This window comes from Paractinoplanes rishiriensis, from assembly GCF_016862375.1.
Lineage (GTDB): Bacteria > Actinomycetota > Actinomycetes > Mycobacteriales > Micromonosporaceae > Actinoplanes > Actinoplanes rishiriensis.
The window spans coordinates 1-55,661 of sequence record NZ_BOMV01000056.1; the positions used below are offsets into that span (position 1 = coordinate 1).

56 protein-coding genes and 2 pseudogenes (1 of these 58 running past the window's edge) are annotated in these 55,661 nt (G+C 73.1%); 42 read left to right on the top strand and 16 right to left on the bottom strand.

From position 1 onward, the window contains the following. Window positions 1-2,075, top strand: a pseudogene (locus Ari01nite_RS23780) (hypothetical protein); the annotation flags it as partial. An 18-nt stretch (window positions 2,076-2,093) separates the two neighbouring features. Here the strand turns inward: Ari01nite_RS23780 and Ari01nite_RS23785 are convergent. After that, window positions 2,094-2,831, bottom strand: a complete 738-nt coding sequence (locus Ari01nite_RS23785) for an SDR family NAD(P)-dependent oxidoreductase (protein ID WP_203784127.1) — start codon at window positions 2,829-2,831, stop codon at window positions 2,094-2,096. Window positions 2,832-3,056: 225 nt separating this feature from the next. Continuing rightward, window positions 3,057-3,953, bottom strand: a complete 897-nt coding sequence (locus Ari01nite_RS23790; protein WP_203784128.1) for a DMT family transporter — start codon at window positions 3,951-3,953, stop codon at window positions 3,057-3,059. A gap of 70 nt (window positions 3,954-4,023) precedes the next feature. Here Ari01nite_RS23790 and Ari01nite_RS23795 point away from each other — a divergent pair, with 70 nt between their 5' ends. Next, a complete protein-coding gene (locus Ari01nite_RS23795) occupies window positions 4,024-4,941 on the top strand; it encodes a LysR family transcriptional regulator (RefSeq protein ID WP_203784129.1) in 918 nt (305 codons plus the stop codon). A gap of 136 nt (window positions 4,942-5,077) precedes the next feature. Here the strand turns inward: Ari01nite_RS23795 and Ari01nite_RS23800 are convergent, their stop codons facing one another. Both Ari01nite_RS23800 and Ari01nite_RS23805 read right to left on the bottom strand, forming a co-directional pair. Next, a complete protein-coding gene (locus Ari01nite_RS23800) occupies window positions 5,078-5,908 on the bottom strand; it encodes a DUF1028 domain-containing protein (RefSeq protein WP_203784131.1) in 831 nt (276 codons plus the stop codon). 299 nt (window positions 5,909-6,207) lie between these two features. Next, window positions 6,208-7,350, bottom strand: a pseudogene (locus Ari01nite_RS23805) (polysaccharide biosynthesis protein); the annotation flags it as partial. Window positions 7,351-7,511: 161 nt separating this feature from the next. Here Ari01nite_RS23805 and Ari01nite_RS23810 point away from each other — a divergent pair. The 9 genes from Ari01nite_RS23810 (at window position 7,512) to Ari01nite_RS23850 (ending at window position 17,351) form a co-directional block, all read left to right on the top strand. Beyond that, window positions 7,512-8,906: a polysaccharide biosynthesis tyrosine autokinase gene (locus Ari01nite_RS23810; RefSeq protein ID WP_239162965.1), complete on the top strand. Its 1,395-nt coding sequence runs from the start codon at window positions 7,512-7,514 to the stop codon at window positions 8,904-8,906. A gap of 85 nt (window positions 8,907-8,991) precedes the next feature. Then, a complete protein-coding gene (locus Ari01nite_RS23815) occupies window positions 8,992-9,747 on the top strand; it encodes a TylF/MycF/NovP-related O-methyltransferase (protein WP_203784133.1) in 756 nt (251 codons plus the stop codon). Next, entirely contained in the window at window positions 9,744-10,550 is an 807-nt protein-coding gene (locus Ari01nite_RS23820) for a transketolase (RefSeq protein WP_203784134.1), read from the top strand. Before Ari01nite_RS23815 ends, Ari01nite_RS23820 begins: the two co-directional genes overlap by 4 nt. Beyond that, complete coding sequence (locus tag Ari01nite_RS23825; RefSeq protein ID WP_203784135.1) at window positions 10,547-11,494, top strand: transketolase family protein; 948 nt, start codon at window positions 10,547-10,549, stop codon at window positions 11,492-11,494. The genes Ari01nite_RS23820 and Ari01nite_RS23825 overlap by 4 nt, the downstream gene beginning before the upstream one ends. Beyond that, window positions 11,469-12,578, top strand: coding sequence for a DegT/DnrJ/EryC1/StrS family aminotransferase (locus Ari01nite_RS23830; protein WP_203784136.1), 1,110 nt, complete (start codon window positions 11,469-11,471; stop codon window positions 12,576-12,578). Before Ari01nite_RS23825 ends, Ari01nite_RS23830 begins: the two co-directional genes overlap by 26 nt. Beyond that, window positions 12,575-13,582 (top strand): glycosyltransferase family 2 protein, encoded by a 1,008-nt coding sequence (locus Ari01nite_RS23835; protein ID WP_203784137.1) that lies wholly within the window; start codon window positions 12,575-12,577, stop codon window positions 13,580-13,582. Before Ari01nite_RS23830 ends, Ari01nite_RS23835 begins: the two co-directional genes overlap by 4 nt. A 1-nt stretch (window position 13,583) precedes the next feature. Then, window positions 13,584-15,278 (top strand): GNAT family N-acetyltransferase, encoded by a 1,695-nt coding sequence (locus Ari01nite_RS23840; protein ID WP_203784138.1) that lies wholly within the window; start codon window positions 13,584-13,586, stop codon window positions 15,276-15,278. 15 nt (window positions 15,279-15,293) lie between these two features. Continuing rightward, a complete protein-coding gene (locus Ari01nite_RS23845) occupies window positions 15,294-15,983 on the top strand; it encodes a sugar transferase (protein WP_239162966.1) in 690 nt (229 codons plus the stop codon). A gap of 3 nt (window positions 15,984-15,986) precedes the next feature. Beyond that, window positions 15,987-17,351, top strand: coding sequence for an oligosaccharide flippase family protein (locus Ari01nite_RS23850; protein ID WP_203784139.1), 1,365 nt, complete (start codon window positions 15,987-15,989; stop codon window positions 17,349-17,351). A 339-nt stretch (window positions 17,352-17,690) separates the two neighbouring features. On the opposite strand, the gene Ari01nite_RS23855 is transcribed toward Ari01nite_RS23850, so the two are convergent. Continuing rightward, complete coding sequence (locus Ari01nite_RS23855) at window positions 17,691-18,719, bottom strand: alpha/beta hydrolase-fold protein (protein WP_239162967.1); 1,029 nt, start codon at window positions 18,717-18,719, stop codon at window positions 17,691-17,693. A 159-nt stretch (window positions 18,720-18,878) separates the two neighbouring features. On the opposite strand from Ari01nite_RS23855, the gene Ari01nite_RS23860 reads away from it, so the two are divergent. Both Ari01nite_RS23860 and Ari01nite_RS23865 read left to right on the top strand, forming a co-directional pair. Beyond that, window positions 18,879-20,387, top strand: coding sequence for a family 43 glycosylhydrolase (locus Ari01nite_RS23860; RefSeq protein WP_239162968.1), 1,509 nt, complete (start codon window positions 18,879-18,881; stop codon window positions 20,385-20,387). Window positions 20,388-20,445: 58 nt separating this feature from the next. Next, complete coding sequence (locus Ari01nite_RS23865; protein ID WP_203784140.1) at window positions 20,446-20,712, top strand: hypothetical protein; 267 nt, start codon at window positions 20,446-20,448, stop codon at window positions 20,710-20,712. Between the two features lie 36 nt (window positions 20,713-20,748). On the opposite strand, the gene Ari01nite_RS23870 is transcribed toward Ari01nite_RS23865, so the two are convergent. Together Ari01nite_RS23870 and Ari01nite_RS23875 are read right to left on the bottom strand one after the other, a co-directional pair. Beyond that, window positions 20,749-21,399 (bottom strand): response regulator transcription factor, encoded by a 651-nt coding sequence (locus tag Ari01nite_RS23870; protein WP_203784141.1) that lies wholly within the window; start codon window positions 21,397-21,399, stop codon window positions 20,749-20,751. Then, window positions 21,396-22,634, bottom strand: coding sequence for a sensor histidine kinase (locus Ari01nite_RS23875; RefSeq protein WP_203784143.1), 1,239 nt, complete (start codon window positions 22,632-22,634; stop codon window positions 21,396-21,398). Before Ari01nite_RS23875 ends, Ari01nite_RS23870 begins: the two co-directional genes overlap by 4 nt. Window positions 22,635-22,744: 110 nt before the next feature. Between Ari01nite_RS23875 and Ari01nite_RS23880 the strand changes: the two genes are divergently transcribed. The 15 genes from Ari01nite_RS23880 (at window position 22,745) to Ari01nite_RS23950 (ending at window position 38,954) form a co-directional block, all read left to right on the top strand. After that, window positions 22,745-23,500: an ABC transporter ATP-binding protein gene (locus Ari01nite_RS23880; protein WP_203784145.1), complete on the top strand. Its 756-nt coding sequence runs from the start codon at window positions 22,745-22,747 to the stop codon at window positions 23,498-23,500. Then, window positions 23,497-25,833: an FtsX-like permease family protein gene (locus Ari01nite_RS23885; RefSeq protein WP_203784146.1), complete on the top strand. Its 2,337-nt coding sequence runs from the start codon at window positions 23,497-23,499 to the stop codon at window positions 25,831-25,833. The genes Ari01nite_RS23880 and Ari01nite_RS23885 overlap by 4 nt, the downstream gene beginning before the upstream one ends. A 102-nt stretch (window positions 25,834-25,935) precedes the next feature. Next, on the top strand, window positions 25,936-27,483 hold the full coding sequence (locus Ari01nite_RS23890; protein WP_203784147.1) for a long-chain-fatty-acid--CoA ligase: 1,548 nt from the start codon (window positions 25,936-25,938) through the stop codon (window positions 27,481-27,483). Window positions 27,484-27,562: 79 nt separating this feature from the next. Then, window positions 27,563-28,909, top strand: a complete 1,347-nt coding sequence (locus tag Ari01nite_RS23895) for a GlnX family signal transduction membrane protein (RefSeq protein WP_239162969.1) — start codon at window positions 27,563-27,565, stop codon at window positions 28,907-28,909. Then, on the top strand, window positions 28,909-29,862 hold the full coding sequence (locus tag Ari01nite_RS23900) for a glutamate ABC transporter substrate-binding protein (RefSeq protein WP_203784148.1): 954 nt from the start codon (window positions 28,909-28,911) through the stop codon (window positions 29,860-29,862). Before Ari01nite_RS23895 ends, Ari01nite_RS23900 begins: the two co-directional genes overlap by 1 nt. Further along, entirely contained in the window at window positions 29,859-31,049 is a 1,191-nt protein-coding gene (locus tag Ari01nite_RS23905; RefSeq protein ID WP_203784149.1) for a hypothetical protein, read from the top strand. Before Ari01nite_RS23900 ends, Ari01nite_RS23905 begins: the two co-directional genes overlap by 4 nt. Further along, complete coding sequence (locus Ari01nite_RS23910) at window positions 31,046-33,193, top strand: serine/threonine-protein kinase (protein WP_203784150.1); 2,148 nt, start codon at window positions 31,046-31,048, stop codon at window positions 33,191-33,193. The genes Ari01nite_RS23905 and Ari01nite_RS23910 overlap by 4 nt, the downstream gene beginning before the upstream one ends. Before the next feature lie 16 nt (window positions 33,194-33,209). Further along, window positions 33,210-34,157 (top strand): PP2C family protein-serine/threonine phosphatase, encoded by a 948-nt coding sequence (locus tag Ari01nite_RS23915; protein ID WP_203784152.1) that lies wholly within the window; start codon window positions 33,210-33,212, stop codon window positions 34,155-34,157. 2 nt (window positions 34,158-34,159) lie between these two features. Further along, on the top strand, window positions 34,160-35,425 hold the full coding sequence (locus Ari01nite_RS23920; protein WP_203784154.1) for a vWA domain-containing protein: 1,266 nt from the start codon (window positions 34,160-34,162) through the stop codon (window positions 35,423-35,425). Beyond that, on the top strand, window positions 35,422-36,054 hold the full coding sequence (locus Ari01nite_RS23925) for an FHA domain-containing protein (RefSeq protein ID WP_203784156.1): 633 nt from the start codon (window positions 35,422-35,424) through the stop codon (window positions 36,052-36,054). Before Ari01nite_RS23920 ends, Ari01nite_RS23925 begins: the two co-directional genes overlap by 4 nt. 46 nt (window positions 36,055-36,100) lie before the next feature. Beyond that, on the top strand, window positions 36,101-36,541 hold the full coding sequence (locus Ari01nite_RS23930; RefSeq protein WP_203784158.1) for a DUF1707 SHOCT-like domain-containing protein: 441 nt from the start codon (window positions 36,101-36,103) through the stop codon (window positions 36,539-36,541). 47 nt (window positions 36,542-36,588) lie between these two features. After that, window positions 36,589-36,822, top strand: a complete 234-nt coding sequence (locus Ari01nite_RS23935; protein ID WP_203784160.1) for a hypothetical protein — start codon at window positions 36,589-36,591, stop codon at window positions 36,820-36,822. Next, window positions 36,819-37,283 (top strand): Clp protease N-terminal domain-containing protein, encoded by a 465-nt coding sequence (locus Ari01nite_RS23940; protein ID WP_203784161.1) that lies wholly within the window; start codon window positions 36,819-36,821, stop codon window positions 37,281-37,283. The genes Ari01nite_RS23935 and Ari01nite_RS23940 overlap by 4 nt, the downstream gene beginning before the upstream one ends. After that, window positions 37,273-38,127, top strand: coding sequence for an ABC transporter ATP-binding protein (locus tag Ari01nite_RS23945; protein WP_239162970.1), 855 nt, complete (start codon window positions 37,273-37,275; stop codon window positions 38,125-38,127). The genes Ari01nite_RS23940 and Ari01nite_RS23945 overlap by 11 nt, the downstream gene beginning before the upstream one ends. Continuing rightward, window positions 38,124-38,954 carry an ABC transporter permease gene (locus tag Ari01nite_RS23950; RefSeq protein WP_203784162.1) on the top strand — a complete coding sequence of 277 codons (831 nt, stop codon included), beginning with the start codon at window positions 38,124-38,126 and terminating at the stop codon, window positions 38,952-38,954. Before Ari01nite_RS23945 ends, Ari01nite_RS23950 begins: the two co-directional genes overlap by 4 nt. Here the strand turns inward: Ari01nite_RS23950 and Ari01nite_RS23955 are convergent. Next, window positions 38,940-39,734 (bottom strand): inositol monophosphatase family protein, encoded by a 795-nt coding sequence (locus Ari01nite_RS23955; RefSeq protein ID WP_203784163.1) that lies wholly within the window; start codon window positions 39,732-39,734, stop codon window positions 38,940-38,942. The genes Ari01nite_RS23950 and Ari01nite_RS23955 overlap by 15 nt on opposite strands. A 485-nt stretch (window positions 39,735-40,219) precedes the next feature. On the opposite strand from Ari01nite_RS23955, the gene Ari01nite_RS23960 reads away from it, so the two are divergent. After that, window positions 40,220-40,783, top strand: a complete 564-nt coding sequence (locus Ari01nite_RS23960; RefSeq protein WP_203784164.1) for a dihydrofolate reductase — start codon at window positions 40,220-40,222, stop codon at window positions 40,781-40,783. Here the strand turns inward: Ari01nite_RS23960 and Ari01nite_RS23965 are convergent. After that, complete coding sequence (locus tag Ari01nite_RS23965; RefSeq protein WP_203784165.1) at window positions 40,675-41,337, bottom strand: hypothetical protein; 663 nt, start codon at window positions 41,335-41,337, stop codon at window positions 40,675-40,677. The genes Ari01nite_RS23960 and Ari01nite_RS23965 overlap by 109 nt on opposite strands. 5 nt (window positions 41,338-41,342) lie before the next feature. Continuing rightward, window positions 41,343-41,708 (bottom strand): PadR family transcriptional regulator, encoded by a 366-nt coding sequence (locus Ari01nite_RS23970; protein WP_203784167.1) that lies wholly within the window; start codon window positions 41,706-41,708, stop codon window positions 41,343-41,345. Window positions 41,709-41,941: 233 nt separating this feature from the next. Here Ari01nite_RS23970 and Ari01nite_RS23975 point away from each other — a divergent pair, with 233 nt between their 5' ends. Next, window positions 41,942-42,184, top strand: coding sequence for a hypothetical protein (locus Ari01nite_RS23975; protein WP_203784169.1), 243 nt, complete (start codon window positions 41,942-41,944; stop codon window positions 42,182-42,184). Between the two features lie 172 nt (window positions 42,185-42,356). Here the strand turns inward: Ari01nite_RS23975 and Ari01nite_RS23980 are convergent, their stop codons facing one another. Together Ari01nite_RS23980 and Ari01nite_RS23985 are read right to left on the bottom strand one after the other, a co-directional pair. Next, window positions 42,357-42,626, bottom strand: a complete 270-nt coding sequence (locus Ari01nite_RS23980) for a hypothetical protein (protein WP_239162971.1) — start codon at window positions 42,624-42,626, stop codon at window positions 42,357-42,359. Between the two features lie 19 nt (window positions 42,627-42,645). Beyond that, the gene (locus Ari01nite_RS23985; RefSeq protein WP_239162972.1) at window positions 42,646-43,476 is read right to left on the bottom strand and encodes an alpha/beta hydrolase family protein; all 831 of its coding nucleotides are present in this window, start codon (window positions 43,474-43,476) and stop codon (window positions 42,646-42,648) included. A 61-nt stretch (window positions 43,477-43,537) separates the two neighbouring features. Here Ari01nite_RS23985 and Ari01nite_RS23990 point away from each other — a divergent pair, with 61 nt between their 5' ends. Beyond that, complete coding sequence (locus Ari01nite_RS23990; protein WP_203784173.1) at window positions 43,538-44,314, top strand: alpha/beta hydrolase; 777 nt, start codon at window positions 43,538-43,540, stop codon at window positions 44,312-44,314. A 54-nt stretch (window positions 44,315-44,368) separates the two neighbouring features. Further along, on the top strand, window positions 44,369-44,737 hold the full coding sequence (locus Ari01nite_RS23995; protein ID WP_203784174.1) for a hypothetical protein: 369 nt from the start codon (window positions 44,369-44,371) through the stop codon (window positions 44,735-44,737). Here the strand turns inward: Ari01nite_RS23995 and Ari01nite_RS24000 are convergent. Then, the gene (locus Ari01nite_RS24000; RefSeq protein WP_203784175.1) at window positions 44,715-45,047 is read right to left on the bottom strand and encodes a hypothetical protein; all 333 of its coding nucleotides are present in this window, start codon (window positions 45,045-45,047) and stop codon (window positions 44,715-44,717) included. The two genes, Ari01nite_RS23995 and Ari01nite_RS24000, sit on opposite strands and share 23 nt — an antisense overlap. Before the next feature lie 113 nt (window positions 45,048-45,160). Between Ari01nite_RS24000 and Ari01nite_RS24005 the strand changes: the two genes are divergently transcribed. Beyond that, a complete protein-coding gene (locus Ari01nite_RS24005; RefSeq protein ID WP_239162973.1) occupies window positions 45,161-45,988 on the top strand; it encodes an alpha/beta fold hydrolase in 828 nt (275 codons plus the stop codon). Here Ari01nite_RS24005 and Ari01nite_RS24010 read toward each other — a convergent pair. Next, window positions 45,976-46,599, bottom strand: a complete 624-nt coding sequence (locus Ari01nite_RS24010; RefSeq protein ID WP_239162974.1) for an HAAS signaling domain-containing protein — start codon at window positions 46,597-46,599, stop codon at window positions 45,976-45,978. The two genes, Ari01nite_RS24005 and Ari01nite_RS24010, sit on opposite strands and share 13 nt — an antisense overlap. A gap of 213 nt (window positions 46,600-46,812) precedes the next feature. On the opposite strand from Ari01nite_RS24010, the gene Ari01nite_RS24015 reads away from it, so the two are divergent. Continuing rightward, window positions 46,813-47,370 carry a hypothetical protein gene (locus tag Ari01nite_RS24015; RefSeq protein ID WP_203784177.1) on the top strand — a complete coding sequence of 186 codons (558 nt, stop codon included), beginning with the start codon at window positions 46,813-46,815 and terminating at the stop codon, window positions 47,368-47,370. A gap of 17 nt (window positions 47,371-47,387) precedes the next feature. Then, complete coding sequence (locus Ari01nite_RS24020) at window positions 47,388-48,272, top strand: ABC transporter substrate-binding protein (RefSeq protein WP_203784178.1); 885 nt, start codon at window positions 47,388-47,390, stop codon at window positions 48,270-48,272. 10 nt (window positions 48,273-48,282) lie between these two features. Here Ari01nite_RS24020 and Ari01nite_RS24025 read toward each other — a convergent pair whose 3' ends face one another. After that, on the bottom strand, window positions 48,283-49,056 hold the full coding sequence (locus Ari01nite_RS24025) for a CDP-alcohol phosphatidyltransferase family protein (RefSeq protein WP_203784179.1): 774 nt from the start codon (window positions 49,054-49,056) through the stop codon (window positions 48,283-48,285). Window positions 49,057-49,150: 94 nt separating this feature from the next. On the opposite strand from Ari01nite_RS24025, the gene Ari01nite_RS24030 reads away from it, so the two are divergent. The 5 genes from Ari01nite_RS24030 to Ari01nite_RS24050 are packed head-to-tail and all read left to right on the top strand — an operon-like array spanning window position 49,151 to window position 53,519. After that, window positions 49,151-50,125 carry a zinc-dependent alcohol dehydrogenase gene (locus tag Ari01nite_RS24030; RefSeq protein WP_203784180.1) on the top strand — a complete coding sequence of 325 codons (975 nt, stop codon included), beginning with the start codon at window positions 49,151-49,153 and terminating at the stop codon, window positions 50,123-50,125. Window positions 50,126-50,128: 3 nt separating this feature from the next. Continuing rightward, on the top strand, window positions 50,129-50,527 hold the full coding sequence (locus Ari01nite_RS24035) for a 6-pyruvoyl trahydropterin synthase family protein (protein ID WP_203784182.1): 399 nt from the start codon (window positions 50,129-50,131) through the stop codon (window positions 50,525-50,527). Next, on the top strand, window positions 50,524-51,639 hold the full coding sequence (locus Ari01nite_RS24040) for a glycosyltransferase family 4 protein (protein ID WP_203784183.1): 1,116 nt from the start codon (window positions 50,524-50,526) through the stop codon (window positions 51,637-51,639). Before Ari01nite_RS24035 ends, Ari01nite_RS24040 begins: the two co-directional genes overlap by 4 nt. Then, the gene (locus Ari01nite_RS24045; RefSeq protein ID WP_203784185.1) at window positions 51,636-52,403 is read left to right on the top strand and encodes a class I SAM-dependent methyltransferase; all 768 of its coding nucleotides are present in this window, start codon (window positions 51,636-51,638) and stop codon (window positions 52,401-52,403) included. The genes Ari01nite_RS24040 and Ari01nite_RS24045 overlap by 4 nt, the downstream gene beginning before the upstream one ends. A gap of 60 nt (window positions 52,404-52,463) precedes the next feature. Continuing rightward, on the top strand, window positions 52,464-53,519 hold the full coding sequence (locus Ari01nite_RS24050; RefSeq protein WP_239162975.1) for a lysylphosphatidylglycerol synthase transmembrane domain-containing protein: 1,056 nt from the start codon (window positions 52,464-52,466) through the stop codon (window positions 53,517-53,519). 20 nt (window positions 53,520-53,539) lie between these two features. Here the strand turns inward: Ari01nite_RS24050 and Ari01nite_RS24055 are convergent, their stop codons facing one another. Continuing rightward, entirely contained in the window at window positions 53,540-54,247 is a 708-nt protein-coding gene (locus Ari01nite_RS24055; RefSeq protein ID WP_203784187.1) for a RibD family protein, read from the bottom strand. Window positions 54,248-54,410: 163 nt separating this feature from the next. Between Ari01nite_RS24055 and Ari01nite_RS24060 the strand changes: the two genes are divergently transcribed. Both Ari01nite_RS24060 and Ari01nite_RS24065 read left to right on the top strand, forming a co-directional pair. After that, the gene (locus tag Ari01nite_RS24060) at window positions 54,411-55,052 is read left to right on the top strand and encodes a GTP cyclohydrolase II (protein ID WP_203784194.1); all 642 of its coding nucleotides are present in this window, start codon (window positions 54,411-54,413) and stop codon (window positions 55,050-55,052) included. 33 nt (window positions 55,053-55,085) lie between these two features. After that, window positions 55,086-55,661, top strand: partial view of a SpoIIE family protein phosphatase gene (locus Ari01nite_RS24065; protein WP_203784195.1) — the beginning only. 1,323 nt of this gene lie beyond the right edge of the window; the window shows 576 of its 1,899 coding nt (coding positions 1-576); the start codon lies at window positions 55,086-55,088; the stop codon falls past the right edge of the window.

Here is a 55,661-nt window from a genome sequence, read left to right on the forward strand (position 1 = left end):
ACCCCGACGAGACCCAGATGCTCCCGCGCCTGGACGACACCGCGGTGCTGAACCTGCCGCCGGCCCCCGCCCCCACCGCCGAGGAGGAGGCAGCGGTCGAATTCCGCCCGGTGCACTCCCCCGACGACGAGGACACCGAGCCCACCGAGAATCCCGCCACGGAATCCACCTCGGCCAACGAGACCGGCGGCGACGTTGCGGCCTCCACCGGGCCTTCCGTGACCGGCCGGGTGGTTGTTTCGCCGCTCTCAGATGACGCCACCACCGACGATTCGTCCCCCGCCGAAGAATCGATCTCACCGTTCTCGGCCGATCTGCCAACCTCAGCCGATCACCGCGCCTCCGCCGACCTGCCAACCTCGGCCACACTCCTTGCCTCGCCCGACATTTCGGAAATGTCGGGCGAGGCGCGGGGTGGGTCCGGCGAAGCGCGGGGTGGGTCCGGCGAAGCGCGGGGTGGGTCCGGCGAAGCGCGGGGTGGGTCGAGGGCGTCCGGAAGGTCGGAATCCGCCCTGGATGAGGCGGAAGCCGAGCTGGTGGCGGATGAGGTTGCCCCGGCGGCTGAGACTGGGGCGGTGACGCGCGTCGAGGACGAGCCGATCGACGTCGAGCTGGTTGACGACGAACCGGGCGCAGTGCCGGCCGGGGTGGGCGCCGCGGAGACGGAGACGGTCGGCGAGACGGTTGACGCCGAGCTCGTGGAGCCGGACGTGGTCGACGCGGAACCGGTGGAGAGCGCTCCCGCGGACGATGAGGAGATCGCCGACGCCGAGCTGGTCGACGAACCGGCGGCCGAGGACGACTGGAGCGCCGGCGACTCTCCGGAGGAGGAGTCGCGGCCCGAACCGGCGGCTGCGCGAGTGCAGCCGGCGGATCTGTCGCAGTGGCTGCCCGCCGTACCCGTTTATGAGCCACCACCCACCGAGCGTGCGAGCGACGAGGGTTTCTACTTCGCGCCGTCGCGCGCCGGGGATTCGGTGCCGTTCGTGCCGCCGGCCGACTTCGACCAGCCGTGGGAGGCCGACGAGCCGGCCGTGCCGGCCGCCGCGAGCCACGCCGAACCGGCCAGCCGCACCGCGGACCTCACCGACTTCGGACCGACCGTCGACCTGATCGCGCGGCTCGGCATCACCCGCGGCCCGGCGACCGCGCCGACCTCGCCGGCCGCCGAGCAGCAGCCGGCCTGGAGCCCGGCGAACACCGCACACCCGACGACCACCGACCAGGACCGCCGGCCGTTCTCGCCGCCACGCCGCCCGCCGGTGTGGGACGACGAGTACGGCGCCGCGCTCCCCCGCCGGACGCCCGAGCCGCCGCCCGCGGAACCGCCGCTGCCCCGGCGCCGGCCGACGTCGGAGTTTCCGCAGGCGCCCTACGCCGAGCCGCTCCCGCGCCGCAGTCCGGACCCGCACGCGTCCTACTCGGACCTGTTGCCGCAGCGCAGCCCCGCTCCGGAGCCGCCGCACCCGGACCCGCTGCCCCGCCGCCTGCCCACGCCGCAGCCCACCGCCTACTCGGAGCCGCTGCCCCGCCGGACGCCGGGCGCGCAACCGCCGGCGCCGTTCCACCTGCCGTCGATCCCACCCGCCGCGAGCCAGTCCGGGTCCGGCTTCCCGCCGGCCGCAGGTCAGTCCGAATCCGGCTACCCGTCGGCCGCAGGTCAGGCCGGGTCCGGCTACCCGTCGGCCGCGAGTCTGGCTGGACCCGCCTACCCGCCGGCCGCCGGTCAGCCGGGGCCCTCCTATCTGCCGGCGCCGAGTCAGCATCCGGTGCCGCCGGGCTCTGGTCAGCCGCAGCCGCCGACCGTTCAGCCGCCGACCGTTCAGCCGCCGACCATTCAGCCGCCGCCGATGTTGCCTGCCGTGTTCCGGCCCGAGCCGCCGGGACCGCGGCGGCCTGCCGACCTGGCCGACCACCTGCGCGAGAGCCGTCCCTCCGACCTGAGCCAGTACAGCGCGCCACGGGTGCCGAAGCCGCGCCGGCCCACGCTTCAGCGGCCGTCGACGCTCGCCGACCTGGGCCGGCGAGCGGGCGACGAGGAGTCCGGCGAACCGGGTGGTGACGCCGACGGCTGACCGGCCAGGTGATCGAGGTCAGCGGAAGATCAGGCCGCCGCCGACCTCGATCACCTGGCCGGTGAGCGCGCCGGAACCGTCCGAGACGAGCAGGCGTACGGTCGCCACTAGATCTTCCGGCACCAGCGCCCGCGGCACCGCCTGGGTGGCCACCAACGGCGCGTGCGTCTCGGCGTCCTTGCCGGCGGCAAGTTCGGCTTCGCCCTCGGTGCGGATGGCGCCGGGCGACAGCGCGTTGACCGTGATGCCGGCCGGACCGAGCGCCCGCGCCAGCGACCGGGTGAGCCCGATGAGCGCCGCCTTGCTGGCCACGTACGACGGACCGGACGGCCCGCCCATCCGCACCGTGGGCGAGACGACGTTGACGATCCGCCCCCAGCCGCGTTCCGCCATGCCGACGCTGAGCGCCTGGCTGAGCAGCATCGGCGCGGTGAGGTTTACCGCGAGCGTCTGCTGCCACTCGGCCAGCGGCAGCACTCCGATGTCGACGTTCGACGCCTTGGCCGCGTTGTTGATCAGCACGTCGACCGGGCCGGCCCGCTCGGCGAGTTCCCGCACGGCACCCGGGTCGGCCAGGTCGGCGTCGAGCATCTCGGCCGCCGCCCCGAGATCACGGCAGAGGCTCGCGACCTTGTCACACTCCGCCGCGGCGGCCAGGTGGTGCAGCAGCAGCGTGTTGCCGGGCCGGGCCAGACCGACGGCCATGGCCGCACCGATCCCCCGCCGAGCCCCGGTGATCAGAATCCGCAGACCCATGCCGTTCACCTTAGGGCCACGAGTGCCCGGCGGCGTCCCCCGACAGCGGCCGTGCATCCAGCCGATGCCGGTGTCCCGCTCGCTGGGCACAATGACCGCATGCCGGGAGTTGCTCCCACATGGCGGCAATGGCTACCGGCAGGTGGGATCTTGAGGATTTGCGGTGCGTCACCAACACAAAGCCGACAAATCCTGATCCCGTCGGCGCTCGCCGGGGTCTGCTGGTCAGTCGCGCAGGGCGGGTACCGGCTCCTCGGTGGTCTCGGTGCGGGACGGGGACGGGCGGGTGGAAAGCCAGCAACCGGTCACCACCAGCAGGAAGCCCAGGCCCGTGGTCCAGCGGATCGGCTCGTTCAGCAGGGCCACTCCGAGCAGGACCGCGACCACCGGGTTCACGTACGTGACCAGGCCCGCGCGGTTGGAGCCGACCAGGGCGATCAAGCGGTAGAAGGCCAGCAGGGCCACCGCGGTGCACAGGACGCCCAGCGCGGCCAGGGCGGTCCAGGCGTTTGCGGATACGGGTTCGGTGGGGCGCATCACCAGGGCGAACGGGGCCAGCACCAGCGCGGTGATCGCGGTGGTGCTGCCGGCCAGGGTTTCCGGGGGCACGTCGGCAGCCCGGTGCTGGACCAGCATGGTGGCCACCGCGTAGCTGATCGCGGCCAGCAGGACCATGCCGGCGCCGAGCAGGCCCAGGCGGTCGCCGGACAGATCCAGGCCGACCAGCACCGCCACGCCGGCGAAACCCAGGACCAGGCCGGCCACGCGGCCGCGGCTCAGGGGCTCGGTGCGGGCCAGCAGCAGGGCGATCGCGATCGGTTCGACGGCGATCAGCAGGCCGGTCAGCGACGACGTGATGTGCACCTCGCCGTACGTGATCAGCAAAAACGGGCCGATGATGTGCACCGCGGAGATGACCGCGACTATGCCCAGCCGGCCGCGTAACGCGGTGAGGGTGCCCCGGGCGGCCGCCACCGGCAGCAGCACCAGCGCGGCGATGGCGGCGCGGGCGGCTACCACGAACATCGGCGACATGTCCTCGATCGTGATCTTGATGAGGAAGTAGGGGATGCCCCAGAGCACGGAGACCAGGAGGAAGAGGAGCCAGGCGCGTCGAGTCACCGGGCTAGCCTTGCGCGCCGCCGTCGTAAGCGGTAGTGGTGACTTACTGATGTCGTTTTAAGGAAAAATAATGATCGACGTACGCCGGCTGGCCGTGCTCCGGGAAGTCGCGCGGCACGGCAGCTTCAACCAGGCCGCGGTGGCGCTGCGGCTCACCGCGTCGGCGGTTTCGCAGCAGATCAGCGCGCTGGAGCGGTCGCTGGGCACGGCCGTGGTGGCGCGCAGCACCCGCGGTGTCGAGCTGACCCAGGCCGGGCGGGTGCTGGTCGAGGCGAGTGATGCGATCAGCGCCGAACTGGCCGACGCCGAGGAGGAGATCGCCCGGCTGGTCACGGCCCGCACCGAGCGGCTCACCGTGGCGACCTTCACCAGCGGGGGTCAGCGGCTGCTGCCACCGGCGCTGCTGCGGTTCACCGGGGAGCACCCGGCCGTCGAGCTCACCGTCGTGGAGAACGAGCCGGAGGACAGCCTGCCGCTGGTCCGCTCGGGCGCCGCCGACCTGGCCCTCGCGTACCACTTCGACGGGCCGCCGCCGATCCGCCCGGGCGACGGCGGCCTGGTCTGGACCCCGCTGGTGGACGATCCGATGTGGATCGTGCTGCCGGCCGCGCACCCGCTGGCCGGCCGCGAGTCGGTCACCATCGCCGAACTGGCCGGCGAACGCTGGGTGCACGGCTGCCTCATGATCGTCGACCTGCTGGACCACTACGCCGCGATGGCCGGGTTCGAGGTGCGCACGGCCTGCCGGGGCACCGACTACGTGTTCGCCCAGTCGCTGGTGCGGGCCGGGGTGGGCATCGCAATGATCCCGCAGGTGGCGCTCACCGCGGATCTGGGCGGGCTGGCAACGGTGCCGCTCGCGCCGCCGTGCCCGTCCCGCTTCATCGGCACGGTCACCGCGAGCCGCCGGCCCCGGCCGCTGGCCGCCGCGCTGCTGCGCGCCCTGCACGAGACGGTCGACTGCCTCCCGCTGCCCGCCGCCCACTGACGGCCGCGAGGGAAGCTGGGGGGCGGAGGTCAGGGAAAGGTCGGCGGAGGCCGCGGATCAGAGGGCGGCGGAGGCCGCGAAAGGCGGAGGCCGCGAGAAGGGAGGCCGCCGAGGGAGGCGAAACTGCCGGCGGCCGTCAGGCGGTGCGCAACTGGGCCAGGACCAGCGGGTCGATGGAGCCGGCCACCAGTCGCTCCTCGAGGTTGGCGATGCCGGCCCAGCCGGCCAGGGCCGCGTCCAGGTCGGCGCCGCCGTGGCCGGCCTTCGTGAGCAGGGCGCGCACCTCCTCGGCCACCTCGCCGGTGAGCGGGATCAGGGTGGCCGGGTCGGGGCGTTCGAAGTACAGGGTGTGCATGGCCAGCAGGCGCTGCAACTCGGCGACCGGGTCGGGGTGGTCGTCGGCGCGCAGGTCGACCCATACGTCGCTGGTGCCCCCGTAGCCCATCCCCCGGGCCGCCACCAGGAGCGCGGCACTCTGCCGGCCGCGCCGGTCGCCGCCGGCGCGATCACCGGCTCGCAGCGCGGCGAGCAGACGGTACGCCAGGCGCGGCTCGCCGGCCGACGCCTGCCACTCGGCCTCCATCTCGGCCACCACCTGCGGGCCGGCCAGCATGTTGCCCTGGATCGCGTAGCCGTCGCCGGAGGTGCCGCCGGCCCAGGGGTGACAACTCGCCCCGGTGAAGGCGGCGCCCTCGCCGGCCGTACCCACCACGCCCACCTGACGCTGCGCGACCGGGCCGTCGTCGCCGGCGATCAGCGCCTTGACCACCAGGGCGGCCGGCACCTGGGTGCCGAGCAGGGCCAGCGCCTGCGGCCGGTAGGCCAGGTTGGCGTACGACTGGGTGGCCACCGCGCCGACGTCGGCCAGCGCGGCCGGCACCGCGGCGCCCACGCCGAGGAACTTGCTGGCGACGGCCACACCCACGGCGGCGCCGTCGGCCGAGCGGGCGACGATCGAGAAGGTCATGGCCGAACGTTAGCCCGTTCGTAACACGGAGCGAGCACACTGACCCCGTGGAGACCCGACCGGCCTATGTGTACTGTTCCGGTTGCGGCATATGCTCCGCTTGGGAGCACTCGCCATAGCTTGATCCAGGTCGTGCCCGCCGCCGCCCTTGGCGGACCCGGCCAGGGACTGAACATCGGAGGTCTCGCCGCACGGCGAACTTCGGCGCCCGGTCCGGTGCCGCGGGCGGGGTGGTGGTTGCCGCCGCCAGCCCGCCCGCGACGCGCGAGAAGGCGGGCGGAAGCCCGAGAAAGCACAGCTCACGCCGCGCGGCGCGCCGAGGGGGCCCGCTCGCACAGTTCGGCGAGTGCCGCGATCAGAGCGGCCGGCTCGGCACCCGCGTCCAGTTCGCGGGCCGCGGCCGGGTCCAGCGGCGGCACCTCGACGTGGGCGATCAGCGGGTGGAAGGGGCGGCGGTCCACCTCGCCGGCACCGAACAGCACCTCGCCCAGCTTCTCGCCCGTACGCAGGCCGGTGAATTTCATCTCCACAGGCTCGGGGGCGAGACGCGCCATCTGCCGGGCCACGTCGGCGATCCGCACCGGCTCGCCCATCTCCAGCACCAGTGCCTCGCCGTCGCGCCCGATCGCCGCCGCCTGGATGACCAGGTGCACCGCCTCCTGGATGGTCATGAAGTAGCGGACCACGTCGGGGTGGGTCACGGTGATCGGGCCGCCCGCGGCGATCTGCGCGCTGAACGTGCTGAAGACCGAGCCGCGGCTGCCCAGCACGTTGCCGAACCGCACGCTCAGGAAGGTGCCGGGGCTGGAACCGGCCACGTACGCGGTGGTGCGCTCGGTGATCCGCTTGGTGTAGCCGAGCACGCTGACCGGGTCGGCCGCCTTGTCGGTGGAGATGTTGACGAACCGCTCCACCCCGTCGGCCGCCTCCAGCACCGCCAGCGTGCCCCACACGTTGGTCTTGACCGCCTCGCCGGGGTAGCGCTCCAGCAGCGGCAGGTGCTTGAGCGCGGCGGCGTGGAACACCACCTGCGGGCGCCAGCCGCGGAAGATCTCCCGGACCCGCCCGGTGTCGCGCAGCGAGGCCAGGATGACCGTGGGGTCGGTGAGCTGCGCCTGCGGGTCCATCGAGAGCTGCACGGCCTGGAGCGCGGTCTCGTCCCGGTCCAGCATGATCAGCTCGGCCGGCGCGAAGCGGCAGATCTGCCGGCACAGTTCGGCGCCGATCGAGCCGCCGGCACCGGTCACCAGCACCCGCTTGCCGCCCAGATAGCCGGCGATGGAGTCGAGGTCGGTGTCGATCTGGTGCCGGCCGAGCAGGTCGGTGATCTCGAGGTCGCGGATGTCGTGCACGTTGCGCTCGTGGTCGACCAGTTCGACGACCGACGGCACCAGCACCCGGCCGGCGCCCCGCACGGGCCGGCGCCGCGCGCGCCGCAGCAGCACGCCGGCGAGGGCGAGGAACCGGTTCTGCACGGGCGCACCTCCGGCCTGAGCGTAGAGCGACGTCCGGGGAGCCCTGCGGGACTTCCGGATACTGCCGCGCGGCGCCTTGCCTGGGCATACGTTGATCAGGTAACACGCGGGCTATCGGGAGGGTGTGCGTGGAGCTGCGCAATTACCTCCGGGTGGCGAGAAGGCAGTGGTGGGTGATGGCGGTCGCGGTGCTCTTCGCGCTGGCGGTGGCGGTGGTCGTCAACGCCAAGACCCCGCGCGAGTACGCCTCGGCCGTGACCTTCTTCGTGGCCACCCCGCTGCCCGAGGGGTCCTCCGCGCTGGAGGGCTCGATGTTCGTGGCGACCCGGCTCAAGACCTACTCCCAGCTGCTCACCGGCGAGAAGCTGGCGAAGACGATCGCCGCGCAGACCGGGGTGGATCTGACCCCGGGTGAGATCTCCAACCGGATCAAGGTGGCGACCGAGGGCGACACGGTGCTGATCGGGGTGACCGTGACGGACCGGTCGCCGGAGCGCGCGCAACTGATCGCCGAGTCGCTGACGATCCACTTCGTGGCCCTGGTGAACTCGCTGGAGACGCCGGCCGACGACAAGTCGCCGAACATCCGGATCGACGTGCTCGTGCCGCCCCGCCTCGAGGACGGGCCGGTGGTGCCGCGGTCGGCGCACAACCTCGCGCTGTCGGTCGCGGTCGGCCTGCTGCTCGGCGCCGCGCTCGCCGTACTGCGCGAGATCGCCGACCAGTCGGTCCGGGACGCCGAGGTGCTGGCCGGGCTGACCGGCGCGCCGGTGCTGGCCCTGATCCCGCGGGACCGCGCGGCGCCCCGCAAGGGCGGCCCGTTCGTCTCGGACAGCCGCTCGCCGCGCGCCGAGGCGCTGCGCCAGTTGCGCACCAACGTGCAGTACGCGGATCGCGACCGCCCGGTGAAGACGCTCGCGGTGACCAGCGCGATGCCCGGCGAGGGCCGCTCGGCGACCGCCTGCGGGCTGGCCATCCTGTTCGCCGAGGCGGGCCAGCGGGTGCTGATCGTGGACGCCGAGCTGCGGCGGCCGCGGCTGGCCGCGTTCCTGGGCCGGGAGGGCTCGGCGGGCCTGACCACGGTGCTGCTCGGCGCCGCCTCGCTCGACCAGGTGCTCCAGCCGTGGGGCACCGGTCTGTGGCTGCTGTCCAGCGGGCACCGGCCGCCCAACCCGAGCGAGCTGCTCGGCTCGCAGCGGATGGCCGATCTGCTGGACGAACTGCGCGGGCGGTTCGACATGATCATCGTGGACAGCCCTCCACTGCTGCCGGTTGCCGACGGCGCGGTGGTGGCGGCCCGGGCCGACGGCGCGCTGCTGCTGGTCCGGGCCCGCAAGACCACCGCGGCGCAGGTGGCCGCCGCGGTGCGGGCGCTGACCGCGGTGGACGCCCGGCTGCTCGGCACGGTGTTCACCATGGTGCCCGCCAAGGGCCCGCGCTGGCGCACCGCGCCACCCCCGGTGGCGGACACCGCCGGTCCGCCCGGCCAGTGGAACTCCCTCGCGCTGAGCGTGGCAGCATGACCGCCTGCACCGAGCGGCACCCAGCCACGCCCGCGGACGGCCTCGCAGGCGAGGGCCAGAAGGGCATGCCTGAGGAGAGCACAGCATGACCAGGCCCACCGCCGCGCCCGGCGGCCTGCAGACCGAGGCGGAGCGGAAAGTTCCGGCCGCGATCGCCGAGGTGTTCGCGACCAGCGCCGACGACCTGCCGACCCGGCTGGCGAACCTGGCCCGGTACGCCCGGCGCAGCCAGGTCACCCGGTTCGCGGCGCTCTACGAGCTGTTCAAGCTGGCCCTGCCGGTGAAGGGCTCGATCGTCGAGTGCGGCGTGTTCCGCGGCTCCAGCTTCATGACGTTCGCGCAGCTCAGCGCGGCCCTGGAGCCGACCAACCTGACCCGGCGGATCTACGGCTTCGACTCGTTCGGCGGATTCCCCGCGGTGGGCGCGCAGGACCGGCCGCAGCAGACCGGCGCGGCGGCCGGTGACCTGGCCGCGGACAGCTACGCCGAGCTGTCCCGGCTGCTGGAGATCTACGACACCGACCGGTTCCTCGGCCACCTGCCCAAGGCCATGCTGGTCCGCGGCGACGTCACCGAGACCGTCCCGAAGTTCGTGGCCGACAACCCGCATCTGGTGGTCAGCCTGCTGTTCCTCGACCTCGACCTGTACGAGCCGACCGCCGTCGCGCTGCGGCACCTGCTGCCCCGGATGCCGCGCGGCGCCGTGCTGGCCTTCGACGAGCTCGACAACCCGCTGTGGCCCGGCGAGACGTCGGCGTTGCTCGACGAGGTCGGCATCGGCAAGCTGGAGTTGCGGCGTTTCGACTTCGACCCGTACATCGGTTACGCGGTGCTGCGATGAGCACCGACACCGCCGCCGCGGTCCGCAGCAGCGTGCTGCAGATGACCAACTCGGGCCGCAGCTCGCACGTCGGCTCGGCGCTGTCCTGCGCGGACATCCTGGCGGTGCTGTACGCCGGGATCCTCCAGGTCGACCCGCGGCACCCGGACCGCCCCGACCGGGACCGCTTCATCATGAGCAAGGGCCATGCCGGTGCCGCGCTCTACGCCGTACTGGCTCAGCGGGGTTTTTTTGATCCCGCACTTCTGGCGCAGCATTACCGCAACGGATCGTTCCTGTCCGGGCACGTGAGCCACGTCGGTATCCCCGGCGTCGAGTTGTCCACCGGTTCGCTCGGGCACGGGCTGCCGGTCGGCGCCGGACTGGCCTGGCAGGCGCGGCGCACCGGCCAGCAGTGGCGCACCTACGTGCTGCTCGGCGACGGCGAGTGCGACGAGGGCAGCGTGTGGGAGGCGGCCATGTTCGCGGCCCACCACCGGCTGTCCAACCTGGTCGCGGTCGTCGACTACAACAAGCTGCAGTCGCTCGGCGGCACCGAGCAGACGCTGGCGCTGGAGCCGTTCGCCGACAAGTGGCGCGCGTTCGGCTGGCAGGTGGACGAGGTCGACGGGCACGACCACCGGCAGCTGAGCCGGTCGCTCGGTGTCCCGCGCGGGGCGCAGCCGGACGCGCCGCGCTGCGTGCTGGCGCACACCGTCAAGGGCAAGGGCGTCTCGTTCATGGAGAACCAGGTGGTGTGGCACTACCGGCCGCCGTCCGACGCCGAACTGGCCGGCGCGCTCGCCGAGGTGCGGCAGCGATGAGGACGCGCTTCTTCACCGACCTGGTGGCCGCCGCCGACGCCCACCCCGAGCTGGTGCTGGTCACCGCGGACATCGGGTTCGGCGCGGTCGACGACTTCGTGGCCCGGTATCCGGACCGGTTCGTCAACGCCGGGGTGGCCGAGCAGAACATGACCGGGCTGGCCGCCGGGATCGCGCTCGGCGGCGGCCGGGTGTTCACCTACTCGATCGCGAACTTCCCGACCCTGCGCTGCCTCGAGCAGATCCGCAACGACGTCGCGTACCACCACGCCGACGTGACCGTGGTGGCGGTCGGCGGCGGGCTCGCGTACGGCGCCCTCGGTATGTCGCACCACGCCACCGAGGACCTCGCGGTGATGCGGTCGGTGCCGGGCGTGGCGGTGGCGGCGCCCGGCGACCCGGAGGAGACCGGCGCGGTGCTGGCCGACCTGGTGGCCAACGGCGGACCCGCGTACCTGCGCCTCGGCAAGGCCGGCGAGCGCAGCGTGCACCCGTTGCCGCTGCGCCTGGCCCGCGGCGAGTCGGTGCCCCTGCGCACCGGCGGCGACCTGGCCATCTTCAGCACCGGCGCGATCCTGGAGAACGCGCTGCGGGCGGCTGACCTGCTGGCCCGGTCGGGGGTACGCGCCGACGTGCGCTCGTTCCCGTGGCTCGACCCGATCGACACCCTCGCGGTGCACGACGCCGCCCGCCGCTACGACACCATCGTCACCGTCGAGGAGCACTCGATCACCGGCGGCCTGGGCAGCGCGGTCGCCGAGATCCTCGCCGAACTGCCCCGGTCGGCCGCGCTCATCCGGGTCGCGCTGCCGGCCCGGTTCTCGTCGCTGGTCGGCGATCAGGACTACCTGCGCCGGGCGGCCGGCCTGGACCCGGAGGGCATCAGCGCCCGCGTGCTCGAACAACTGGAGGTCAACCGTGGACTGGCGTGTCAGGTTCGTTGACTACCCGGAACAGTGGCGCCGGCAGCGACCGGAGTTGCTGCCGGTCATCGAGGACACCATCGCTCGCGGTGACCTCATGCTCCGCCAGCAGTTGCGCGACTTCGAGGAGCACCTGGCCCGGTTCGGCGGCACCGCGCGGGCGGTGGGCGTCAGCAACTGCACCGACGGCCTGCGGCTGCTCGCGCACGCGCTGGACATCGGGCCGGGCGACGAGGTGGTCAGCGTGGCGCACACGTTCGTGGCCACCATCTCGCCGTTCGCGCTGCGCGGCGCCACCCCGGTGCTGGTGGACATCGGCGACGACCATCTGATGGACACCGACCGGCTGCTCGACGCGGTCACCGAGCGGACCCGGGTGATCATCCCGGTGCATCTGAACGGGCGTACGGTCGACATGAACGCGGTGCGCAAGGCGGCCGACACCTGCGGCGCGGTGATCGTCGAGGACGCCGCCCAGGCCCTCGGCGCCACCTTCGACGGCCGCACCGCCGGCACGTTCGGGCTGGCCAGCACCTACTCGTTCTACCCGGCGAAGATGCTCGGCGCGCTCGGCGACGCCGGCGCCGTGCTCACCGACGACGACACCCTGGCCGACCGGCTCACCGCGCTGCGCGACCACGGCCGGATCGGCAAGAGTGACCTGGACGGCTGGGGCTACAACTGCCGCCTCGACAACCTCCAGGCCGCGATCCTGGACTGGCGGCTGGCCCGGCTGCCGGAGTGGATCGAGCGCCGCCGGCACCTGGCCCGGATCTACACGAAGCTGCTGTCCGACCTGCCGGACCTGGAGATCCCGGTGGGCCCGGACGCCGACCCGCAGCGCCGGGACGTCTTCCAGAACTACGTGATCACCAGCGACTGGCGGACCCCGCTGGCCGAGCACCTGCGCGACGACGGCGTCGAGACGATGGTCTCCTGGCCGGTGCCGCTGCACCGGCAGCCCGGGCTGGGACTCGGCCACCACCGGCTGCCGCGCACCGAGGAACTCTGCGACCGCGTGCTGTCCCTGCCGATGTACCCGGAACTCGCCGACGAGCAGGTGGAGTACGTGGCCGCCAGCATCCGCCGGTTCTTCGAGCGATGACCGGCACCGGCCCGTTCGTCAGCGTCGTCATCCCGTGCTGGAACGAGGCCGGCTTCGTCGCGGACTTCCTCGACTCGGTGCTGTCCGGCAGCCATCCGGCGGACCGGATGGAGATCCTGCTGGTCGACGGGATGAGCGACGACGGCACCCGGGACATCGTGCGCACCTACGAGCAGCGCCATCCCCGGCTGCGGATGCTCGACAACCCGGGCCGCAGCAAGCCGGCCGCGCTCAACCTGGGCATCCGGGCGGCGCGGGGCGACATCGTGCTGCGGCTCGACGTGCACGCCGTCTACGAGCCGGATTACATCGAGAAGTGTGTGCGCGGCCTGCTCGACCACCCGGACGCCGACAACGTTGGCGGGGTCCGCCGCTCCGCCCCGCGCACCGGCAGTCTGCTGGGGCGGGCCATCGCGCTGTCCACCACCGACGCGTTCGGCGCCGGCAACTCCAAGTACCGGGTCGGCGCGAGCGGGCCGCAGTGGGTCGACACGGTGTTCGGCGGCTGCTGGCGGCGCGAGGTGTTCGACCGGATCGGCCTGTTCGACGAGCAGCTCACCCGGGCCCAGGACCGCGAGTTCAACAACCGGCTCCGGCAGGCCGGCGGCCGGATCCTGCTGCTGCCCGACATCACCTGCACCTACTACGCGCGCAGCGACTTCGGCGAGTTCTGCTCGTGGATGTTCGAGGCCGGCTACTGGCCGTTCAAGGCCAGCCGCTCGGTGGGCCGCTGGATCGGTTCGTGGCGCAACGTGGTGCCGCTCGGCTTCGTGGCGGCAACGGCGGCCGGCCTGGCGTTGTCCCCCTTCTCGCTGCCGGCCCGCCGGCTCACCGTCGGGATGATGAGCACGTACGGGGCGGCCGCGCTGTTCTTCTCGGGCCGGGTGGCCCGGCGCGAGAAAGATGCGAGGCTGCTCCTCGGTCTGCCGGTCGTCTTCGCCACCACGCATGTCGTCTACGGCGCCGGCTCGGTGTGGGGAATTCTCGATCCAGGGAAGACCTGAGATGCGACCGGTCACGTTCCACTACTACCGCGGCCGGGTGGCGCTGCACGCGATCCTGCGCGGCCTCGGCGTGGCACCGGGCGACGAGGTGGTGGTGCAGGCGTACACCTGCGCCGCGGTGGTGGAGCCGCTGCGCCGGCTCGGCGTCACCCCGGTGTTCGTGGACATCGACCCGCTCACGTACGGCCTGGACGCCGGGAAGCTGGCGGCGGCGCTCACCGGCCGGACCCGGGCGGTCATCGTGCAGCACACGTTCGGCATCCCGGTGGACATGGCGGCCGTGACGGCGGTCGCGGGACCGGCCGGCGTGCCGGTGATCGAGGACTGCGCGCACGTCACCGGGCCGGTCACCGTGCGCGGGGTGGCCGCCTTCTTCTCGTACGAGTGGGGCAAGCCGATCGTGGCGGGCGTCGGCGGCACCGCGGTGGTCGCCGACCCGGACCTGGCCGCGACCATGCGCCGGCAGTACGCGCGCTACCGGGAACCGCCGCTGCGCCGGGAACTGATCATGCAGGCCCAGTACACCGCGCACCGGACGGTGTCCCGGCTCGGCGTCACCTGGCGGCTGCGCGACCTGTACCGCAAGCTCGCCGGCCTGGGTCTGGTGGTCGGCTCGTACGCCGCCGACCCCGGTGACAGTCCGGAGTACGCCTGGCGGATGACCCGCACGGTCCGGTGGCGGCTGGGACGGCGTACCGCCGAAGCCCGCAAGCAGATCGCCCGCCGCACCGATCTCACCCACCGTTACCGCGCCGGCCTGGAGCAGCTTTCGCTGCTCACTCCCCCGCCGACCGGGGCGCCGCTGCTGCGGATGCCGGTGCCGGTCACCGACAAGGCGGGCATCGTCAAGGCCGCCGCCCGGCAGCGGATCGAGGTGGGCGACTGGTTCACCACGCCGGTGCATCCGCTGTCCGGCGAGGCACTGGCCGCGGCCGGATACACCGAAGGCACCTGCCCGAACGCCGAGTGGGCCGCGAACCACGTGATCAGCTTCCCGATCCGGGCCGGGGTGCGCGACGCCGACGCCGACCGCGGGGTGGGGCTGCTGGCCGACTGGATGGGCGAGGCCAGCGGGCTGCCCCGGATCCGGATCCGCGGCGGCCCGTTCACCGACGAGCAGGTGCGCGCGGTGGCCCGGATGCACGCCACCGAGGTCGCCCAGGGGTTCCTGTCGTCGCTCGGGGTGCCGGCGCTGGAACTGCTCTACCGGCACGTGGCGGCCAGCAAGTACTGCGCCATGTTCGTCGCGGAACGTGGCAACGAGCCGGTCGGCTACATCTGCGGCACCCGGGACACCGCCGCGCTGTACCGCGAGTTCGTGCTGCACCGCTGGTGGGTGGCGGTGCCGGCGCTGGCGCCGAAGCTGCTGCGGCCGAGCCGCATCGCGCGCACCATCGAGACCCTGCGCTATCCGCGTGCCGCGATGCCGGCCGACCTGCCGCGGGCCGAGGTGATCAATTTCGTGGTACACCCGGACTGCCGCGGCCTCGGTGTCGCGCAGGCCCTGTTCCGCCAGCTGACCCGCTGGTTCGCCGACCAGGGCGAGACCGCCGTCAAAATCGTGACCGGCGAGCAGCAGGGCCGGGCGCACGGCTTCTACGAGAAGTCCGGCGCCGCCCTGGTGGGCCGCACGTCGGTGCACCGGGGGGTGCCGTCGCGCATTTACCGGTACGGCCTCGACCGCGTGCACACGTAACTACGCTGGGTATTTGTGACCGCGTCCACCCGGAGCCGCCCGCATCTGGCGGTGCGCCGTGCCCGCTACGAGACCACGAAGCGGGCGATCGACCTGGCCGTGTCGACCGCGGTACTGGCCGCCGGCGCGCCGGTGGCGGCGTACGCGGCCTGGCGGATCCGGCGCGAGGACGGCGGCCCGGTGCTCTACCGCGGCGAGCGGGCCGGGCTCGGCGGCCGCACCTTCCGGATGCTGAAGTTCCGCACCATGGTGATCGGCGCGGCCCGGCTGGGCGGACCGTCGACCGCCGACGACGACCCGCGGCTGACCCGGGCCGGCCGCTCGCTGCGCCGGTGGAAGCTGGACGAGTTGCCGCAGTTCTACAACGTGCTGCGCGGCGAGATGAGCCTGGTCGGCCCGCGGCCGCAGGTGCTGTCCGAGGTGCGCCGCTACACCGACCGGGAACGCCTGCTGCTGGCCGTGAAGCCCGGCATCACCGACTGGTCGTCGATCGTCTTCCGGGACGAGGGCGCCATCCTGGCCGGGCACCCCGACCCCGATGAGGCGTACGACCGGCTCATCCGGCCGCGGAAGATCGCGCTGGGTCTCGCGTACGTGCAGAACCGGAGTCTCCGCACGGACCTGGAGATCCTCGCCCTCACCGCCCTGGCCCTGGTCGGCGGCCGCCGGGCCGACCGGGTGCTGGTGCGCCGGATCCCCACCTGACGGGTGTCGCTGCGCACGCTGGCCCGCAGCATCCCGGCCGTGGTCCGGCGGGACTACCTGCTCACGACCGTGGTCCACTGGCTCACGCTCGCCTCCGGGCTGCTGCTGTTCCACCTGGTGGCGCGGCGGGCGAGCGTGGCCGGGTTCGCGTACTACCAGGTGGCCCGCGGTGTGGTCAGCACGCTGCACCCGATCGCGCTGATCGGCCTGGTGCCCGCCCTGCACCGGTATCTGCCCCGGGCCGGCGACCGGACCCGCGCGCTGGCCGGCCAGGCGTTCCTGGTGCAGGTCGTGGTGATGGACGTGGTCGGCCTGCTGGGCCTGGTGCTGTCCGACGACGTGGGCCGCCTCCTCGGCATCGGCGGCGTCCCTGCGGTGCGCGCGGTGGTGCTGCTGGCCGCCGGCATGTGCCTGATCACGGTGGCCGCGGCGGCCCTGCGCGGCAGCGGTCAGGCCCGGCTGTCGAACTTGTTGTGGCTGGTCGGGGTCGGGGTGGTGCCGCTGGTGGCGTTCGCGGTAACCACCCGGATCGACGTCTTCCTGGCCATTCAGGGCGCGGCGATGGCCGCGGTGGCGGTGCTGGGCATCGCGCTGGTACGCCGCCATCCCACCCTCCGGCCCGACCCGCCGACGCTGCGCACGCTGCTGGTGTACGGCCTGCGCCGGGCGCCCGGCGAGATCGCGCTGCCGGCGATGTTCGCGTTCCCGACGTTCTATGTGGCGGGGGCGCTGCCGGGCGGCCCGGAGGCGGGCTACATCGGCTTCGCGACGTCGGCGGTGACGCTGATCTGCTCGGTTTTCGGCATGCTGACCCCGGTTCTGCTGCCCCGCCTGAGCGCCCACTTCCAGGCGGCGCCCCCGTCCGCCGCACCCGCCGACCCACCGCCCACCGCACCCGCCGACCCACCGCCCACCGCCGCCGGCCCACCGCCCGCCGGCCCACCGCCCGCCGGCCCACCGCCGGGCGCGCACAAGTCCGATTTATCGCGAGGTTTGCGGTTACTTCCGCTTGCGGCCGGGGCGCTGGCGTGCGTGGCCGTGGTGCTTTTGCTGTGGAGTGCGCCGGCGCTCGTGCACAATTTTCTCGGAGACGAATTCACCGACGCCATTGCCGTGTTGCGGGCCGCGATTCCGGCGGCGATTCCCTTTGCGGCCTTCTATGCGGCGCGGCCGGCGCTGGATGCGGTTCAGGACCGGCCGGTGATCGCGCGGCTCCAACTCGTCTGCCTCGGCGTGCAGCTGATCGTCACCTATGCGGCGGGTGCCGTGCTGCCCGCCGCGCCGGCCGCAATTCTGGGCATGACGGTTGCCGCGGCGGCATTGGGTGCGTTCGCCTACACCGCGCTGCTGCGGGCCGTCCCGGCATGAGCGTATAAACAACAGGAGGTGAGACTGTCATGACCGCACCGTCCAGCAAGGTGGAACGGGTCCAGCTCGGGGTCCGGATGGAGACGCGCCTGGTCAAGGTTTTGAAGGGTCTCGCGGAATTCAACGACGAGACACTCGGCGAACTGCTGGAAAAGACGGTCCTGCACTCCTTCGAACCGGTGCCCGGCGACGGAGGAGAGTCGTGCGCGAGCCCGCACAGCAAGGCTCAGCTCCGAGCGATCGAGGATCTGAAAAGGTCTACGGGCTCGACTACGCGACACACGGCGCACGTGATTTTCCCCGGCCGGCGGCGGAATGACCGGCCGAAACGCGCGCCGGTCAGCGTTCTAAGCGGTTGGCCAGCCAGGACATGGCCTGCGGGTAGCGGTAGTCGATGCCGCCATGGCCGGCCGGAATCAGCTCGAAATAGATGCGCTCGTCGGGGATGCCGATGCGCGACAGGCCGGCCCGGAACGCCTCGGCGCCGAGGTCCAGGAACCATTCGTCGCGGGTGCCGGCGTCGATCCAGATGGCGCGCTGGGTGCGCAGGGCATCGGCGTACGTGTCCATCATCCGGACCGGGTCCCAGGCGAGCCAGCGCTCCCACCGCTCCGGGATCAGCGCGCCGGTTTTCGGGTCGAACGGCAGTTCCGGAGTGCCGTCCTCGGCGGCCGAAAATGCTGCCGCGCACCCGAGAATCACCAGGAGCCACATGTCGTGCTCCTTGGTGAACGACGGCCGGCCCTGGAAGTCGGCCCACCATTTCCGGATGTCGTGGTCGTAGTCGCGCAGCGCCCGCACCGCCTTGGCGAATTCGTTGAGATAGCAGTATTCGTACAGCGCATCCCCGGCATGTGTCGCCAGTGCACCGAACAGATCCGGCCGCAGCATCGGGGTGATCATCGCGCCGAATCCACCCGACGACTTACCGGAGATGGCCCGCGACGCCGGCTTCGCGATGGTCCGATAGCGGGCGTCGATCCAGGGCACAACTTCAGTGCAGAGGTACGAGTGATAGGCGCCGGTGCCGGGCGAGTCGACGAACTGGGAACCGCCGTAGGCCGTCCAGGCGTCGACGTAGACCACGATGCAGCCGGGGGCCTCGCCGCCGGCGAACACCGCGTCGGCCGTCTCGGTGAACGGCTGCCGGTACGGGCTGCGGTTGTCCCACATGCCGAGGTGACCGCCGTAGCCCTGGATCACGTAGATCGACGGGTAGCGGGTGGTGTCGTCCGCGTCGTAGCCGGGCGGGGTGTAGACCCACAGTGGGCGCTCGTGCGGGTCGCCCAGCGGGTTGCCGCGCAGCAGCGCCGAATCGATGGTGTGCCGGTGCAGGTCGCCGGCCAGCTCGTGACTCCAGGGCAGCATGTCCCCGATACAACCACGGTGCCGCGCACCGCCGCCGGGCTTGACTCGGGGCATGAGAACGATAACATTCGCGAAACACACCGCTCACAAAGTTAACCCCCGGGCGGTCCAGCTCCCAACTTGTTAGCGTTCACAGCGTCTGTCGGAAGGGACCCGCCCATGCGCGCCTGTGCTCGACTCCTGGCCGCCGCCCTGATGGCTGCCGTCGCCGCCGGCGTGACCCTGGTGGTCACCGCCGCACCGGGCAGCGCCGCCCCGGGCGCCACCGTCCAGAACCCGATTGTCGGCACGCCCAACAGCGCCGACCCGTGGATCGGCTACTACAACGGCAACTACTACTACACGGCCACCACGTGGACCGGGAACATCTACATCCGCCGGGCACCGACCCTGGCCGGCCTGCGCACCGCGGCGGAGACCCGGGTGTTCACGATGTCGCAGCCGAACGCGGTGTCGAACATGTGGGCGCCCAGCATGCACCTGCTCAACGGCCCGAACGGGCAGCGCTGGTACCTCTACTACTCGGCCGGCCCGAGCGCGTGCTGCGGCGGGCAGCGGCAGCATGTGCTGGAGAGCGCCGGCACCGATCCGATGGGGCCGTACACGTACAAGGGCGCCCTGGTCCTGATGCCGAACAACGGCTGGTCCATCGACGGCAGCGTGATGACCGTCGGCGGCGTGAACTACTTCGTGTTCTCCGCGTTCAACAACAACGTCGGGTTCGAGAACGGCGGCCTGCAGAGCCTGTTCATCACCCGCCTCACCAACCCGTGGACGCCGGCCGCGCTCGGCACGATCATCTCGGAGCCGACGCTCGCCTGGGAACGCGTCGGCAACCCGGTCAACGAGGGCCCGTACGTGCTGCAGCGCAACGGCCGCACGTTCCTCACCTACTCGGCGAGCTACTGCGGCACGCCGGACTACAAGATCGGTTCGCTCGAGCTGACCGGCAGCAACCCGCTGACCCGCAGTTCGTGGACGAAGCTCGCGAACCCGCTGTTCCAGCGCAACGACGGCAACGGCGTGTACGGGCCGGCCCACCACTCGTTCTTCAAGTCACCGGACGGCACCGAGGACTGGATCGTCTACCACGCCAACTCGGCCGCCTCGCAGGGTTGCGGGACCACCCGCACCAGCCGCGCCCAGCGGATCACCTGGAACCCGGACGGCACACCGAACCTCGGCGTCCCGGTCTCCACGTCCACCGCGCTGGCCGGGCCGTCCGGCGAGCTCGGCAACCCCGGCGCGGTCACCGTCCAGCGGCTGCAGTCGTACAACTTCCAGGACCGCTACGTCCGGCACAGCAATTACGCGGCCCGCATCGACCCGAACGTCAGCCCCGCGCTGGACGGCCAGTTCCGGGTGGTGGCCGGCCTGGCCAACAGCGGCGCCGGCTACGTCTCGTTCGAGTCGGAGAACTTCCCCGGCTACTACCTGCGGCACAACAACTACGTGCTGCGGCTGGAACCGGACAACAACACCGCCACGTTCCGCGAGGACGCCACGTTCCGCCAGGTGGCCGGCCTGGCCGACACGTCCTGGCAGTCCTTCCAGTCCTACAACTTCCCGGACCGCTACGTCCGGCACAGCAACTACGTGCTCCGCATCGACCCGGTCAGCACCGACGCCGCCCGCGCCGACGCCACTTTCCGCCTCGCACCCCGATGAGTTAGCGGCCCCCGGGTGGTCTACCCCATTGGTAGACCACCCGACCGAGGAGATCACGATGACCACGATGCTGACCGCGGCCCGGGCCGAGGCACTGTTCACCAGTACCCTGGCGACCGGCAGTCACCCGTCGCACGGCACCGCCGACGAGGCGATCCGCCTGGCCGTCCGCCTCCGCGGCGGCGTGCGGGCCTGCGCCGCCGAGGTGGCCGCCGAGTTCGGCGACCATCCCGACCTGGCGGTGCCGCGCATGCGGTGGGCGCTGGCCACCATCCAGGAGTTGTACGCCCGGCGCCCCCGCCGCAGCTGGGAACTCGTCGCCTGACGTGGGCGGCGGTTCGATGCCGGGTCGCGCCCCCGGTCAGCCGCGCAGGTAGGTCAGCACCGCCCGGACCCGCCGGTGGTCGTCGGCGTCGGGTGGCAGGTCCAGCTTGGTCAGCACGCTGCCGATGTGCTTGGCCACCGCCGCCTCGCTGACCACCAGGTGGCGGGCGATCGCCGTGTTGGAGCGGCCCTCGGCCATCAGCGCCAGCACCTCGCGCTCCCGGTTGGTCAGCAGGCTCAGCGGGTCGCGGCGGCGCCCGATCAGTTGGCGGACCACCTCGGGGTCGACCACCGTGCGTCCCCCGGCCACCGCGGACAGCGCGTCGACGAAGTCGGTCACGTCGCCGATCCGGTCCTTCAGCAGATAGCCGACGCCGGCGCCGCGGCCCGAGTCGAGCAGTTCGGCGGCGTAGGCGGGCGCCACGTACTGGCTGAGCACGAGCACCGGCAGTTCCGGGTCGGCGGCGCGCATCGCGATCGCTGCCTGGAGGCCCTCGTCGCTGAAGCCGGGCGGCATCCGCACGTCGGTCACCACGATGTCGGGGCGGTGCTCGGTCACCGCGGCGCGCAGCGCCACCGCGTCGCCGACCGCGGCCACCACCTCGTGCCCGAACCGGCGCAGCATCACCGTCACGCCCTCGCGCACGATGACGCCGTCCTCGGCGATCACCACCCGCAGCCCGGTCACGACGGCACCGGAATCTCGACGCGGAGCCGGGTCGGGCCGCCGCGCGGGCTGGAGATCGCCACCGCGCCGTCCACCGCGGCCACCCGGTCGGCCAGGCCCACCAGGCCGGAGCCGCCGGCCGGGTCGGCGCCGCCGTGGCCGTCATCGTGCACCTCCAGCACCAGCCGGCCGCCGTCCACCCCGGCGGTCACCGCGGCCCGCCGGGCTCCGCTGTGCTTGGCCACGTTGGTCAACGCCTCCACCACCACGAAGTACGCCGTCACCTCGACCGTCGCCGGCAGCCGGCCGGGCAGCCGGACCGTGACGTCGACCGGGATCGGCGCGGTGCCCGCCACCTCGCCCACCGCCGCCTCCAGGCCGCGGTCGGTCAGCACCTTGGGATGCACGCCCCGGATCAGCTCGCGCAGCTCGGTCAGCGCCTGCTTGGCCAGTTCGTGCGCGGTGGCCACCTGGTCGCCCGCGGGCGACCCGGCCGGCAGCTCCAGCCGGGCCATGCCGAGCTGCATGGTGAGCGCGACCAGCCGCTGCTGGGCGCCGTCGTGCAGGTCGCGCTCGATGCGCCGGCGTTCCAGCTCGAACGCGTCGACCAGCCGGGCCCGGGAGCGGGTCACCTCGACCAGCTTCACGTCGGCGCCCTCGATGCGCGGGGCCAGGATCGCGCGGGCCATGGCGGCCCGCGCGCCGGCCCAGGCGGTCACCGGGTAGGCCATGATGACCAGCAGCGGGACACCGGCGACGGCAACCGGGACGGTGAGGGCGAGCGACTGGTCGTCGATGTAGAACGGGCCGGCGATCAGGATCATCGGGAAGTAGACGGCGCCGGCCACCACGATCGCGTCCATCCAGCACAGCACCATCGCGGACAGCATCGTGTAGCCCAGCTCGCGCCAGGTCGCCGGCTCGCGCAGCCGGAGCGCGACCCAGGCCCGCAGCCCGGCGCCCGGTGCCGGCCGGTGCGGGTCGGGCAGCGGCTCGACGTCGACCAGCCGCATCCGCCAGCGTTCGAGCCGGCCCACCGCCACCCCGGCCAGGACGGTCGCGACATAACCGGCGACGCCGATCACGACGATCGACAACGCGATGCCGGCCACCAGCAGGCTCAGCACGGCCAGGATGGTCGTGAAGCCCAGCAGCGCCCCGCCGGTCAGATACAGGTACGACCGCCACGGCCAGGCCGAACGGAGAAAATGCGTGGGCCGCAAGGTGAGCGCGTCAAGCGCGTTGCGGACCGGCATGGGTGCGACGCTACCGGCCGGCGGCGCGGCTGTCGGTAGTGCTGGATATACCGTCAAGACTCCATCCAGGCCTACCGACAAACCCGCCGCGCGCCGGTTGGCTGGTGGGCATGACAAGGGCAGACACACCACCGGCGGTCGAACTGAGCCGGGTCACCAAGCGGTACGGCGGCGGCGAGCAGGCGGTGACCGCGCTCGACCGGCTGGACGCCGTGTTCCCGTCCGGCACGTTCACCGCGGTGATGGGACCGTCCGGTTCCGGCAAGTCGACGCTGCTGCACTGCGCCGCGGGCCTGGACCGGCCCACCGAGGGCGCGGTGACCATCGACGGCACCTCGGTCACCGGCCTCTCCGAGCGCGCGCTGACCCGGTTGCGGCGGGCCCGGGTGGGCTTCGTCTTCCAGGCGTTCAACCTGGTGGCCGCGCTGACCGCGGCGCAGAACGTGGCGCTGCCGCTGCGCCTGGCCGGCCGCCGCCCGGCCGCCGGCGAGGTCACCGCGATGCTGGCCGAGGTGGGCCTGGCCGACCGCGCTGGGCACCGTCCGAGCGAGCTCTCCGGCGGCCAGCAGCAGCGGGTGGCGATCGCCCGGGCGCTGGTGACCCGGCCCGCGGTGCTGTTCGCCGACGAGCCCACCGGCGCGCTGGACGCGGCGTCCGGGCGCGACGTACTGCGCCTGCTGCGCGAGTCGGTCGACCGGCACGGCCAGACCGTGGTGATGGTCACCCACGACCCGTTCGCGGCCGCACACGCCGACCGGGTGCTGTTCCTGGCCGACGGCCGGGTGGTCGACGAGCTGTCCGGCCCGGCCGGCGCGCCGGAGATCGCGGTGCGCACCGCGCGCCTCGAGGCGGGGGTGCCGTCATGAGCCTGGCCTGGCAGATGGTGCGGCACCGGTTCGCGAGCTTCGCCGGTACGTTCGTCGCGATCGCGCTCGGCGTCGCGGTGATCGCCGGCTCCACCACCGTCTACCTGTCGTCCCGGCCCGAGGCACCGGCCCGCTATGCCGCCGCGGCCGTTCTGGTGCACGCGCCCGAGGCCGGCGACACCGGCAGCAGCCGGCCGGACTACCGGACCTGGCCGGCCGCCGAGGCCACCGCGCTGGCCGGCCGGCTGGCCGGGCTGCCGGGGGTGTCCGCGGCTGCCGCCGATCCGGCGTTCTACGTGCAGCGGCTCGACGCCGGCCGGCCGGTCGGCGACCCGGAGGCGGCCCGGATCGACGGGCACGCCTGGTCGTCGACGGTGCTCGGTGGTTACCGCCTCATCACGGGCACCGCCCCGCGACGACCCGGCGAGGTGGCCGTGGCCGGTGCCGCGCCCGGCACCCGGATCGACGTGCTGACCGCCGCCGGCCCGGCCACCTGGACGGTCACCGGCACGGTCGACGGACCCGGCTTCTATCTCGCCGACGAGGTCGCGCTGCCGATGGCGGCCGGCGTCCGGGTCATCGGCCTCACCGTCGACGGCGATACCGAGGAGGTCGCCACGGCCGCGCGGGGCATCGTCGGCGCGGGCGACGTCCTGACCGGCGCCGCCCGCGACGAGCTCGAACCGGAGAACATCACCCGCACCCGCTGGCTCGGCGCCCAGCTGCTGATCGCGATGGTGACGCTGGGCGCGTTCGTCGCGGTCTTCGTGGTGGCCTCGACCTGCGCGCTGAGCGCCGCGCAGCGGCGCCGCGAGATCGGCCTGCTGCGGGCGGTGGGCGCTACTCCCGGTCAGGTCCGGCGGATGATGTACGCCGAGACGCTGGTCGTCGCGGTGCTCGGCGGGCTGGCCGGACTGCCGCTGGGCGGCCTGGCGGCGCTGACCCTGGACGGCCCGCTGGTGGCGGCCGGGCTGGAACCGGCCGGCTTCCAGGTCACCACGCAGCCGGCCGCGCTGGCCGGCGCCTTCCTGACCGGCGTCGTCGTGGCGCTCGCCGGTGCCGGGGTCGCGGCCCGCCGGGCCAGCCGCAACCCGGCGCTGGACGCGCTGCGCGAGGCCGCGGTGGAGCGCCGGGCCATGCCGGTGACCCGGTGGATCGCCGGCCTGGCCTGCGCGGCGCTCGGCCTGCTCCTGGTGGTCCGGCTCGGCGACATCCCGGTCGGCATGCAGTCCACCGCCGGGCTGGGTTCGGCGATGCTGCTGCTCACCGCGGCCGCGCTGCTGGCACCGGTGGTGATCGGGCCGCTGGTGCGCGCGGTGACCTGGCCGTGGCGCCGGGCGGCCACCGGCATGCTGGTGCGCGAGGGCACCCTCGTCGCGGTGCGGCGGGTGGCCTCCACGGCGGCGCCGGTGATCCTCACCGTCGGCTTCACGGTGCTGCTCACCGGCACCGTCGCGACCATCACCAACGTGCAGGGCATCGACGAGGCGGCGGACATCCCGGCCGCCACCGTGCTGGCCCCGGACGGCGTCCCCGGCCTGAGCGAGGCCGTGGTGCAGGCCCAGCCCGGCACCGCCCGCCTCGGCACCCGCGTCCTGATCACCCGGGACGGCACCACCACCGCCCACGACGCCGCCGCGATCCGCGGCGGCAGACCCGGCGGGGCACCGGCCGTGACGCTCGACCGCGCCACCGCCGGCCTGCTGCACGCCGGGGCCGGCACCCGGCTGGACCTGGTCTGGGCCGACGGCACCAGCGCGACGCTGCCGGTCGCCGCCGTCGTGGCCGACGGTCCGGGCCTCACCGTGCCCTGGGACCTGGTGCGCCGGCACGACCCGAACGCGCTGGCCGGCGCTGTGCTGCTGTCCGGGCCGGCGGTGGCAGCACCGGGCGCCAAGGTCATGACCGCCCGCGACTACGTGCAGGTCGCCATCGACGAGGAGGGCCGCCTGGTCGACCTGTTCCTGGCGGTGCTGATCGGCCTGTCGGTCGGCTACACCGGGCTCGCGGTGGCCAACACGCTGCTGATGGCGACGGCCGCCCGCCGGCCCGAGTTCCGGGCGCTGCGGCTGGCCGGCGCGACCACCGGGCAGGTGCTGCGGGTGACCACGGCCGAGGCGCTGCTGGCGGTGGCCGTGGGCACCGCGCTCGGCGCGCTGGTGGCCGGCACCTCGCTGAACGGGGTGGTGGCCGCCGTCGAGGCCGAGCTGGACCGGACGGTCCCGCTGGTCGTCCCGTGGACCGCGGCCCTCACCGTGACGGCCGCCTGCCTGCTCGTGGCGGTCGCCGCCACCGCCCTTCCGGTGCTGCGGCACCGCGGCACGAGCTCGTGAAACACGAACGAAACGACGGTTCCGTGGTCTCCGTCCGGCGTGCTCGAATGGGTCGGACGCCACCCGCACGCCACGAAAGACGCCACGAAGGGGACCGACCGCATGCTCAACCTCTCCGTCCTGCTCGAGGACAGCGCCCGCAACTATCCGGAGCGCGCCGCGGTCGTGCTGGGCGGCCAGCGGCTGACGTACGCCCAGGTCGAGGCGGCCGCCAACCAGGTGGCCGGGCTGCTGGTGGAACGCGGCATCCGGCCCGGCGACAAGGTGGCTCTGTCCTGCCCCAACCTGCCGTACTTCCCGATCGCCTACTACGGCATCCTCAAGGCGGGCGCCGTGGTGGTCCCGCTGAACGTGCTGCTCAAGGGCCGCGAGATCGCGTACCACCTGAGCGACTCGGAGGCCAGGGCGTACCTGTGCTTCCAGGGCACCCCCGAGCTGCCGATGGGCACCGAGGGCTGGTCCGGGTTCGGCGAGACGCCGGGCTGTGAGCACTTCTTCCTGATCACGGCAGACCCGGCCGCGGCGTCGCCGATCGAGGGCGCCGAGACGCTCGGCACGGCGCTGGCCGGTAGGTCACCGGTGTTCGAGCCGGTGCTGCTGCCCGAGACCGACCCCGCCGTGATCCTCTACACCAGCGGCACCACGGGCCAGGCCAAGGGCGCCGAACTGTCCCACGCCAACCTGATCCTCAACGCGCTGACCTGCAACCGGCTGTTCGGCAGCAAGCCGGGCACCGACACCCACCTGCTGGTCCTGCCGCTGTTCCACTCGTTCGGCTCGACGGTGAACATGAACGCGGGCTTCGCGACCGCGTCGACGCTGGTACTGCTGCCCCGGTTCGACGCGGCCGCCGCGGTCAAGCTGCTCGAGTCGGAGAACGTGACGTTCTTCGCGGGCGTGCCGACCATGTACTGGGGGCTGCTCAACGCGCTGACCGACGAGGTCGACGTGGCCCGGATCGCGAGCAACATGCGGATCGCGGTGTCCGGCGGGTCGAGCCTGCCCGTCGAGATCATCCGGGAGGTCAAGGAGCGGTTCGGGGTCACCATCCTGGAGGGGTACGGGTTGTCCGAGACGTCGCCGGTGGCCACGTTCAGCGACCCGGACAGCGACCCGCGGCCGGGCTCGATCGGCATACCGGTCTGGGGCGTCGAGCTGAAGCTGATCGACGAGTCGTGGAACACGGTCGAGGGCACCGACGAGATCGGCGAGATCGCGATCCGCGGGCACAACATCATGCGCGGCTACTACAACCGGGCCGAGGCGACCGCCGAGGTGATGCGGGACGGCTGGTTCCGCAGCGGTGACCTGGCGCGGCGCGACAAGGACGGCTTCTACTACATCGTCGACCGGGCGAAAGACATGATCATCCGGGGTGGCTTCAACGTCTACCCGCGGGAGATCGAGGAGGTGCTGATCACCCACGAGGCGGTGTCGCTGGCCGCGGTGATCGGGGTGCCGCACCCGAGCCACGGCGAGGAGATCAAGGCGTTCGTGATCCTCAAGGAGGGCGCGTCGGTCACCGGGGACGAGCTGATCGCCTGGGGCCGGGAGCAGATGGCCGCCTACAAGTACCCGCGGATCGTGAGCATCGTCGACGCGCTGCCGATGACCGCCACCGGCAAGCTGCTCAAACGCGCCCTGAGCTGAGCAGGACCCCGCCGGGGTTGATCGCTTGCATGCGTGCCGCACAGTGGACGGGCAGGGTGGCTCGGCCGACGGAGGAAGCTTGAGTACAGCTTTGGCGGCCCGGCCTCAACCGGGCAGGCAGCAACCGGATACCCGGCTACCGGGCACGCAGCGGCCGGACGCGCAGGTCCTGCGGCCGGAGCGGGGCGGCCTGTTCCGCCGGCTGCGCGCCCTGCGGCACACGTCACCGGGCCGTCTCCAGCTCGCGCTCGCCGCGCTGCTCACCCTGGGCCTGCTCACCGGCCTGGTCGGCGGGCTCACCGGCTACTCGGCCGGGTCCGCCACCAGTGACCTGGGCAACCGCGCGCAGCCGCTGCTGGTCGAGGCCGAGGCGATCTACTCGGGGCTGGCCGAGGCCGACACCACCGCGGCGCAGGCGTTCCTGGCCGGCGGCCTCGAACCGGCCGCGCTGACCCGGCGCTACGACGACGCCCTCACCCGGGCCACCACCGCGCTGGCGTCCGCGGCCCGCCGGACCCCCGAGGGCAGCCCGGCCGCCGCGTCCATCGAGGTCCTCGCGAACGGAGTGGCCCGCTACGCGGCGCTGGTGGCCACGGCCCGCGCGGTCAACCGGCAGGGGCTGCCGGTCGGCGCGTCGTACCTTTCCTCCGCCTCGGCACTCAACCGCGATGTGCTGCTGCCGCAGGCGCAGGCGTTGTTCCGGGGCGCACAGGACGAGGTCGCCGGCGGCTACGACGACGCCACCGGCGCCGGCTGGCGCCTCCTGCTCACGGTGCTGGTGGCCGGCCTGCTGGCGGCCCTGCTGCTGACCCAGGCTCACCTCAGCCTGACGACCAAGCGGACGTTCAACGTGCCGCTGGTCGGCGCCACCGTGCTGACCGCGCTGCTGGCCCTCGGCAGCCTGATCGTGCTGAGCAACCAGAGCACCCACCTCAACCGGGCCGGCACCACCGGTTCGCAGCCCGCCTCCGCGCTGGCCGAGGTCCGCATCCTGGTGCTGCGCGAGCGCGGCGACGAGGCGCTCACGCTGGCCGCCCGGGGCGGCGGCGCCGCGTACGACAAAGACTTTGAGGACGCCCGGGCGAGCGTGGGCACCGCGCTGGGCAACGAATACCTCACCACCAAGGCGCGCGGCGCGCACCAGACCTACCTCGAAACCCACGAGACCGTGCGCGAGCTGGACAAGAACGGTGACTACGACGCCGCGGTCAAGCTGGCCATCGGCGACCAGACGACGGAGGCGTTCGAGACGCTCACCGCCGAGATCGCGACCGCACTGGAGGGGCGCAAGGCGGCCTTCACGGCGGAGATCGGCACCGCCGGGCGCGGCCTGGGCCTGCTCACCGTGCTGGTCCCGCTGCTGGCCCTGGCGGTCTGCGTGCTGGCCGCGGCCGGCATCCGGGCCCGGCTCGAGGAGTACCGCTGATGGCGCGTACCCGATATGTCGTGGCCGTTGCACTGGTCCTCGCCGTGGCCGGTTGTTCCGGCGATTCGTCGCCGCTGCCCGCGCCGACCGGCCCGCCCACCGCGACCGCCACGTCACCGGCGACCAAGGCACCGGACACCGCCTGCAACCCGCGCGCCAGCCTCCGACCATCCGGCGCGCTGCCGAAACCGGGCCGGATGCCGGCCGGCAGCTGGATGGCCGAGATCCAGAAGCGCGGGCGGCTGATCCTCGGCACCAGCCAGGACACCCTGTTGTTCAGCTCGCGCAACCCGTTCACCGGCAAGGTCGAGGGCTTCGACGTGGACATGGGCCGGCAGGTGGCGGCGGCGATCTTCGGCAACCCCGACAAGATCCAGATCAAGGTCATCGGGTACGACGAGCGGGTCAGCGCCGCCCGCGACGGCAGCGTCGACCTCGTCGCGGACACCATGACGGCGAACTGCGAGCGGTGGGCGGACGTCCACTTCTCCACCGTCTACTACGAGGCCGGCCAGAAGGTCCTGGTGTCCACCGACTCGCCCGCGAAGTCCATCGAGGACCTGGGCGGCAAGAAGGTGTGCGCCGCGGCCGGCTCCACGTCGTACGACAACATCGCCACGGTGCGCAGCCAGCCCGCGCCGGTGGCGGTGGCCAAGCCCGCGTTCGGCGACTGCCTGGTGGCGTTCCAGCAGAACGAGGTGGACGCGATCTCCACCGACGACACCATCCTGGCCGGGATGGCGGCCCAGGACCCGTACGCCAAGGTGATCGGCCCCAAGTTCACCGAGGAGCCCTACGGCATGGCCATGTCGCAGGACCACCCCGAGTTCACCCGGTTCGTCAACGCCGTCCTGGAGCGCAGCCGGGCCGACGGCACCTGGAAGGCCACGTACGAGAAATGGCTGGGCGAGTTCGGCCCGGCGCCCGCGCCGCCCGCGGCCGAGTACCGATGACCGCCCCCTCGATCGCGCCGGCCGACGCCGAGCTGCAGCGCCTGGAGACCGCGATGACCGCCATCGCGGCCAACCTGGTCGACCTGGACGACAACCCGGCCCGCAAGGACCTCGACCGGACCCGGCTGACCGGCCGGACGGCCGCGGCCTGGCAGGACGCCGCCGAGTCGCTGGCCCAGCTGTGGGACGGGTACCGCACGCTGACCGAGCTGATCGCCCGGGCCCGCGCGCTGCGCGACCGGCGCCGGCTCAGCGACGCCGACCGGGCCGCGTTCGTGCACGAGGTGCTCGGCCGGTCGGTGCACCTGTCCACCACCACGGTGCCGCTGGCCCAGCGCGGGCTGCTCGGCGCCGGCCAGGTGCACACCACCTGCTCCCCCGCCGAGCTGCTGTCCGCCATGGAGGCTGCGTTCGCCACCGCGGCCGGTGTGGCGACCCGGGCGGGCGAGATCTGGCACCGGCTGCTGCCGGCCGCCGCCGACGCGACCGCGTCCGTCGAGCACGTGCGGGCGCTGGTCCGGGCCGGTGGCGGCAGCACCCGCACCGTCGACGAGGCCGACCGGCGGCTGCGGATGTTCACCGCGACGCTGGCCACCGACCCGCTCGCCGCCGACGAGCACGATCTGGTCGCCGTACGGGATCTGGTGGCCCGGGCGGACGCCGAGCGCACGTCCGCCGCCGAGCTCAGGGCGGCGCTCGGCCAGCGGCTGGCCGACGCGCACGCGCTCGCCGGCCGGATAGCCGAGGCCCAGCGCGCCGCCGACGCCGCCCGGCAGGCCGCGGCCGACCGGTTCCGCGAGCAGGACCTGATCACGGTACGCGGCGGCGACCTGCGGCCTGACCTGGCCGCCGTGGACGCGCTCGCCGCCGCCGGGCAGTGGGCGCTGATCAGCCCGCGGCTGGCCGACTGGACCAGGCGGGCCCGGGAGCGGCTGGCCGCGCTGGACACCGCGGCGGCCCGCAACGCCGGGCTGCTGACCGACCGCAACGAGCTGCGCGGCCGGCTGGACGCCTATCAGGCCAAGGCGCTGCGCCGCGGCCTGGCCGAGACCGCCGGGCTGTCCGCGCTGGCCGAGGCCGCCCGCACCGCGCTCTACACGGCGCCGTGCGACCTGCAAGCGGCGCGGGCCGCCGTCGACGCCTACCAGGATGCGCTCACCGCCACGATCGCGAGGGACGGCCGATGAGGTGCGAACGGGACTGCCCCGGGACGATCGAGGACGGCTACTGCGACACCTGCGGGATGGCGCCCGCGGCGAAAAAGACGGAAACCGCCCCTTCGCTCTCCATCCGTACCGCTGCCAGCGGCTCCGGGCGGAGCGCCCGCACCGCGTCCCGCCGCCGCTTCGGCGGTGGCCTGGTCGACGTCGCGCCGGTGGTGCAGGCCGACCCCGCCACCGCGGTGATGACCCGGGCCGAGGTGCCCGAGGCGAAGCGGTACTGCGCCAAGTGCGCCAACCCGGTCGGCCGGTCCCGCGGCGAACGCACCGGACGCACCGCCGGCTTCTGCCCGTCCTGCGGCGAGGCGTTCAACTTCACCCCGAAACTCGGCAAGGGCGACCTGGTCGGCGGGCAGTACGAGGTGGTCGGCGCGCTGGCGCACGGCGGCCTCGGCTGGATCTACCTGGCCGTCGACAAGAACGTCTCGGACCGCTGGGTGGTGCTCAAGGGCCTGCTCAACGCGGGCGACGAGGATGCGCTGGCCGCCGCGGTGGCCGAGCGGCGGTTCCTGGCCGAGGTCGAGCACCCGAACATCGTCAAGATCTACAACTTCGTGGAGCACGACGGCGCCGGCTACATCGTGATGGAGTACGTCGGCGGGCAGTCGCTCAAGGACATGCTCAAGGAGCGGCGGGCGGCGGCCGGCGGCAAGCCCGATCCGCTGCCGGCCGACCAGGCGCTCGCGTTCGTGCTCGAGATCATGCCGGCGTTCGGCTACCTGCACGACCGGGGCCTGATCTTCTGCGACTTCAAGCCGGACAACGTGATCCAGTCCGGCGACCAGATGAGGCTCATCGACCTGGGCGGCGTGGTGCACGTCGACGACCTGGACGCCGCGATCTACGGCACGGTCGGCTACCAGGCGCCCGAGATGGCCACCGAGGGGCCGTCGATCGCGTCCGACGTGTTCACCATCGGCCGCACCCTGGCGGTGCTGACCACCGACTTCCGCGGCTACCAGAGCACGTTCAAGGACACCCTGCCGGATCGCGACGAATTCGAGGTGTACCGCCGGCACGAGTCGTACTACCGGCTGCTGCTGCGGGCCACCCGGATCGATCCGCGCGAGCGGTTCGTGGACGCCGCCGAGATGACCGAGCAGATGCTCGGCGTGCTGCGCCAGGTGCTGGCCGCCGACGGCCAGCCGCGGCCGGCCACCTCCCGGCTGTTCACCGGCGAGCTGCGCACCGACCTGAGGGCCGACGATCCGCGCTGGCAGGACCTGCCCGCCCCGCTCGTCGACCTCACCGACCCGGCCGCCGCGTTCCTGGTCACCGTCACGGTCACCGACCCCGCGCAGGTGCTGGCGCTGCTGCGGACCGCGCCGGCGGACACCGTCGAGGTCCGGCTGCGCGCGTTGCGGGCGCAGATCGACCTGGGCGCCCGCAGCGGCCGGTTCGACGACGCCTTCCGGGCCCGCGACGAGTTGCTCGCCGGCGACGCCGCGGACTGGCGGGTGGCCTGGTACGACGGCCTGATCGCGCTGGCCACCGGCGCGCACGAGGTGGCCCGGCAGCGGTTCGACGCGGTCTGGTCGGCACTGCCCGGTGAGCTGGCCCCGCAGCTGGCCCTGGGCCTCGCCCTGGAACTGGCCGGCGACCCGGCCGCGGCCGGCTACTACGACGTGGTGAGCCGCACCGACCCCGCGTTCACCACGGCGGCGGCCGGACTGGCCCGGTGCCGGCTCGGCGCGGGTGACCGCAGCGGGGCCGTGGAGGCGTGGAACAGGGTGCCGGGCACCTCCTCGGCGTACCGGACCTCGCAGGTCGGGGCCGTGCGGGCGCTGGTGCAGTCGCACCCGTCGTCGCGGTCCGACGTGAGCTCGCTGGCCGCGGCGGCCGCGCTGATCGAGCGGCTGGAGGTCGAGGCGGCACAGCTCGCGGCGCTGCGGGCCGAACTGCTGGAGGAGGCGCTGCGGTCGGTGGCCGGGGGTAGGGTGCTGCTGCCCGCCACGGTGCTCGGCAGCACCCGGCGCGGCGAGATCGGGGAACGTGACATCCGGTTCGCCCTGGAAAGCGCCTATCGCGAGATGGCACAGGCGGCACACGGAGCCGAGAAGATCCGCCTGGTGGATCTCGCGAACGCGTCCCGGCCGAGGACGCGGACATGAACAGGAACGAGGCACGATGACGATGACCGACTGCGCCTCGTGCGCCGACGAGCGCGCGGCCGGCGCGGCCTTCTGCGAGGCCTGCGGCCGGCAACTGGCCGAGGAGGCGGCCGGCCCACCCTGCCCGCACTGCGGTGCGGCAGCGCCGGCGGACGCCGACGGGTACTGCGAGCAGTGCGGGATGCTGGCCGGCCGGCCGCGCGACCACCTGGAGACGGACTGCGGCGCGGTAGCCGCCGGGGTGACCGACCGGGGCCAGCGGCACCACCGCAACGAGGACGCCATGTGGCTGGCCGTCCGCGGCACCGACGTCGACCTGGTGATCTGCGACGGCGTCTCGGCGTCGTTCGACCCGGATGTCGCCTCGGAGACCGCGGCGAACGAGGCCGGCGCCCGGCTGGCGCTGTCGCCGGACGTCGGCTCGGCGATCCTGTCGGCCAAGTCGGCGGTGGCCGAACTGGCCCGCAACGGCGACCCGCGGCGGGAGGCCTCGAACCCGGCGTGCACGATCGTGACCGCCACCGTGCGCGGCGCGGACATCAACATCGGCTGGGTGGGCGACAGCCGGGCCTACTGGCTGCCCGACGAGGGCGTGGCCGAGCAGCTCACCGAGGACGACTCGTGGGCCACCCACGCGATCGCGATGGGCGCCGACCCGCAGGAGGCGATGCGCGACCCGAAGGCGCACGCGATCACCGCCTGGCTGGGCGCGGACGCCGCCCCGATCCTGCCCCGGACCGGCGCGTTCACCGTGGTCGGGCCGGGTTGCCTGATCCTGTGCAGCGACGGCCTGTGGAACTACCTGCCGGACCCGGAGGACTTCACGCTGCTGCTCCGCGAGCACTTGCGCCCGGACGCCACGCTGATCGAGGCCGCCCGCGGACTCGTCGACTTCGCGAACGCGGCGGGCGGTGGCGACAACATCACCGTGGCTCTGGTGCCCGTACAACCCGTCAAGGAGTAGGAATGCCGTATTCCGCCGAGGCCTTCCAGAACGAGTTCCTCGCCCTGGGCGCGACCGAGGTCAACGCGATCGTGACGGTCACCTCCTCCGGCTCCGCGGGCGGCCGGCGCACCGCCGGGGCCACCGAGATCATCATCGTCGACGCGTCCGGCTCGATGCAGGCCGAGGGGCGCATCCAGGCGGCCCGGCAGGCGGCCAAGGCCGCGGTCGAGTGCATCGACGACGGCGTGCACTTCGCGATCATCGCCGGGGTGAGCACCGCGCAGCAGCTGTTCCCGGCGCCCGGCCAGTTGGCCGTGGCGTCCGGCGCGACCCGGGCCGAGGCGGTCCGCTCGATCGACCGGTTGCAGGCCAGCGGCGGCACCGCGATGGGCGCCTGGCTGCTGCTGGCCGCCCAGCTGTTCGCGCAGCGGCCGGGCGACATCGCGCACGCCATCCTGCTCACCGACGGCGACAACGGCGAACGCCACGGCTATCTGGAGAGCGTGCTGTCCACCATCGGCGGGAGGTTCACCTGCGACTGCCGGGGCGTCGGGGTCAACTGGAAGGTCGCCGAGCTCCGCAAGATCGCCGACGCCCTGCTGGGCACCGTCGACATCGTGGCCCAGCCGGCCGGGCTGATCGTCGCGTTCGAGGAGATGATGACCAAGGCGATGGGCAAGACCAGCGCGGACGTGCAGCTCAAGCTGTGGACGCCGGTGAACTCCTCGGTCCGGTTCGTCAAGCAGGTCGAGCCCGAGGTGACCGACCTGACCGGAAAGCGCGTCCCGGACGGTCCGCGAGCCGGCCGCTACCCGCTGGGCTCGTGGGGCGCCGAGAGCCGCGACTACCACGTCTGCGTCGACGTCGCGCCCGGCTCGTCCGGCGACGAGATGCTCGCCGCCCGGGTGTCCGTGGTGGAGGACGACCAGGTGCACGCGCAGGCCCTGATCCGTGCCGTGTGGACCGACGACACCGCGCTGTCCACCCGGATCAACCGGCAGGTGGCGCACTACACCGGGCAGGCCGAGCTGGCCGAGGCGATCCAGGCCGGCATCGAGGCACGCAAGGCCGGCGACGACCGGACCGCGACCCTCAAGTTCGGCCGGGCCGCCCAGCTGGCGCACGCGAGCGGCAACACCGCCACCGAGGAACTGCTGGCCACCGTGGTCGACATCGAGGACCCGGCGACCGGCACGGTCCGGTTGCGGCGCAAGGTGGACGCGGCCGACGAGATGGCCCTGGACACCCGGTCCACCAAGACCGTCCGGGTCGGGCGGGCGCAGTGACGACCTACACCTGTCCCCGCGGGCACGCCTCGGCGACCGACGACTTCTGTGACGAGTGCGGCGCCAAGATCGGCGGCCCGGTCACTGTCGCCGCCCCGGCCGCACCGGCCCCGCCGGCCCGGCCCTGCCCGCACTGCGGCGCGCCGCGCGCCGGCGAGGGCCGGTTCTGCGAGGACTGCGGCTACGACCACCACACCGGCCGGGTGCCCACGCTGGACCCGCCCGCCGCCGTACCGGCACCGGCCGGCCGGTGGACCGCCACGATCGCGGTCGACCGCAAGTACTTCGAGGACAACGCGATCGAGGGCGTCGAGTTCCCGGCCGACACGCCCTCGCGCACGGCCGAGCTGCCGGCACCGCAGGTGCGCATCGGCCGCCGCAGCGTCTCCAAGGGCACCCACCCCGAGATCGACCTGGCCGACACGGATCCCGGGGTGTCGCACAGCCACGCGCTGCTGACGCTGAGCGTGGACGGCGCCTGGCTGGTGTCCGACCTGGGCTCGACGAACGGCACCTGGCTCAACGACGAGCAGCGGCCGCTGACCGCCGGCGAGACCCGCGCGCTGAAGGACGGCGACCAGGTGCACGTGGGCGCCTGGACCACGATCACCCTGCACGCCCCGATCTGACCCGAAACGCCACGGCGGCACCGGCCGCCGGGTTACCTTGCCGGGCATGGGGCGCGACCAACGGGTCGGGCACGCCGAGCGGACCCAGGTGCTCGGTCTGCTCGGGAACGCCTACGAGGCCGGGCTGCTGCCGGTCGGCGACTACGACGCCCGGGTGGCCGCGGTCGGCACCGCCACGTACGCCTCCGAGCTGAGTTTTCAGGTGTCCGATCTGCCGCCGGCCTATGCCTGGGGCGCCCGGGCGGCTCCCGCAGAACCGCGCGCGGCCGGTCGGATAGCCCTGATTCTGGGGATCGCCTCGGTGCCGCTGTCGTTCTGCGCGATCGGCGGCATCCTCGGCGTGCTCGCGGTGATCTCCAGCCGCGGCGCCGGAACGGGCGTGACGCTCGCCCTGATCGGGCGGATCTTCGGCATCGTCGGTATCGCGCTGTCTCTCACCGCCGTCTTCGCCTTCTTCTACTTCCGCAACGCCAGCCTCGGACCGTAAGCAACTCGGGTTGACTATCCGACATGTAAGCAACTACGGTTGCTTACATGTCGTTGGAGATTCCCGCCACGGGCGAGGTCGCCGACCGGCTCGCGGCCGTGGGTGCGCTGCGCCGCCTGGCCGACGGGCTCGAGGACGCCGCCGTCGAGGAGGCCATGCGGGCCGGCTGGGGCTGGCCACAGGTGGCCGAGGCGCTGGGCGTGACCCGCCAGGCGGTCTACAAGAAGCACGCGAAGCGGCTCATCGCCGCGGGCGTCACGCTGAGGAGGCGCTCGGGATGAGCGATTTCGACCACTACCTGCACCGGATCATCACGGCCGCGGCCGGCGAGGCCACGGCCGACGGCTCGGGCACCGTCGAGGCACACCACCTGCTGCTGGCCATCGCCCGGGACGGCACGTCGCCGGCCCTGGCCGCGGCCGGGCTCGACCACGCCGCGGTCCGCCGGGCGCTCGACCGCGAACTGACCCACAGCCTGGCCGCCGCCGGCGTGCACCTGGACGGCGCCCTGCCCACGCCGGCCGCCCCCGAGGGCAACCCCAAGCTGGGCGCCACCGCCCGGGCCGCGATCGACCGGGGCCTGCAAGCGGTGCCCCGCAAGCGTGACTGCCGGCCGCCGCACGTCCTGCTCGGCGTGGTGCTGACCCCGGTCGGCACGGTGCCGCGGGCGCTCGAACTGGCCGGCGTGGACCGGGACGGCCTGGCCGACGGCGTACGTCAGGAGGTCACCGATGCCGGGTGACCTCGCCATCGACGTCGACGACCTGCGGATGCGCTACGGCAGCACAGACGTCCTGCACGGCGTCAGCTTCCGGGCCGAGCCCGGCGAGGTGCTGGCCCTGCTGGGTCCGAACGGCGCCGGCAAGACCACCACGGTCGAGATCCTCGAGGGTTTCCGGCTCCGCTCAGCCGGCCGGGTCGCGGTGCTCGGCGCCGACCCGGCGACGGCCGGCGAGGACTGGCGGGCCCGGGTCGGCGTGGTGCTCCAGTCCTGGCGCGACCACGGCAAGTGGCGGGTCCGCGAGTTGCTCGCGCAGATGGCCGCCTACTACCCGGGTCCCTGGGACCCGGACGCCCTGATGGCCGCCGTCGGTCTCACCGACCGCAAGGTCCGCACCCTGTCCGGCGGCCAGCGCCGCCGGCTGGACGTGGCGATCGGCATCGTGGGCCGGCCCGACGTGCTGTTCCTGGACGAGCCGACCACCGGTTTCGACCCGGAGGCCCGCCGCGACTTCCACGACCTGGTCCGCGGGCTGGCCGCCGAGCACGGCACCACGATCCTGCTCACCACGCACGACCTGGACGAGGCGGAACGGCTGGCCGGCCGCATCCTGGTGCTCGACGGCGGCCGGATCGTCGGCGACGGCACCGCCGCCGAACTGTCCCGCCGGATCGCCGGCCGCGACGAGGTGCGCTGGTCGCTGCGCGGCGAGCGGTTCGCCCGGCCCACTGAGGAGCCGGCCCGCCTGGTGCACGACCTCTACCGCGATCACGGCGACGCCCTGCGCGACCTGGAGGTCCGCCGGGCGTCGCTGGAGGACACCTATCTGGCACTGGTGCACAAGGCGGAAGGACGGGCGGCATGACCCGGGCACTGCGCGCGGGCCGGTCCCGCGGCCTGATCGAGTTGCGGCAGTCGGTCACCAACGGCGGCGACCTGTTCAACCACTTCTTCTGGCCGGTGCTCATGCTGGTCACGCTGTGGTTCCTGCGCGACCGCGACTTCGGCGGCTTCCCGCTGGCGGCCCTGGCGCTGCCCGGCATCCTCGGCATGAACGCGGCGATGGCCATGATGTCGATGAGCCAGCAGCTGACCGCCGACCGCGAGGACGGCACGCTGCTGCGCGCCCGGGCCATGCCGCACGGCATCACCGGCTACCTGACCGGCAAGCTCATCGCGGTCTCCGGCGGCCTGCTGATCGACCTGGCGATCTTTCTGATCCCGGCACTCTTCCTGATCGACGGCCTGGCGACCGGCCGCCCGGAGACCTGGTTCACGCTGCTGGCCGTCCTGGCGCTCGGCCTCGCCGCGACGCTTCCGGCGGGCGCGGTGCTGGGCTCGGCGATTTCGACCGTACGCGGCCAGAGCTTTTTGACCTTGCCGGTCCTGGCGGTGATCGCGGTCTCCGGCATCTTCTACCCGATCACGGTGCTGCCCGGCTGGCTGCAGGGCCTGGCCCAGGTGTTCCCGGTCTACTGGCTGGGCCTGGGCATGCGATCGGCGCTGCTGCCGCCGTCCTCGGTGGTGGTCGAGATCGGCGACTCGTGGCGGCACGCCGAGATGGCCGGCGTGCTGGGTGCGTGGGCCGTGCTGGGCCTGCTGGTGGCCCCGGCGGTGCTGCGCCGGATGGCCCGCCGCGAGTCGGGCTCCACCCTGGCCGGCCGCCGCGACCGCGCGCTACAGCGGGTGTAGCGCCCCGATCGTCTCCAGCGCCCGCCGCCGGATCGCGTCCCCGCGCGCATAGATCGACGCACCCGGCCCAGGCCGCGGCGTTCCGTCCAGCCGGCTGTACGACCCGCCCGCCTCGGTCACGATCAGCGAGGTGGGCGCGAAGTCCCAGATCTGCCCACCGGTCTGCAACGCGATGTCGAGATCCCCGCGCGCCACCATCAGCGCCGGGTGCACGTCCCACGGCAGCTTCGGCGTCAGCGCCTCGACCGGCCGCACGAGTTCGGGCGCCCAGTCGGCCGGCACCGCCGAGAACCGGCTCCCGGCAACCTCGTCCGATCCCGCCGGGCCTACCCGGATCGAGGTCCCGGCCACCACCCGTCCCCCGATGACCCGCCCCTCGAAGGCCCCGCCCCCACGGGTGGCCCACCAGATACTTCCCTGCGCCGGGTGCGCCGCCACGCCGAGCACGATTTCCCCGTCCTCCTCCAGCGCCAGCAGGATGAGCCACCGCTCATCCCCCGCCACGAACAGCGCCGTCCCGTCGATGGGGTCGACGATCCACCGCCGCGACGCATCCGGCCCCGAGGTCTCCCCGTGCTCCTCCCCCAGCACCGCGTCATGCGGCCGCCCGGCCGCGAGCACGTCCCGGATCGCCGTCTCCACCGCCCGGTCGGCCGCGGTGACCACACTGCCGTCCGCCTTGAGCTCGGTGGGCAGTTCCGCCAGGGCCGCAAAGTGCGGCAACGCCACCGCCGCCCCGGTAAGCACCGCCCGCTGAGCCAGCTGAAGGTCACTCTCCACGCCGCCATCCTGCCCGCCCGCGGTTGCCACCCACCCGCTTCCACCCCGATGTCACCCACTTTTCACGCTTCCCGCCGCCGCCGGGCTGCATGCTCCCTCGAGGCAATTGATTTCGGCCCGCCGTGCCCGGACAAAAGCCGCGCCGCCGCCCAGACGGCGAATCAGCGGTGGATGGCGCAGAAACGAACGACGGCGAAGGTCGACGGACCCTAGATCGCCGACACGTCGATCTCGGGCGTCCGTCGTCCCGAGACGTGGCCGACAGTCCCACCATTCGGCGCTGGCGCGGGAGATAAGGACCAAATCGCCCAAGCCGGGCGTGCGCTTCCCGGATCTTGTCGATCTGCTGCGCCTCCCGGACAGCAGATCGTCACACCTTGGCGCGTGCGGTGGTTGCGCGGTACCGCCTTCGGCCTCCCGGCGGGGGTGGCGGCACCGGGATCCCCGCTTCCCGGGCCGGTGCGGGCCGGCAGCATCATGGCGGCATGACGGTGATGTTGATTGCGTCGGTGGACCGGAACCGGGTGATCGGGCGGGACGGCGACCTCGCCTGGCGGCATCCGGATGACCTGCTGCGGGTTCGGCGGCTCACGATGGGCGGCACCCTGGTGATGGGGCGCCGCACGTACGACTCCATCGGCCGGCCGCTCGCCGGGCGCCGCACCATCGTGGTCACCCGCCGGACGGACTGGCAGCCGGCGGGTGTCACCGTCGTGCACTCCGTCGGCGGGGCACTCGAGGCCGCGGGCGGGGACGTGATCGGGTTCGGCGGGGGTGAGATCTATGCGCAGCTGTTGCCGCACGCGGACCGGCTGGAGATGACCGAGATCGACGCCGAGCTGGCGGGGGACGTCTACTTTCCGGAGATCGACCCCGCCCGCTGGAGTGCGAGCCGCCGCGAGGAGCGCGACGGCTTCAGCTGGGTCACCTACGAGCGGCGTCAGACACCCACCCGGGGCCGGGAATCGCGCAGGGACCAGCGGCGGGCCAGCACCGTGGCGCCGGCCAGGGCCGCCAGCACGATGAACGCCTCGGCGAAGATCACGTAGGACGCCTGGCTGTAGTCCGTGGTCCAGGCGAAGGCCATCGTCACCGGGGTGATCAGGATGCCGGCGAGTGGCACCAGCACGGCCATCGCGCGGATCGTCGCGCCGATCCGGGGCATGTCGCGCAGCCGGAAGTACAGCGTGGTCAGCGCCACCGCGACGACCACCACGGCCGGCACGCCGTAGTAGATGCCCAGGGCCACCTGGACGGGCCAGTCCTCGCCGCCGGGGCCGAGGGTCATGAAGTCGAACAGCGGCAGCATCAGCTTCAGCACCACCGCGCCGGCCACGCCGCCCAGCGCCACCGCGATCAGGGCCTCGCCGAGCAGGCGGCGGTAGTCGGGTGGTTCGCGGTGGACGCCGGCCTCGTCGGCCAGCCGGCGGGCGAACGCGGGCACGTCGGTGCCGAGCAGGCTCTCCGGGGTGACGCCGTCCGCGGCGGCGGCGTCCAGGTCGAGGCGCAGGTCGGCGGCCAGGGCGGTGCGGTCGGCCGGGCTCACGCCGTGGGCGCGCCAGGCCCGGTCGGCGGTGGCCAGGACTTCATCGATGCTGTCCACGAGTGTCAGCTCCCCGGGGATTGCTGGTCGGATGAGGTGAGGACGCCGCCGACGGTGTCGGTGAACCGCGTCCACTGCTGTTGCCAGGCGGCCAGGCGGTCCCGGCCGGGGTCGGTGAGGGCGTACACCTTGCGCGGGGGCCCGGACGGGCTGGCCTGCTGCTCGTCGGCGACCAGGCCGAGCCGGCGCATCCGGGTGAGCAGCGGATAGATGGTGCCGTAGCTGACCGGGCCGAACCCGGCCGTCTCCATCCGGCGCACGAGTTCGTAGCCGTGCGCGGGATCGCGGGCCAGCAGCGCCAGCAGGCACATGTCGAGCACCCCGCGCAACAGCTGCGTCTGCCGCTCGCTGTCGCCGTCAAGCTCTATCATGCGAGACATAGTACGCTAGGTACTAGGCGTCGCGATATACCGGAGGCGGGACTGTCCGCAGGACCGCCGCATCGCCCAGCAATGGCGCCGCGGTGAGACACCCGCCGACCCCGAGACGTCCTGGGTCACCCGCACTCCGCCACAGATGGCCGACGCGGCCCTCGCCCGCGTTCGCCGAGCGCTTCCCCTGGGTTCAGGACGACCTGCGCGCCCTGACCTCACCGCACCCGGTCGTGGTCGACGGCTGGGGTCTGCGTCCCGACCTGGTCGCCCCGACCCTCGACGACCCGCGCCGCATGGTCGTCCTGGTACCCACCCCCGGGTTCCGCCGGCGCCAGCTGCGCGAACTGCCCCGGGCCGCCCGCTTACCGCATCAGGTCAGCGACCCCGAGGCGGCGCAGCGCAACCGCTTCGAGCGCGACCGCCTGATCGCCGACGACGTCGTGCGCCGGCCCGCGAGCACGACATCCGGGTGATCGAGGTGGGCGGCTCCCGGGACGCCGCCGGGATGGCCGACCTGGTGGCCACGCACTTCCACCCGGACCTAAAAGATCTTGGCAGTGAGGCGGCACCTGCCGAAACAACGCGCACAAACCGACCGGACCGTGATTAGCGTCAATCTCGATTATTTCAAGAGCGCGGTGGTGGTCAGCAGCCCGGGCCGGCGGCCACCCCGTTGACGATGCGGTAGGCCGAGATGTCGCCCTTCACCCAGCCGGTCAGCTCGGTGATCCGCTTCGGGGGCTCGGCGTACACCGCGACGTAGGCCGTGATCGCCGCGTCGACCGAGCGGCAGGTCGCGCGCGAGGCGACCTCGCGGGCGCGCTTTTCGGCGTCGCCCTGGTTCAACGCTGCGTAAGAAACGCCGGCAACACTTACCGTTACTGCTGCGGCCATTGCTACGTGGGTGAGCTGCACCGGAGCAGCCTAGGCAAGATCACCCTGCGTGCTCAGCCGTCCGAACGGGCGGCACTTCGGACCATATGGGTGAGTCCAGGCGGTCGCGCAGGAAAGTCAGGATCAGGCCGGCGACGCGGGGGAACTCGGGGTGGCCGGGCCTGAGGTACTGGCCGTGGCCGGCGCCGGGTACGGCCACGAAACGCTTCGGCCACGGCACCGCCTCGAAGACCGCCCAGCCCGCGCTGAGGGGCACCACCTTGTCGCGGTCGCCGTGCACGAACAGGACCGGGACGCCGGTGCCGCCGAACTCCGCGAGCGGGCGGCGGCCGGCGATCGAGACCGCGGCCAGCAGCGCCGGGTCGTGGCCCGCGCGCAGGATACCGAGCGTGGTGGTGCCGCCCGCCGAGAAGCCGACGGCCGCCACGCGGCCGACGTCCAGATGTCCGGCGAAGAGGTCACCCTCGCTGCCGTCGAGCGCTTTCACCCGGTCGAGCACGTACGCGGCATCGGCCGGCTGGTTGCGTATGTCGTGCCGGTCGACCCGGACCCGGGCGTTGGTGTGCGGGTACGCCGGCGCGGCCACCACGAACCCGGCTTCGGCCCAGGTGGTGGCCAGCGGCGTGAAGTGTGCGGGCAGGCCGCCCAGGCCGTGGCTGAACAACAGGATCGGGTGCCGGCCGGTCAGCACCGCGGGGTGCCACACCGTGGTGGGCAGCGGCCGGTCGGCGCCGCGGGCCAGGGCCAGCACCCGGGTGAGCACCTTGACCCGGGCCACCGCGCGCACCACCGCGGACTCGGCCACCTCGGCCTCCGCCACGCCGGTCGCACACCCGGCAAGCAGCATCAGCAGCACGAGGACCGCCGACATTCTGCGCACCTCTGGAGCATAAAAACGTCACGCCACCCGACAAATCGGCGTTGTGGGGTCGATGAGACGACGAATCCTGCTGAGTACCGGCGCAGCGGTGGCCGCGGCCGCCGGATTGGCCGGGTACCACACCCGAACAGGTGATTCGACGCCGGTGGTGCCGGACGCGCCGGCCGGGGTCGAACGCCTGGAACGCCGGTGGTCCAAGGCCCGCGGCCGCGAGGTCGACTTCTACACCGCGGTGCCGGCCGGCCACGGCGCCGGGCGCGGGCTGCCGGTGTGCCTGATCCTGCACGGCGGCTCCAAGACCCCGGCCGACTTCGCGAAGCTGGGCCTGGGCCGCTTCCTCACCGACGCGGTACGCCGGGGCGCTCCCCCGTTCGTGCTGGCCGGCGCGGACGGGGGCCGGCTGTTCTGGCGCCCGTCGGCCGGCGACGACCCGCAGCGCCTGGTGCACGACGAGATCCCGTTCTGGTGCCGGGCCCGCGCGTTCGACACCACCCGGATGGCGGCCTGGGGCTGGTCGATGGGTGGCTACGGCGCACTGCTGCTGGCCGAGGCGTTCCCGAGCTTTCTCCGGGCGGTGGCCGCGTTCTCCCCCGCGGTGCGGCCGGACGACGACGTCACCCGCAACGCCAGCCTGCTGCGCGGCACCCCGGTGGGCCTCTGGTGCGGCGACGACGACGGCTACTCCGACGACGTCCGCCACCTGGCCGGACGCCTGCCGGAACCGATGGCGGCCGGCAGCTTCGGACCCGGCCGGCACAACTTCGGCTACTGGTCGCGGTGCGTGCCCGATGCGTTCGACTTCCTCGGCGGGGCTTTACGACCCGGATGACGGTTCCGTACCGTGGTGACACAGAGCAACGGTTCCCACACGCTGGAGGATCCCATGCGTCGTGCCGCTGTCCTACTCGCCCTCGTCGTGGCCGGTCTCTGGGTCGCCACCCCCGCCCAGGCCTTCGCCCACAACCACGTCCACAACGCCACCCTGCACGCCGTCCTGGACGCGTTCACCCTGGTGGTGGTGTCCGCGCCGGTCTGGACCGCACTGCTGTGGGCGGGCGGCAACCGCTGGCTGCTGGCCGGTCTGATCGGCGTGGTGCAGATTCCGGTCGCGGTCATCGGCTTCGTGCCGATCGTCGACCCCTACCTGCACCTGACACTCTTCGTGATCGCCATCGCCCTGACCGGCGCCTCGCTGCGGATCGTCCGCCGGCAGGCGCGGGCCGCCGCAATCACCGCACCCACTCACCGGTAGGCGCGCGGACGGCCAGGCCGACGACGTCCCGGCCGTCCCTGATCAACTCCACGTCGGGGCATCCGTTCGTCGCCGGGTGCCAGCCGCCGGACGGGTCCCGGACCGCGTTGTGCCGGCAGTGCTCCTCGTCGACGTATCCCCAGGCCAGCAGCAGGTCCCGGCCACCCATCGAGTAGCGGCCCACGCTGGCGGTGCGGCCGTTCTCGTCGCGGCGGAAGAAGTCGGCCCGCAGGCCGGGCACCGGAACGCCCTCGAACGACGCGTCCTGCACGGTCCGATGCGGATGAAATTCGGTCAAGTCGGGCAACACGCCGCTGATCAAACCACATCGGAGATCCGGCTCAGGAAATTCACAACGTTCCCGTACACGTCGGTGATCGGGTTTTAACCTGGCTGTCAAGTGTGATGCCGGACAATGGACCCGTGGTGGCCGAGACGATGGTGCCGGTCAACGGCATCGAGTTGTGCGTCGAGACGTTCGGGGAGCCGACCGATCCCGCGCTGCTGCTGATCGCGGGCGGGGCCAGTTCGATGGACTGGTGGGAGGACGAGTTCTGCCGGCGGCTGGCCGCCGGCGGGCGCTGCGTGATCCGGTACGACCATCGGGACACCGGCCGCTCCACGTCGTTCCCGGCCGGCTGCCCGCCGTACTCCGGTGTGGATCTGGCCCATGACGCACTCGGCGTGCTCGACGCACTCGGCGTGCACCGCGCCCACCTGGTCGGGATGGCCATGGGCGGAGCCCTGGCGCAGCGGATCGCGGTGGAGCGGCCGCACCGGGTGCGCTCGCTGACGCTGATGTCGGCGGTTCCGGGCGAGACGCCGGCACACCCGGCGCCGGCCGTGACCGACTGGTCGCACCGCCGCGCCTCGGTCCGCCGCATGATCGCCGCGATCCGGGAACGGGGCGGGCCGTTCACCGCCGACGAGCCGCACCTGCGCCGGCTCGCCGAACGGATCTACGACCGCACCACCGACATGGCTGCCTCGCAGGCCAACCACCACTGCCTCGCGCACGGGCCGCCGGTCCGGCCGCGGCTCGGCTCGATCACTGCACCCACCCTGGTGCTGCACGGCACGCTCGACCGGGTGGTGCCGGCCGCCGACGCGCACGCGCTGGCCGCCGAGATCCCCGGCGCGCGGCTCGTCTGGCTCGACGGGGTGGGCCACGAGTTCCCGCCGATGGCGGTCTGGGCCCAGGTGATCGACGAGATCAGCGGCGAGGCGTCGCGCGGCCGTCAGCCCGCCTGACCGCCCCGGCGCAGCTGGTTGAGCAGATAGATGCCGGCGCCCACCGAGCCGCCGCACAGCAGCAGGTACATCAGGACCGCCACCCCCTCGCCGTAGAACGGCATGGCGGCGACCAGGAACACCATGAGCATGGCGGCGGCCGCGCAGGAGCCCGCCGTGACGATCCACCCGGTCGCCTTCGCCGCCACCGTCCAGTGCGGCGACGCGGTCACCATCAGCATCCCGGCCACCGGGCTGATCACCGGCAGCACGACCGCGCCCGCGGTGAGCAGCCCGATCGCGGCGTACTCGGGCGCGCCCCCGGCGGTCGTGGTCCGGACCAGGCGCGGCACCGGCGGCGGCGCGATCAGCGCCGGCAACCGGATGTGCGGCGGCAGGTTGCCCCGCCGGGCCGCCGCCACCAGCGACTCGGGCGGCCCTAACCGCCCGATGATCGAGGCGGCGTCCTCGATCGGCTCGACCGCGCTGGCCCGGCGCGCCGCGATGTAGTCGGCCACCGTGCTCATCAGCTCGTCACGCAGTTCGGGCGACAGGTCCTCGCTCTGCGCCCACAACGCGGCGAGGTAGTCCAGGACGATCACATCGGTGTGGGCGAGAGGTGCCGTGGTCATGCCCATCAGGATCGGCGCCGGGTGGTCACGGCCACATCGGCCCGCGGACCGAATCTCGATCGGCGCATCTGCCTTTCGGCCGATGGGCCCGCCGCGCCACCGGTCGCGCCCGCCTCGACCGGCGAAGCCGCCGTACCGCCGATCACCCCGCGGCGGGATTGATTGATCTGAATTCGGATAAGTCAGGAGAAGCAGGCGACCGAAGGAGGACACATGACACGCGCGGTGTGGCCGAGGGTGATGGTCACCGGACACCGTTCCGAGCACCTGGACCCGGTGGCCCGCGCCTGGGTGCCCGGCGAGTTGCGCCGCCTGGCCGCCGGACTGCGCGCGGACCGCGGCACCACCACCGGTGTCTCCGGCATGGCGATCGGCGCGGATCTGTGGTGGGCGGACGCCGTGGTCGACGCCGGTCTGCGCCTCGAGGCGCACGTCCCGTTCCCGCAGCAGCCGGACGGATGGACGCCGGCGGACCGCGCCGAGTGGGAGCGCCTGCTGGGCCACGCCGCCCATGTCGTCACCTACGGCACCGGCTTCCACGTGCGGCATCTGCTCGCCCGCAACTGGGGCATGGTCCAGCGCAGCGACCAGGTCGTGGCGGTGTGGGTCCGGGGCCGGCCGGGCGGCACCCGCAGCGCCATCGAATACGCGGTCCGGCGTGGCCTGCGGCCGCTCTGGGTGGACCCGGTGGCCCGGGTCACCACCTGGCCGTCGGTGGACTCGTGGTGGCGGATGCTCGCCCAGAAGGCCCGGCCGCGGCGCGCGGCCTGACCCGGCAGGATGGAGGCATGCGACTCGTCTCCCTGCTGCCGTCGGCCACCGAGATCGCGTACGCGCTGGGGCTGGGCGACGACCTGGTCGGGGTGACCTTCGAGTGCGACGAGCCACCGCGGGCCCGGCAGGAGAAAACCGTGGTGGTGGGCGGCCGGGACACCCGCGGGATGACGCCGGCCGAGATCGACGACTACGTGAAGGGCCGGATGTCGGCCGGCGACGACCTGTACACGCTGCACGCGGACGCGCTGGCCGGCCTCGCCCCGGATCTGATCCTCACTCAGGACCTGTGCCGGGTCTGCGCGCTGCCGTCCGGCCACGTCGACGCGGCGCTCGACTACCTGGGCTGCCGGGCCGACGTGCTCTCGCTCGACCCGTACACGCTCGACCAGGTGCTGCGCACGTTCCGCGAGGTGGGCGCCGCGGCGGGGGTGCCGGAACGGGCCGAGGCCCTGGTGGCGGCGCTGCAGCTGCGCCTCGACCGGGTGGCCGCGGCGGTCGCCGGCCGATCCCGGCCGCGGGTGGCGGTGGTGGAGTGGGTGGACCCGCCGTTCACCGCCGGGCACTGGGTGCCCGACCTGGTGACGGCGGCGGGTGGCGTTCCGGTTGCGGCCCGCGGTGGACAGCGTTCGATCCAGGTCACGTACGAGGAGCTGGCCGCACCCGCACCCGAGATCGTCCTGGTCACCCCGTGCGGTTATCACCTGGGCGGCGCGGTCGAGCAGGCCGAGGCCGTAGTGCCGCACTTCCCGGGCGCACAGGTGTGGGCGATCGACGGCGACGGCCTGGTGGTGCGTCCGGGACCGCGACTGGTCGACGGGGTGGAAGCCATCGCGGCCGTCCTGCACCCGGACGCGGTGCCGGCACCGCCGCCCGGCTCGGTCGCCCGGGTGGCGTGACCTCAGCTCTTCAACCGACCAGCGCCGGCTGCCGCTGCGGGGTGCCGGACCAGCGGCGGCGGGCCGCCTCGCGCACCAGCGACGCCCGGTACAGCCAGCCGATGTCCCGGCCGAACGACCAGGTCAGCGTCGCCAGCGCGACGGCCAGCGCGGCCACCGCGACCGGCGCCGGCAGCAGGTCCGGGGTGACCAGGGCCAGCACGATGCCCTGCAGCGCGGCCACCACCTTGCGGGAGAACCGCGGCGGCAGCGCGGCGGTCATCCAGGGCAGCGCCCAGGAGGCGGCCACGAACAGGTAGCGGTACGCACCCAGCGCCACGGTCCACCAGCCGAACCGGTCCCCGGCGTAGACGCTGAGCACCAGGATCAGGAACGCGTCGATCTCCATGTCGAACCGGGCACCGAGCGTCGTGGTGCAGCCGGTGCGCCGCGCCACCTGGCCGTCCACACCGTCCAGGGCGAGCGCCACGCCGGCGATCGCGACCAGCCAGACCGTGCTGACCGGCTCGGTGAACGACGTCACCACGAGCGCGGTCACCAGGCCGACCAGGATCGCCCGGCTGAACGTGATGACGTTCGCGGCACCCATCGAGCGCATCCCGGCCCGCTGCAGCCCGAGCGCCAGCGCCCCGCACAGGACCAGGCCGTACAACCCGCCCGCGACCAGGCCGGCCGGCGTCAGACCGAGGGTCACGGCCACCAGCGCCAGCAGTCCGAGCTGGGCGGTCAGGCCGGTCATCGGTCCGCGCGCGGGCGCCGCCGGGATCGCTGCGAGTGTCACCATGCCTCCAAGGCAAGATCGGCTGCGTAGGGTTACCGCTGTCAGCGCTTAACACGCGCGCTGGCGAGGTTCGGTTCAGCTGGCGAGGAGAAAGCCCATGTCGGGTGATGCGCGTGCCTTCTGGCTTGCTTACCCCGGAAAGGGGGAGATACGCCCGGAACACGTAGCCGCCCCCGCCGGCGACGAGGTGCTGGTCCGCACCCTGCACACCGGAGTGAGCCGGGGCACGGAGACGCTGGTCTTCACCGGCCGGGTGCCGGCGAGCCAGTGGCCGCACATGCGCGCGCCGTTCCAGCACGGCGACTTCCCGGCCCCGGTCAAGTACGGATACCTGAACGTCGGCGTGGTCGAGCAGGGCCCCGCGGAACTGCTCGGCCGGACCGTATTCTCGCTGTTCCCGCACCAGACCCGGTTCGTCGTGCCGGCCTCGGCGGTGACCGTGGTGCCGGACGACGTGCCCGCGCACCGGGCCGTGCTGGCCGGCACCGTGGAGACCGCGGTGAACGCGCTGTGGGACGCGGCGCCCCTGGTCGGCGACCGGATCGCGGTGGTCGGCGGGGGCATGGTGGGTTGTTCGGTCGCGGCCATCGCCGCGATGCTTCCAGGGGTACGCGTCCAGCTCGTGGACCCGGACGAGTCGCGCGCGGCGGTCGCGGACCGGCTCGGGGTGTCGTACGTCCACCCGGACGACGCCCTGGGCGACTGTGACCTGGCCATCCACGCGAGCGCCACCTCGGCCGGGCTGACCCGCGCTCTCGAACTGCTGGCTCCCGAGGGGACGGTCGTGGAGCTGAGCTGGTACGGCGACCGGGAGGTCACGGTGCCGCTGGGCGAGTTCTTCCACTCCCGCCGGCTGACCGTGCGCAGCAGCCAGGTGGGCGGAATCACCCCGGGCCGCCGCCGCACCTACGCCGAACGCCTGGCGGTGGCCCTCGACCTGCTGCGGAACCCGGTCTTCGAGACGCTGGTCACCGGCCGCTCCGGCTTCGACGAGTTGCCCGAGGTGCTGCCGCGGCTCGCGGACGGTAGCCTTCCCGCCCTCTGCCACGTGATCGACTATCCCGAGGAGTAGCTCTTGTTCAGCGTCACCGTCCGCGACCACATCATGATCGCGCACAGCTTCTCCGGCGCGGTCTTCGGACCGGCCCAGAAGCTGCACGGGGCCACGTTCGTGGTGGACGCCACGTTCCGCCGCCCCGAACTGGACGACGACAACATCGTGGTGGACATCGGCCGGGCGAGCGAGGAACTGCACGCGATCTGCGGCGGCCTCAGCTACCGCAACCTGGACGACGAGAAGGACTTCGCGGGCGTGAACACGTCCACGGAATACCTGGCCAAGGTGATCGCCGACCGGCTCGCCGCCAAGGTGGCGTCCGGTGACCTGGGCGCCGGCGCCGCGGGCCTGACCGGCATCGCGGTGACCCTGCACGAGTCGCACATCGCGTGGGCGAGCTACGAGCGGGGTCTGTGAGCTCGCCCCTGTGGGCGGTGCTGCCGGGCGGCATCGACGACCCGGCGGCACCGAGCGGCGGCAACCGCTACGACCGGATCGTCCTGTCGCTGCTGTCCGGCGACCGCAATCCCGCGGCCCGCAACCGCGCGGCCGATCCCGCCGCCCAAAACCGCCGCGCGGCCGATCCCGCACAGGCGGCACCGCCGCTCACCCGGGACGTGCACGAGATCGCGATCCCCGGTTCCTGGCCCAGCCCCGCCCCGGCGGCCCGCGCCACCCTCGCCCGCGCCTTGGGCGACGTTCCCGACAAGTCCGATGTGCTGCTGGACGGCCTCGTCGCCTGCGGGGTGCCCGACGTGCTCCAGCCCCACCGGCGGCGGCTGCGGCTCGTCATCCTGGTGCACCTGCCGCTCAGCGACGAGACCGGCCTCGAGCCCGCCGAGGCCACGCGGCTCCGGGAAGCCGAGGGCGCGGCCCTGCGCCACGCCACCGCGGTCATCGCGACCAGCGCCGCCGCCGCGGCGCGCATTTCCGACATGCACGGCATATCTGGGGTGGCGGTGGCGATTCCCGGGGTCGACCCCGCTCCCCCGGCCGTCCCGGACCCACGCGGGCACCGGCTGCTCTGCGTCGCCTCGGTGACCCCGCGCAAGGGGCAGGACCTGCTGGTCGCGGCCCTGGAGCGGGACCTGGCCGACCTCGAGTGGGACTGTACGTTCGTGGGAGCCGTCGGCAAGCCTGTCCCGTTCCGCCACCCGGCGATCCGATTCGTCGGGCCCCGCACGGGGCAGGCGCTGGGTGACGCGTACGGCCGCAGTGATCTTTTTGTTCTTCCTTCCCGGGCGGAGACCTACGGCATGGTGGTGACCGAGGCCCTGGCCCACGCCGTGCCGGTGCTCGCCACCGAGGTGGGCGGCGTCCCGGAGGCCCTGGGGCACGCGCCGGACGGCAGCCGGCCGGGCCTCCTGATCCCGCCCGGCGACCCGGCCGCACTCGCCGCCGCGCTGCGCGCCTGGCTCACCGGCCCGGCGCTGCGCGAGCGACTGCGCACCGCCGCGCTGGGCCGCCGCGAAACCCTGCCGACCTGGACCGATACCGCCCGACGAGTGAGCGAGGTGCTCGACCGATGACCGGAGAGTTCAGCGAAACGTGGCTGGGGCTGCGCGAACCCGCCGACGCCGAGGCCCGCAGCACCGAACTCGTGGGGCTGATATCGGGGCCGATCCGGACCATCCGCGACCTGGGCTGCGGCACCGGCTCGCTGGGCCGCTGGCTGGCGCCGCAGCTGACCGGGCCGCAGCACTGGATCATGGCGGACCGGGACCCGGCGCTCCTGGAGCACGCCGCGGCCAACATGCCGTTCCCCGGCGTCACCGTGACGACCGCGCTCGGCGACGTGACCGGGCTGAGCGCCGCCGACCTGGCGGAGGCCGACCTGGTCACCTGCTCGGCGCTGCTCGACCTGCTCACCGAGGAGGAGGTCGGCGACCTGGCCGCGGCCTGCGCGGGGTCGGGCACGCCGGCGCTGTTCACCCTGTCGGTGGCCGGCGAGGTAGTGTTCGAGCCGGCGCTGCCCGAGGACGGGGTGGTCGAGGAGGCGTTCAACGAGCACCAGCGGCGGGTGGTCGGCGGCCGCCGGCTGCTCGGTCCGGACGCGCCCGCGGTGGCGGCCGCCGCGTTCGAGAAGGCCGGCGCCACCGTGGTCACCCGGCCCAGCCCGTGGCGGCTCGGGCCGGAGCGACCGGAACTGACCGCCGAATGGCTGCGCGGATGGGTGGCCGCGGCCGCCGAGCAGCGTCCCGACCTGGATCTTGACGGTTACCTGCGTAGGCGGCTCGCGGACCTGCCGGGCGCCCGAGTCGGACATGTTGATCTTTTGGCGATCTTCGGCTGAACCCTTCATGCCCGTCCCGGCGTACTAGGGGAGGACGGGCGAACAGAGGGGGACGACGACGTGACGCGATCGATCTGGCCATGGCTGCGGCTGCTGGGCGGGGCGGCGATCCTCGCGGTGCTGCTGTGGCGGCTCGGAACCGGCGCGTTCCTCGACGGCGTCCGGGTGATCGACGCTCCCGCGGTGCTGACCGCGTTCGGCATCGGCGTCGTCACCACGGTCTTCAGCGCCTGGCGCTGGTGCCTGGTGGCCCGTGGCCTGGGGCTGCGGCTCTCGTTCCGCGGTGCGGTCGCCGACTACTACAAGGCGCTGTTCCTCAATGCGGCACTGCCCGGCGGGGTGCTCGGCGACGTCGACCGGGCGGTCAAGCACGGCAAGGACGAGGGCGACGTCGGGCGCAGCGTGCGGGCCGTGGTGCTGGAGCGCACGGCGGGCCAGATCGTGCTCATCGGCGTCGGCGTCACCGTTCTGGTCACCGTACCGTCGCCGGTTTTGACCCTGCTGGAGCGGCACGGAGCGGTGGCCGCCGTCGTCACCGCGGCCATCGCCGGAGCCGGCGTCCTGGTCCTGCTCGCCTGCCGCAAGCTGCGGCAGGGCGGCTCCAAGGTGGCCGCGGCCGTGCGCACCGGCGTCGCCGAGATCCGCACCGGCCTGCTGGCCCGCCGCAACTGGCCGGGCATCACGCTCGCCTCCACCGTGGTCCTGCTCGGACATCTGGCCACCTTCGTGGTGGCGGCCCGGGTGGCCGGTTCGGCCGCCTCGCTGGCCGCGCTCGCCCCGCTCATGCTGCTCGCGCTGCTGGCCATGTCGCTGCCGCTGAACATCGGTGGCTGGGGCCCGCGCGAGGCGGTGACCGCGTGGGCCTTCGGTGCCGCCGGGCTGAGCGCCACCCAGGGCCTGACCATCGCGGTGGTCTACGGCCTGTTCGCCTTCGTCGCCGCCCTGCCGGGCGCCGCCATCCTCATGGTGCGGGCCGTCGTCCGGCTGCGGGCCGCTGCGCGGTCCCGCGCGGTCCGGGCGGTCATGCCGATCTCGCCGGTGCCTGTGCTGCCGGCCGACGTGTTCCCCGGCGCTTCCTTCGCGCCGGGTCGTGAGCTGGCCCGCACCGGCGCGTGAGTCCGGTGCCAGGCAGCGGGCTACCGCCGCTCGGACCGGCCCTTCGCGAAGCGGTCGGAGAGGGCGTAGCGCAGCAGGACCACGTCACCGATCTGGCGCACCTCGGCCAGGGTGGCCCGGTGCCCCGGTCCCCACGGGAAGTCGCCGTCGCTGACGAAGCGCGGCGCCCGCGAGTCGCCCACGAAGAACGGCGCCACCACCAGCTGGAGCTCGTCGGCGAGACCCGCGGTCAGGAACTGGGTGTGCATCGTGCCGCCACCCTCCACCATGAGCCGGCGGACCCCGCGGCCGGCCAGGTCGGCGGTCACCCGGCCCAGGTCGACCGGGTCGCCCCCGTCGATCACGGTGGCCACCGCGCCGAGCCGCTCGCGGGCCGAGGCGAGCCGGTGGCTGGCGCAGTACACCAGCTTGTCCACCTCGCCGAGGGCGAAGAACTTGGCGGCCGGATCGATGTCGCACCGGCTGGTGACGGTCACCTTCACCGGGTGCGGCTGCTCGCCGCGGGCCACCCGGGCCGCGCGCCGCTCGGCCGAGCGCACCATCAGGCGCGGGTCGTCCTGGCGGATCGTCGCGGCACCCACCAGAATCGCGTCGCAACCGGCGCGAACGTCGTCAACGCGGTCGAAATCGGCCTCGTTGGACAACAGCAGACGCTCCTGCGCGGCGTCATCGAGGTAGCCGTCGATGGACATGCCGCAGCTCAACAGCGTGTAAGGACGCTCAACCACTGATGACGCCTCCAGCCGAGCGACGATCGTCACCCCGGTCGAACAGTTGCGTCCAAGATAATCCGGGACACGATTACAGACACATTCGCGGTCTGTTGCGTTGCGGTGACTTCGGCGGCGGGCATAGCGGATCAGCGGGGATCTACGAGGAGGACCGATACCGATGAGGAACGCCACCGTGCGGCAGCAGGTCACTGTTCCGCTGCGCTTCGCGGACGGGTATGCCACCACGGCACGGGTCATGACCTTCGACGGGCTGGTCGACGGTCAGGAACATCTCGCCCTGGGCCTGGGCGACTGGCAACGCGCGCTGACCAAGTCGGCGGCCGGCGGGCGGGCACCGCTGGTACGGCCGCACAGCGAGTGCCTGACCGGCGACGTGTTCGGCAGCCAGCGCTGCGACTGCGGCCCGCAGCTGCGCGAGGCCGCCGAGCGCATCACCGAACAGGGTGGTTTCCTGCTCTACCTGCGGCAGGAGGGACGCGGGATCGGCCTGTACGCGAAGCTCGACGCGTACGCGCTGCAGGACTCGGGCCTGGACACGTACGAGGCGAACGTGGCGCTCGGCCGGGGCGAGGACGAGCGGGACTACACCTCGGCCGCGCAGATGCTGCTGGCCCTGGGCACCGACCGGATCCGCCTGCTCAGCAACAACCCGGACAAGGCGACGCAGCTGGCGGCGTGCGGGATCGACGTCACCCAGCGGGTGCCCACCGGGGTGCACATGTCCGCCGCCAACGTCCGGTACCTCGCCACCAAGGCACAGCACACCGCACACACCATCGAGCTACCCCTGGCCGAGTGAGAGATCCCGCCGCGCATCCGGCACGATGAGCTGATGACCGACGATCCGCGCCTCGTGGCGCTCGACCAGGTGCCGTTCATCCTGGTCGTGTGCCAGGGCCCGGAGCTGCGCGTGATCAGTCTCAACGCGGCCACCCGGCAGGTGCTGCCCGGCCGGGAGTGGCGGGACCGGCCGATCCGCGAGGTGATCAGCGACCTGATCGGCCAGCAGTTCGTGGAGGCGTACTACGACGTCTACCGGACGGGTGAACCGGTCGCCGGGCAGGAGTGGCGGGCCCACCTGGACATGCCGGACGGCTCGGTGCACGAGATGTTCGCCAACTTCACCATCACACCGTGGCACGACGAGGCCGGCGAGCGGCGGGGCGTGATCGGGGTCGGCTTCGACGTCACCGACCTGGTGCGGCAGCGGCAGGCGGCCGCGGCCGCGACGGCCGACCTCCAGGAACGGTACGAGCAGAGCCGCGAGGTGGTCACGGCGCTCCAGCGGGAACTGCTGCCGGTCGGGCTGCCGGTGCTGCCCGGCCTGCAGGTCGCGGCCAGCTACCTGCTCGCCGAGGCGGACACGGCGGCCGGCGGCGACTGGTTCGACGCCGTCCCGCAGAAGGAC

Bases quoted from the DNA above. Each gene is read 5' to 3' on its own strand.
- Ari01nite_RS23785 (WP_203784127.1), bottom strand. From the start codon at position 2,831: ATGGGTCTGCGGATTCTGATCACCGGGGCTCGGCGGGGGATCGGTGCG.
- Ari01nite_RS23795 (WP_203784129.1), top strand. From the start codon at position 4,024: ATGATCGACGTACGCCGGCTGGCCGTGCTCCGGGAAGTCGCGCGGCAC.
- Ari01nite_RS23800 (WP_203784131.1), bottom strand. From the start codon at position 5,908: ATGACCTTCTCGATCGTCGCCCGCTCGGCCGACGGCGCCGCCGTGGGT.
- Ari01nite_RS23815 (WP_203784133.1), top strand. From the start codon at position 8,992: ATGACCAGGCCCACCGCCGCGCCCGGCGGCCTGCAGACCGAGGCGGAG.
- Ari01nite_RS23820 (WP_203784134.1), top strand. From the start codon at position 9,744: ATGAGCACCGACACCGCCGCCGCGGTCCGCAGCAGCGTGCTGCAGATG.
- Ari01nite_RS23825 (WP_203784135.1), top strand. From the start codon at position 10,547: ATGAGGACGCGCTTCTTCACCGACCTGGTGGCCGCCGCCGACGCCCAC.
- Ari01nite_RS23835 (WP_203784137.1), top strand. From the start codon at position 12,575: ATGACCGGCACCGGCCCGTTCGTCAGCGTCGTCATCCCGTGCTGGAAC.
- Ari01nite_RS23840 (WP_203784138.1), top strand. From the start codon at position 13,584: ATGCGACCGGTCACGTTCCACTACTACCGCGGCCGGGTGGCGCTGCAC.
- Ari01nite_RS23855 (WP_239162967.1), bottom strand. From the start codon at position 18,719: ATGCTGCCCTGGAGTCACGAGCTGGCCGGCGACCTGCACCGGCACACC.
- Ari01nite_RS23860 (WP_239162968.1), top strand. From the start codon at position 18,879: ATGCGCGCCTGTGCTCGACTCCTGGCCGCCGCCCTGATGGCTGCCGTC.
- Ari01nite_RS23865 (WP_203784140.1), top strand. From the start codon at position 20,446: ATGACCACGATGCTGACCGCGGCCCGGGCCGAGGCACTGTTCACCAGT.
- Ari01nite_RS23875 (WP_203784143.1), bottom strand. From the start codon at position 22,634: ATGCCGGTCCGCAACGCGCTTGACGCGCTCACCTTGCGGCCCACGCAT.
- Ari01nite_RS23880 (WP_203784145.1), top strand. From the start codon at position 22,745: ATGACAAGGGCAGACACACCACCGGCGGTCGAACTGAGCCGGGTCACC.
- Ari01nite_RS23885 (WP_203784146.1), top strand. From the start codon at position 23,497: ATGAGCCTGGCCTGGCAGATGGTGCGGCACCGGTTCGCGAGCTTCGCC.
- Ari01nite_RS23890 (WP_203784147.1), top strand. From the start codon at position 25,936: ATGCTCAACCTCTCCGTCCTGCTCGAGGACAGCGCCCGCAACTATCCG.
- Ari01nite_RS23900 (WP_203784148.1), top strand. From the start codon at position 28,909: ATGGCGCGTACCCGATATGTCGTGGCCGTTGCACTGGTCCTCGCCGTG.
- Ari01nite_RS23905 (WP_203784149.1), top strand. From the start codon at position 29,859: ATGACCGCCCCCTCGATCGCGCCGGCCGACGCCGAGCTGCAGCGCCTG.
- Ari01nite_RS23910 (WP_203784150.1), top strand. From the start codon at position 31,046: ATGAGGTGCGAACGGGACTGCCCCGGGACGATCGAGGACGGCTACTGC.
- Ari01nite_RS23915 (WP_203784152.1), top strand. From the start codon at position 33,210: ATGACGATGACCGACTGCGCCTCGTGCGCCGACGAGCGCGCGGCCGGC.
- Ari01nite_RS23920 (WP_203784154.1), top strand. From the start codon at position 34,160: ATGCCGTATTCCGCCGAGGCCTTCCAGAACGAGTTCCTCGCCCTGGGC.
- Ari01nite_RS23930 (WP_203784158.1), top strand. From the start codon at position 36,101: ATGGGGCGCGACCAACGGGTCGGGCACGCCGAGCGGACCCAGGTGCTC.
- Ari01nite_RS23935 (WP_203784160.1), top strand. From the start codon at position 36,589: ATGTCGTTGGAGATTCCCGCCACGGGCGAGGTCGCCGACCGGCTCGCG.
- Ari01nite_RS23940 (WP_203784161.1), top strand. From the start codon at position 36,819: ATGAGCGATTTCGACCACTACCTGCACCGGATCATCACGGCCGCGGCC.
- Ari01nite_RS23945 (WP_239162970.1), top strand. From the start codon at position 37,273: ATGCCGGGTGACCTCGCCATCGACGTCGACGACCTGCGGATGCGCTAC.
- Ari01nite_RS23950 (WP_203784162.1), top strand. From the start codon at position 38,124: ATGACCCGGGCACTGCGCGCGGGCCGGTCCCGCGGCCTGATCGAGTTG.
- Ari01nite_RS23960 (WP_203784164.1), top strand. From the start codon at position 40,220: ATGACGGTGATGTTGATTGCGTCGGTGGACCGGAACCGGGTGATCGGG.
- Ari01nite_RS23970 (WP_203784167.1), bottom strand. From the start codon at position 41,708: ATGATAGAGCTTGACGGCGACAGCGAGCGGCAGACGCAGCTGTTGCGC.
- Ari01nite_RS23985 (WP_239162972.1), bottom strand. From the start codon at position 43,476: ATGTCGGCGGTCCTCGTGCTGCTGATGCTGCTTGCCGGGTGTGCGACC.
- Ari01nite_RS23990 (WP_203784173.1), top strand. From the start codon at position 43,538: ATGAGACGACGAATCCTGCTGAGTACCGGCGCAGCGGTGGCCGCGGCC.
- Ari01nite_RS23995 (WP_203784174.1), top strand. From the start codon at position 44,369: ATGCGTCGTGCCGCTGTCCTACTCGCCCTCGTCGTGGCCGGTCTCTGG.
- Ari01nite_RS24010 (WP_239162974.1), bottom strand. From the start codon at position 46,599: ATGACCACGGCACCTCTCGCCCACACCGATGTGATCGTCCTGGACTAC.
- Ari01nite_RS24015 (WP_203784177.1), top strand. From the start codon at position 46,813: ATGACACGCGCGGTGTGGCCGAGGGTGATGGTCACCGGACACCGTTCC.
- Ari01nite_RS24020 (WP_203784178.1), top strand. From the start codon at position 47,388: ATGCGACTCGTCTCCCTGCTGCCGTCGGCCACCGAGATCGCGTACGCG.
- Ari01nite_RS24025 (WP_203784179.1), bottom strand. From the start codon at position 49,056: ATGGTGACACTCGCAGCGATCCCGGCGGCGCCCGCGCGCGGACCGATG.
- Ari01nite_RS24030 (WP_203784180.1), top strand. From the start codon at position 49,151: ATGTCGGGTGATGCGCGTGCCTTCTGGCTTGCTTACCCCGGAAAGGGG.
- Ari01nite_RS24045 (WP_203784185.1), top strand. From the start codon at position 51,636: ATGACCGGAGAGTTCAGCGAAACGTGGCTGGGGCTGCGCGAACCCGCC.
- Ari01nite_RS24060 (WP_203784194.1), top strand. From the start codon at position 54,411: ATGAGGAACGCCACCGTGCGGCAGCAGGTCACTGTTCCGCTGCGCTTC.